The organism is Microvirga lupini, assembly GCF_014191055.1.
In the GTDB taxonomy this organism is placed as follows: domain Bacteria; phylum Pseudomonadota; class Alphaproteobacteria; order Rhizobiales; family Beijerinckiaceae; genus Microvirga; species Microvirga lupini_A.
The window spans coordinates 57167-103733 of sequence record NZ_JACHWB010000011.1; the positions used below are offsets into that span (position 1 = coordinate 57167).

General features: G+C 63.0%; 46 protein-coding genes, 1 tRNA gene and 1 pseudogene (1 of these 48 only partly in view). 28 read left to right on the forward strand and 20 right to left on the reverse strand.

Annotated elements, in window-relative coordinates; translation table 11 throughout:
* A protein-coding gene (locus tag FHR70_RS22685; protein WP_183454505.1) for an EamA family transporter crosses the window boundary here: on the forward strand, positions 1–349 show its 3' portion. 89 nt of this gene lie to the left of the window's left edge; only the last 349 of its 438 coding nucleotides appear in the window; the start codon falls outside the window, past its left edge; the stop codon is at positions 347–349.
* A gap of 4 nt (positions 350–353) precedes the next feature.
* Here FHR70_RS22685 and FHR70_RS22690 read toward each other — a convergent pair whose 3' ends face one another.
* Together FHR70_RS22690 and FHR70_RS22695 are read right to left on the reverse strand one after the other, a co-directional pair.
* Complete coding sequence (locus FHR70_RS22690) at positions 354–854, reverse strand: GAF domain-containing protein (RefSeq protein ID WP_183454507.1); 501 nt, start codon at positions 852–854, stop codon at positions 354–356.
* A 162-nt stretch (positions 855–1016) separates the two neighbouring features.
* Positions 1017–2054, reverse strand: a complete 1038-nt coding sequence (locus tag FHR70_RS22695; RefSeq protein WP_183454509.1) for an endo-1,4-beta-xylanase — start codon at positions 2052–2054, stop codon at positions 1017–1019.
* Between the two features lie 73 nt (positions 2055–2127).
* Between FHR70_RS22695 and FHR70_RS22700 the strand changes: the two genes are divergently transcribed.
* From FHR70_RS22700 to FHR70_RS22710, 3 genes are read left to right on the forward strand one after another with little or no spacing between them, the layout of a single operon-like run.
* Positions 2128–4122: a SpoIIE family protein phosphatase gene (locus FHR70_RS22700; protein WP_183454511.1), complete on the forward strand. Its 1995-nt coding sequence runs from the start codon at positions 2128–2130 to the stop codon at positions 4120–4122.
* The gene (locus tag FHR70_RS22705; RefSeq protein WP_183454513.1) at positions 4109–4444 is read left to right on the forward strand and encodes an STAS domain-containing protein; all 336 of its coding nucleotides are present in this window, start codon (positions 4109–4111) and stop codon (positions 4442–4444) included. The genes FHR70_RS22700 and FHR70_RS22705 overlap by 14 nt, the downstream gene beginning before the upstream one ends.
* 32 nt (positions 4445–4476) lie before the next feature.
* A complete protein-coding gene (locus FHR70_RS22710; RefSeq protein WP_183454515.1) occupies positions 4477–4920 on the forward strand; it encodes an ATP-binding protein in 444 nt (147 codons plus the stop codon).
* Positions 4921–4925: 5 nt separating this feature from the next.
* Here the strand turns inward: FHR70_RS22710 and FHR70_RS22715 are convergent, their stop codons facing one another.
* On the reverse strand, positions 4926–5390 hold the full coding sequence (locus FHR70_RS22715; protein WP_183454517.1) for a hypothetical protein: 465 nt from the start codon (positions 5388–5390) through the stop codon (positions 4926–4928).
* 324 nt (positions 5391–5714) lie between these two features.
* Here FHR70_RS22715 and FHR70_RS22720 point away from each other — a divergent pair, with 324 nt between their 5' ends.
* Together FHR70_RS22720 and FHR70_RS22725 are read left to right on the forward strand one after the other, a co-directional pair.
* Positions 5715–6506: a PIG-L deacetylase family protein gene (locus FHR70_RS22720; RefSeq protein ID WP_183454519.1), complete on the forward strand. Its 792-nt coding sequence runs from the start codon at positions 5715–5717 to the stop codon at positions 6504–6506.
* On the forward strand, positions 6503–6832 hold the full coding sequence (locus FHR70_RS22725) for an STAS domain-containing protein (RefSeq protein WP_210277754.1): 330 nt from the start codon (positions 6503–6505) through the stop codon (positions 6830–6832). The genes FHR70_RS22720 and FHR70_RS22725 overlap by 4 nt, the downstream gene beginning before the upstream one ends.
* Here FHR70_RS22725 and FHR70_RS22730 read toward each other — a convergent pair.
* On the reverse strand, positions 6829–8604 hold the full coding sequence (locus FHR70_RS22730) for a glycosyltransferase family 2 protein (protein WP_210277755.1): 1776 nt from the start codon (positions 8602–8604) through the stop codon (positions 6829–6831). The genes FHR70_RS22725 and FHR70_RS22730 overlap by 4 nt on opposite strands.
* Positions 8605–8946: 342 nt before the next feature.
* Between FHR70_RS22730 and FHR70_RS22735 the strand changes: the two genes are divergently transcribed.
* From FHR70_RS22735 to FHR70_RS22745, 3 genes are all read left to right on the forward strand, one after another.
* Positions 8947–12027 (forward strand): tetratricopeptide repeat protein, encoded by a 3081-nt coding sequence (locus FHR70_RS22735; protein WP_183454523.1) that lies wholly within the window; start codon positions 8947–8949, stop codon positions 12025–12027.
* A 74-nt stretch (positions 12028–12101) separates the two neighbouring features.
* On the forward strand, positions 12102–12884 hold the full coding sequence (locus FHR70_RS22740; protein ID WP_246408463.1) for an ATP12 family chaperone protein: 783 nt from the start codon (positions 12102–12104) through the stop codon (positions 12882–12884).
* A gap of 202 nt (positions 12885–13086) precedes the next feature.
* Positions 13087–14619: an acyl-CoA carboxylase subunit beta gene (locus FHR70_RS22745; protein ID WP_183454525.1), complete on the forward strand. Its 1533-nt coding sequence runs from the start codon at positions 13087–13089 to the stop codon at positions 14617–14619.
* Positions 14620–14686: 67 nt separating this feature from the next.
* Here the strand turns inward: FHR70_RS22745 and FHR70_RS22750 are convergent, their stop codons facing one another.
* A complete protein-coding gene (locus tag FHR70_RS22750; RefSeq protein ID WP_183454527.1) occupies positions 14687–14956 on the reverse strand; it encodes a hypothetical protein in 270 nt (89 codons plus the stop codon).
* A 236-nt stretch (positions 14957–15192) separates the two neighbouring features.
* Between FHR70_RS22750 and FHR70_RS22755 the strand changes: the two genes are divergently transcribed.
* The 3 genes from FHR70_RS22755 (at position 15193) to FHR70_RS22765 (ending at position 18311) form a co-directional block, all read left to right on the forward strand.
* Positions 15193–16359 carry an OpgC family protein gene (locus tag FHR70_RS22755; RefSeq protein WP_183454529.1) on the forward strand — a complete coding sequence of 389 codons (1167 nt, stop codon included), beginning with the start codon at positions 15193–15195 and terminating at the stop codon, positions 16357–16359.
* Positions 16360–16379: 20 nt separating this feature from the next.
* A complete protein-coding gene (locus tag FHR70_RS22760; RefSeq protein ID WP_183454531.1) occupies positions 16380–17114 on the forward strand; it encodes an SGNH/GDSL hydrolase family protein in 735 nt (244 codons plus the stop codon).
* A 111-nt stretch (positions 17115–17225) separates the two neighbouring features.
* Positions 17226–18311, forward strand: a complete 1086-nt coding sequence (locus FHR70_RS22765; protein WP_183454533.1) for a PLP-dependent cysteine synthase family protein — start codon at positions 17226–17228, stop codon at positions 18309–18311.
* A gap of 54 nt (positions 18312–18365) precedes the next feature.
* Here FHR70_RS22765 and FHR70_RS22770 read toward each other — a convergent pair whose 3' ends face one another.
* Both FHR70_RS22770 and FHR70_RS22775 read right to left on the reverse strand, forming a co-directional pair.
* Positions 18366–18974 (reverse strand): alpha/beta hydrolase, encoded by a 609-nt coding sequence (locus FHR70_RS22770; protein WP_183454535.1) that lies wholly within the window; start codon positions 18972–18974, stop codon positions 18366–18368.
* Positions 18975–19079: 105 nt separating this feature from the next.
* Positions 19080–20009, reverse strand: a complete 930-nt coding sequence (locus FHR70_RS22775; RefSeq protein ID WP_183454537.1) for a ring-cleaving dioxygenase — start codon at positions 20007–20009, stop codon at positions 19080–19082.
* A gap of 318 nt (positions 20010–20327) precedes the next feature.
* On the opposite strand from FHR70_RS22775, the gene FHR70_RS22780 reads away from it, so the two are divergent.
* The 5 genes and pseudogenes from FHR70_RS22780 (at position 20328) to FHR70_RS22800 (ending at position 24153) form a co-directional block, all read left to right on the forward strand.
* Complete coding sequence (locus FHR70_RS22780) at positions 20328–20741, forward strand: hypothetical protein (RefSeq protein ID WP_183454539.1); 414 nt, start codon at positions 20328–20330, stop codon at positions 20739–20741.
* A 111-nt stretch (positions 20742–20852) separates the two neighbouring features.
* Positions 20853–22853, forward strand: a complete 2001-nt coding sequence (locus FHR70_RS22785) for an acetyl-CoA carboxylase biotin carboxylase subunit (protein WP_183454541.1) — start codon at positions 20853–20855, stop codon at positions 22851–22853.
* An 18-nt stretch (positions 22854–22871) separates the two neighbouring features.
* Positions 22872–23285, forward strand: a pseudogene (locus FHR70_RS22790) (gamma-glutamylcyclotransferase family protein); the annotation flags it as partial.
* Between the two features lie 157 nt (positions 23286–23442).
* A complete protein-coding gene (locus FHR70_RS22795) occupies positions 23443–23853 on the forward strand; it encodes a DUF6766 family protein (protein WP_183454545.1) in 411 nt (136 codons plus the stop codon).
* A 6-nt stretch (positions 23854–23859) separates the two neighbouring features.
* The gene (locus FHR70_RS22800) at positions 23860–24153 is read left to right on the forward strand and encodes an acylphosphatase (protein WP_183454547.1); all 294 of its coding nucleotides are present in this window, start codon (positions 23860–23862) and stop codon (positions 24151–24153) included.
* Here the strand turns inward: FHR70_RS22800 and FHR70_RS22805 are convergent.
* Positions 24150–24560 carry a rhodanese-like domain-containing protein gene (locus tag FHR70_RS22805; protein WP_183454549.1) on the reverse strand — a complete coding sequence of 137 codons (411 nt, stop codon included), beginning with the start codon at positions 24558–24560 and terminating at the stop codon, positions 24150–24152. The genes FHR70_RS22800 and FHR70_RS22805 overlap by 4 nt on opposite strands.
* 73 nt (positions 24561–24633) lie before the next feature.
* Here FHR70_RS22805 and FHR70_RS22810 point away from each other — a divergent pair, with 73 nt between their 5' ends.
* Positions 24634–25326 carry a DUF599 family protein gene (locus FHR70_RS22810; protein ID WP_183454551.1) on the forward strand — a complete coding sequence of 231 codons (693 nt, stop codon included), beginning with the start codon at positions 24634–24636 and terminating at the stop codon, positions 25324–25326.
* Positions 25319–25594: a DUF3253 domain-containing protein gene (locus tag FHR70_RS22815; RefSeq protein ID WP_183454553.1), complete on the forward strand. Its 276-nt coding sequence runs from the start codon at positions 25319–25321 to the stop codon at positions 25592–25594. Before FHR70_RS22810 ends, FHR70_RS22815 begins: the two co-directional genes overlap by 8 nt.
* Here FHR70_RS22815 and FHR70_RS22820 read toward each other — a convergent pair.
* The 7 genes from FHR70_RS22820 to FHR70_RS22850 form a co-directional block, all read right to left on the reverse strand.
* Positions 25561–26388: an ElyC/SanA/YdcF family protein gene (locus FHR70_RS22820; RefSeq protein WP_183454555.1), complete on the reverse strand. Its 828-nt coding sequence runs from the start codon at positions 26386–26388 to the stop codon at positions 25561–25563. The genes FHR70_RS22815 and FHR70_RS22820 overlap by 34 nt on opposite strands.
* Before the next feature lie 24 nt (positions 26389–26412).
* Positions 26413–27117, reverse strand: coding sequence for a ribonuclease activity regulator RraA (locus tag FHR70_RS22825; protein ID WP_183454557.1), 705 nt, complete (start codon positions 27115–27117; stop codon positions 26413–26415).
* A 94-nt stretch (positions 27118–27211) separates the two neighbouring features.
* Positions 27212–27865 carry a glutathione S-transferase family protein gene (locus FHR70_RS22830; protein WP_183454559.1) on the reverse strand — a complete coding sequence of 218 codons (654 nt, stop codon included), beginning with the start codon at positions 27863–27865 and terminating at the stop codon, positions 27212–27214.
* A 144-nt stretch (positions 27866–28009) separates the two neighbouring features.
* A complete protein-coding gene (locus tag FHR70_RS22835) occupies positions 28010–29182 on the reverse strand; it encodes an isovaleryl-CoA dehydrogenase (protein ID WP_183454560.1) in 1173 nt (390 codons plus the stop codon).
* Positions 29183–29395: 213 nt separating this feature from the next.
* On the reverse strand, positions 29396–30208 hold the full coding sequence (locus FHR70_RS22840; protein WP_246408479.1) for a glycoside hydrolase family 25 protein: 813 nt from the start codon (positions 30206–30208) through the stop codon (positions 29396–29398).
* Positions 30209–30388: 180 nt separating this feature from the next.
* Positions 30389–31813 (reverse strand): magnesium transporter, encoded by a 1425-nt coding sequence (gene mgtE / locus FHR70_RS22845; protein WP_183454564.1) that lies wholly within the window; start codon positions 31811–31813, stop codon positions 30389–30391.
* A 187-nt stretch (positions 31814–32000) separates the two neighbouring features.
* Positions 32001–32085: transfer RNA gene (locus tag FHR70_RS22850), tRNA-Leu, on the reverse strand.
* A gap of 252 nt (positions 32086–32337) precedes the next feature.
* Between FHR70_RS22850 and lipB the strand changes: the two genes are divergently transcribed.
* The 3 genes from lipB (at position 32338) to FHR70_RS22865 (ending at position 35263) form a co-directional block, all read left to right on the forward strand.
* Entirely contained in the window at positions 32338–33072 is a 735-nt protein-coding gene (gene lipB / locus FHR70_RS22855; RefSeq protein ID WP_183454566.1) for a lipoyl(octanoyl) transferase LipB, read from the forward strand.
* An 89-nt stretch (positions 33073–33161) separates the two neighbouring features.
* A complete protein-coding gene (locus FHR70_RS22860; RefSeq protein WP_183454568.1) occupies positions 33162–33539 on the forward strand; it encodes a hypothetical protein in 378 nt (125 codons plus the stop codon).
* A gap of 116 nt (positions 33540–33655) precedes the next feature.
* Positions 33656–35263, forward strand: coding sequence for a carboxyl transferase domain-containing protein (locus tag FHR70_RS22865; RefSeq protein WP_183454570.1), 1608 nt, complete (start codon positions 33656–33658; stop codon positions 35261–35263).
* Positions 35264–35311: 48 nt separating this feature from the next.
* On the opposite strand, the gene FHR70_RS22870 is transcribed toward FHR70_RS22865, so the two are convergent.
* The gene (locus FHR70_RS22870) at positions 35312–35713 is read right to left on the reverse strand and encodes a hypothetical protein (RefSeq protein WP_183454572.1); all 402 of its coding nucleotides are present in this window, start codon (positions 35711–35713) and stop codon (positions 35312–35314) included.
* Positions 35714–35842: 129 nt separating this feature from the next.
* On the opposite strand from FHR70_RS22870, the gene FHR70_RS22875 reads away from it, so the two are divergent.
* The 3 genes from FHR70_RS22875 to FHR70_RS22885 all read left to right on the forward strand — a co-directional run bounded on the left by FHR70_RS22875 (position 35843) and on the right by FHR70_RS22885 (position 39554).
* Positions 35843–36643 (forward strand): protein-L-isoaspartate O-methyltransferase family protein, encoded by an 801-nt coding sequence (locus FHR70_RS22875; RefSeq protein WP_246408465.1) that lies wholly within the window; start codon positions 35843–35845, stop codon positions 36641–36643.
* Between the two features lie 351 nt (positions 36644–36994).
* Positions 36995–38725, forward strand: coding sequence for a dihydroxy-acid dehydratase (gene ilvD, locus FHR70_RS22880; protein ID WP_183454576.1), 1731 nt, complete (start codon positions 36995–36997; stop codon positions 38723–38725).
* Entirely contained in the window at positions 38712–39554 is an 843-nt protein-coding gene (locus tag FHR70_RS22885; RefSeq protein WP_183454578.1) for a tetratricopeptide repeat protein, read from the forward strand. The genes ilvD and FHR70_RS22885 overlap by 14 nt, the downstream gene beginning before the upstream one ends.
* Before the next feature lie 130 nt (positions 39555–39684).
* On the opposite strand, the gene xth is transcribed toward FHR70_RS22885, so the two are convergent.
* On the reverse strand, positions 39685–40506 hold the full coding sequence (gene xth / locus FHR70_RS22890; RefSeq protein ID WP_425487896.1) for an exodeoxyribonuclease III: 822 nt from the start codon (positions 40504–40506) through the stop codon (positions 39685–39687).
* Positions 40507–40654: 148 nt separating this feature from the next.
* Here xth and FHR70_RS22895 point away from each other — a divergent pair, with 148 nt between their 5' ends.
* Together FHR70_RS22895 and FHR70_RS22900 are read left to right on the forward strand one after the other, a co-directional pair.
* Positions 40655–41218, forward strand: a complete 564-nt coding sequence (locus tag FHR70_RS22895; protein ID WP_183454581.1) for a dihydrofolate reductase family protein — start codon at positions 40655–40657, stop codon at positions 41216–41218.
* A gap of 46 nt (positions 41219–41264) precedes the next feature.
* Complete coding sequence (locus tag FHR70_RS22900; RefSeq protein WP_183454582.1) at positions 41265–41798, forward strand: hypothetical protein; 534 nt, start codon at positions 41265–41267, stop codon at positions 41796–41798.
* Here the strand turns inward: FHR70_RS22900 and FHR70_RS22905 are convergent.
* The 3 genes from FHR70_RS22905 to FHR70_RS22915 form a co-directional block, all read right to left on the reverse strand.
* Positions 41795–42886, reverse strand: coding sequence for an alkene reductase (locus tag FHR70_RS22905; RefSeq protein ID WP_183454583.1), 1092 nt, complete (start codon positions 42884–42886; stop codon positions 41795–41797). The two genes, FHR70_RS22900 and FHR70_RS22905, sit on opposite strands and share 4 nt — an antisense overlap.
* Before the next feature lie 107 nt (positions 42887–42993).
* Positions 42994–43947 (reverse strand): aldo/keto reductase, encoded by a 954-nt coding sequence (locus tag FHR70_RS22910; RefSeq protein WP_183454584.1) that lies wholly within the window; start codon positions 43945–43947, stop codon positions 42994–42996.
* A gap of 115 nt (positions 43948–44062) precedes the next feature.
* A complete protein-coding gene (locus FHR70_RS22915) occupies positions 44063–45445 on the reverse strand; it encodes a hypothetical protein (RefSeq protein WP_183454585.1) in 1383 nt (460 codons plus the stop codon).
* Between the two features lie 531 nt (positions 45446–45976).
* Here FHR70_RS22915 and FHR70_RS22920 point away from each other — a divergent pair.
* Positions 45977–46393: a hypothetical protein gene (locus tag FHR70_RS22920; RefSeq protein WP_183454586.1), complete on the forward strand. Its 417-nt coding sequence runs from the start codon at positions 45977–45979 to the stop codon at positions 46391–46393.
* Positions 46394–46567: the final 174 nt, after the last annotated feature.

Consider the following 46567-nt stretch of genomic DNA (forward strand, 5'->3'; position numbering starts at 1 on the left):
TGAGAACGTCAACTCGGATTTTGCGACCTTTATCCGCACGATCGTGATCCTGTGCTCGCTCGGCGCCATCCTCGTGGCCACTGGCCAGTGGCAGCCGCTCGGATCGGTGTCCGCCCGCAGCTATCTCTTCATCGTCCTTTCAGGTCTGGCAACGGGAGCATCCTGGATCTGCTACTTCAGGGCTCTCAAACTCGGAGATGCCGCGCGGGTTGCACCGGTCGACAAGTTGAGCGTTGTTCTCGTCACCGTGTTTGGTGTTGCAATCCTTGGCGAGCGCTTGTCCCTTCCCAATTGGCTCGGCGTCGCTTTCATCGCTGCCGGTGCGGCGCTCGTCGCCTACAAGGGCTGATCCCTCAGGCTCTTCTCTCGAATTCAGCTGTTGCGATCTGCCGGACAGCTCTATCGGCATAAAGCTGAAGTTCGGCCTTGTCTCCTCTGGAGAAGGAGCGGGGTTTCGTGTCGATTAGGCACAAGGCGCCGAGCCTGATGTCCTTCAGGAAGGTCAAAGGAGCGCCGGCGTAGAACCGGATGAAGGGAGTCCCGGTTACGAAAGGATTGTCCTTGAAGCGATCGTCCTCAAAGGTGTCGTTGATGACGAAAACCTCATCGCTCAGGATGGTATAATTGCAGAAGGCCGCGTCTCGCGAAGTCTCGCCCGGCTCCATGCCCTGTGCTGCCTTGATTCGCTGCCGGGCCTTGTCCAGCAGGGTCAGTGTACAGATGGGGACCTCGAAGTACCGCCGGGCCTCTTCGCATATCTCATCAAGCGCCGGGTCATTCTTGGCATCGAGAGCACCGGTCTCGAGGAGGGTTTGCAGGCGCTCCGCCTCGTTCGGGCCGATAGGAAAGGACATTGTTCTTGGCCTCTTTGCTTCTTTCCTGAAGCAAATTCATTCGTAATGTAATGTCAGACGGAAAGTCAGTGCTCAGTCGGTGTATAGTCCGTTTTGGGACGAACGTAAGCCGATCCTATCCTTAGTAACCTACCTGCGTTAATCAGTTCCTATGGTGGGGGCTCATTGGATCCTGGCGCCGGCTCGTCGTCCGTTCAGAAGAGCATCCCGGACAGCGTGCCAAGCCGGTTTTCTTCGGACGGCCCGATCAAGGAGGAGCGGCCGCTGCGGGGCGCCGTCGGGTCGGGGACGGAAGCTGTTCAGCCAGGTCCGGTCGTCAGACAACCCCCATGTGCTCACGGCAAGGACATCAGCTTCTTCGAAGGCGAGATCCAGATAGGCCCTATATGTCTCAGCCACGAGGGCGTCGCGCTGCCTTCGGTCCTGGGGGCAAAGGTGATCGGACACGTCCAACTCGGTGATCATGACGCTCAGGCCCATGGCCCGGACCTCCCGAAGAAAGGCTCGAAGATCTGGATGGTCCCGGGGCTGCTCCAGGGCGGTCAGGTGGGACTGGATGCCCAGGCAGGCAATCGGCGTGCCCCTGGTTTTTTCCCGCTCGAGCAAGGCGAGCATCTGCCGTCGCTTCCGCTCAGCCGTCGGTGAGGCGTATTCGAGCCCCATCTCGTTGAGAACGAGAACGGCTTTGGGATCGAGGGCAGATGCCTGCCGGAAGGCGGTCTCGATGTAGTCAGGCCCGAAAGCTGACAGAAAGGGCGTCACGCGCAGGCCGTCCGCCCGGCCATCGGCAGGTTCCAGCGGTTCGTTCACGACGTCCCAGGAATGCAGCTGCCCGGCATATCGGGTCATGGTTGCTCTCAAGTGGTCCAGTGCAGCGTCCCGGAACTGATCCTCGGAGCTGGTCCCCAGCAGGGGCGGAACGGCCTCGTGCCACCAAAGCGTGTGTCCGTGGACGGCCAAGTTGTTGTCGGATGCAAAGGACATCAATTGATCGGCGGCCGAGTAGTCGGGGAGGTCTGGATCCCGGCAGATGGCATCCCATTTCAATTCATATTCTGGCGTAACAATAGAACAATCGCGCAGAATTGCGCGGGTGAGAGGTTGCGACAGAAGGTCGGAGGTGCAAAGACCAGTGCCGAAAAGCAAAGTGTTTCGAGCCGCAGCGCTCGACAAGCTGCTCTTCTCAAGCCCATGGTGCATTATTCATTCCTCATCCGGGAATAATATCACAGACAACCTTCCGTCCAACGCGATCCCGCTGTAGACCTCTTCCATGAAGATCCGCCACATCCTTTTGCTTCTGACGGCGTTCCTCGGGGCTGCCTTACTGATCGCCGTTGCGGTTCAGATTCGTGATGAACTGCTCGGATATCAAACCTCGGAAAGGCTGGAGGCGTCGAATACGGTCCGCGAACGACTTCTGCTCGGGACGGCAGCCCTCGCAAACGAGCGCAGCCAGACATATGTGCTGCTGATCGGGCAAAGGAACGAGGCCGACAGCGTTGCGGAGCTGCGCGACGTGCGGCGACAGGTGGACGACCTGTTGAACGCCGCAGAGCGTGATGTCACGGCTACCCAAGCCTCCTTGAGCAACACCAGCAACAGCCTGACCATCCTCTCGCGCATTCGCCAGGAGCTCGGGAACCTGCGACAACAGGCAGATGACCTTCTCGGACCTGCGGAGGGCATGAGGGGCGAACAGTTTGCCCCACGCTGGTTCCAAGAGGCCACGCGGCTCGTGGAGGAGTTGCAATCGTCCCGGATGACCATTCTACAGCGGGAGAGGCCGCTCGACCCGGTGCTCAGAACCGAGGCCGTTTTGAGAGCCTATGCGGCAATCCTCAGCGAGAGCATCGCCCGGAACCAGGCGCTGATGAGCCGCGCTCTCGGCAACCCGGCTGAAGTGGGAGGTCTCGAGATCGATGCCATCAGCCAAAACGCAGGCCGGGCGGAACTCGCCTGGGAGCTCATTGACGGTCAGATGGCCGTCCCGTTGAGCGCGACCGTCAAGGAAAGCGTCACCAGAACTCACGACAGCTACAGCGCGACCTTCGCGCCGCTTCAAAGAACCCTGATGGCATCACTCCTCGGAAAGGTGCCGCCGACACTGGGCCCTGAGGAATGGTACGACTTGACGGAGCGGGCCCTGAGCAACGTCGCGCTGATGCAGCGTGAACTCCTGCAAAGCTCTAGGGAGCGGCTTGAGCTGGAGCTCAGCCGTGCCAAGAGGTCTGTCGCCCTGTGGTCTGCCTTGCTTCTGCTGGGGGCTGCTGCCGTGCTCGCCAGCATCCTTGTCGTCCGCCGGCGGGTGGTCCGCCCCCTGGAGGGCCTTAGCCAGGCCATGCTCAGGCTTGCTGACAACGACCTGGAAATCCCCCTGCCGCGCCTCGCCCGGGCTGACGAGATCGGCGAGATGAACGACGCGCTGCGGGTCTTCAAGGCCAATGCCATTCAGCGGCAGAGAACACAGAACGAGAAGCAGATCCTGCATGCCCGTCTCCGGGATGCCTACAGCCAGCTCCAGAAGGATCTTGAGGCCGCTGCCGTCATCCAACAGACGATGCTGCCGCCGTCCTCCCGGATTGACGGCGTGGAATATCACGGGCTGTTCCGTCCCTCGAGCCTTATCGCCGGCGACACCTATAATGTGGTGCGGCGCACGGATGGAGCTGTCGGGTTCTTCCAGGTCGATGTCGCCGGCCATGGAGCGGCGGCGGCGTTGGTCTCGGTTGCCTGCCACCATGCCCTGTCGCAGGCCATCCTGACGCGAACCCAGGGAACGCCGCTGGAGGAAATCGCCGTCCAGATCAACGAGGAATGGCCTGAGGATCTGCCGTATTTCACCATGATCCTGGGTGAGATCGATTCCCGCACTCAGCGCGCCAGCATCATCCAGGCGGGGCATCCTTCGCCTCTGGTGATCCGCTCCGATGGGGCCATCGAAGTGATCGGCGATGGAGGTTTTCCTGTCGGGATGCTGCCTGCGGCCTCCTATGAAAAGATTGAGTTCGACCTAGGCCCAGGGGACCGGCTTTTCATCTACTCTGACGGGCTGGTCGAAGCCGAGGACCAGGACGGCGAGCAATTCTCCGAAACCCGCTTGCGCACGCTCGTGCGCGATGCCGCGAATGACCCAAGCTCCGCTCTGCTGGACAGGGTCAACGACGTCTTGCGGAACTGGCGAGGCTCTGAAACCCTGGACGACGACTTGAGCGTTCTCATGCTGGAGCGCTTACCCGAAAGGATCCCTGCGAATGCTGTCCACTGATCTACGCGATAATGTTCTCGTCGTCCGGGTTGAGGAGAAGCGGATCGACGCCAGCAAGGCTCCGGCATTCAAAGACGAGATGACACGGTGCATCGACGCCGGACAGAACCAGATCGTTCTCGACATGAGCCAGGTCGATTTCATCGACAGCTCCGGCCTTGGCGCGCTCGTCAGCTGCCTCAAGCGCCTCGGGCCAAGGGGCAGCCTGGCGGTTGCGGGTGCCACAGGAGCCGTCAGTCGCCTGTTCACCCTGACCCGCATGGATCGGGTTTTCGCCCTTCACCCGAATGTGGATACCGCGGTCGAACAGCTTTCCGCTTGATTCATCACAGCCCGAGCGCAGAAAGACCCACGATGGTGTCTTCCATCAGCCTCTCCATCGACAGCGATCTCGACAAGGTATCGCTCCTCGCCCGAGCCGTTCGAGCCTTGTGCCAGGACCTGCTTAGTTCTGACGATCAGGACGCCGTGGAGCTCAGCCTCGTCGAGGCCATCAACAACGTCATCAAACATGGGTACCATGGGGAGCGTGGCAAGGACGTCCAGGTGGCGGTTGGGCTTCAAGCCGATCAGGTTGTGATCGAGGTCATCGATCATGCTCCCCCCATGCCCGCTCAGGTGCTGGACACAGCCTCGGAGGACCGTTTCGACTTCGACGAAACCGATCTTGACGGCATCCCGGAGGGTGGCATGGGCCTCGCGCTCATCCGCATGAACATGGATGAGGTCGAGTATCATTCGAGCGGATCCGAGAACCGCCTGCGCATGGTCAAGCGGGTCGTTCCTCTTTCGGAATGAGCAGCTTACGATGCTGAGGCGAGGTTTGCGATCCTGTCCTGCAGGGACGGGAAAGCGACCGCCGCGGCTCCCAAGGCGGAGACAAGCACCGGGGTGACCTCGCCCGTCTGGCGCTCCATGTCGGCGATAATTCTCTGCGCCCGTGCCAATCCGTCCTCGGGCCTCAGGATGCTGAGCTGAACGGCAGACGCCACGGATGTCAGCAAAGCCGCTCGCGAGGCTGCTGCACTCGGCTCCGTGGCATAAATCTCTTCCGACCGTTGAAGATTGGCTCTCACCCTTGCCTCCACCGCAGGGGAAATGTTCGGGGGAGCATTCCGCTGGCGAGCAAGTTCGGTCGTAACGCGACCCTGGATCTGCTCTTCCGTATCGAGCGTCTCGAGATAGATGATGATTCCCGTCGAGATCACCAGCGCGGCGATGAAGGTAATCTGCCCTCGGGCCTTGAGGAGGCCTTCTCTGAAAGTCAACGTTGAGCCTCCGGTAAGCTTGATACGCGCTACGACACGGGTTTGCCGTTGGAAGTGGTCCGAAACCTAATCGCCCAGTGCCCGACAAGGCAAGAGAGATGCTTGGCGCCTGACTGGGGCAAGGAGGGATCCCTTGCTTTTCTGAAAGAAAGTATCATTTAGTGCCCGGTCATAAAGCCATGATCGGCAGCCGTATCCTAGTGTGATACCCCTCCGGTCCGACTATGCCACTGGGACGATTCGCTGGCCCGACCGGTTGGGAGGGCCCCGGGTTCAAGCTGGGCGGAAAGGATCTCTCAAAGTGAGTGAAGCAGGCCTGTGAGTATGTTGGAGTTCGGACCATCGCTCTTCATCCAGCCGCATTACGATGATGTTCCGCTCTCCTGTGGTGGGACTTTGGCGCTTCTGGCAGAAGGTGGACATGAGCCACGCATGGTCACGGTGTTTGCCGGTGAGCTGGTTGACGAGATGATAGGGGAGTTCGCCGCCTGGAAGCATGCGCGGTGGAAGGTCAAGGATGCGGAGCAGGTCTTGGCCGTCCGCCGTGCCGAGGATGCGGAGGCAGCCCGCGCGCTGGGCTCATCGGTCCGCTGGCTCGGGTTGCCTGATGCCATTTACCGTGGCGAGCGCTACCAGTCCGATCCCGAACTTTTCGGCGCTTTGAAACCAGAGGAGCGGGAACTCGCCGCTCATCTGGCAGAAGAAATTCGCCAGTTGCCTGAGTGGCGTCAGGGCACGCAGGTCTACGTTCCCTTGGGCATCGGCTCCCACGTGGATCACCAGCTTGTTTTCGAGACTGGACGACACCTCGCAGCCGCGGGCGTTAAGGTCTATGCCTATGAAGATTGCCCTTACGCGATCCACACGCCTGCCGGTGTTGAAGCGCGCCTGACCATACTAGGCGATGCTGTGGGCGAACCTGTCATCGTGCCCATTGCCAAAACCCTTCAGAAGCGCCTCGACTCGATTGCCTGCTACCGATCCCAGGTTCCCGTGATTTTCCGGTTCACTTCGGATTTTAGGAAGACCGTCACGGATTTTGCGCTAGAGACCGGCAGCAATCTCGGCCCCGCTGAGCGATTCTGGCCGGTTCATCCGCATGGTGGTCAAAGATGATGGTTGAAATGGAGCATAGGGAGCAGGGGATTGCCTTCGTCCGCCTGTCAGGGCGGTTGGACGCCGCTGCTGCGCCTCATGTTCTGTCGCGCCTGAAGGACGCCGTGGCTGACGGCAGGAGCCGTCTCGCGGTTGATTTGTCTGAGGTTTCGTTCATCGACAGCACCGGTCTAGGGACCCTGGTGTCCGGCCTCAAGGCCGCCCGCAGAGCCGAGGGCGATCTGCGCCTTGTCGCGCCCAACTCGCAGGCGCAGCGTCTGCTGCGCCTGACGACACTTGATAGGGTGTTCGTCACCTCCGACACCCTTGACGAGGTCTGGGCTTAAGACGCTTCTGGCAGCGCGCCTTCGACGATGGCAGCCTCGAATTCCGGATCGGGCTGCCAATAGGCGGCTCGGATCACCGGGATCATCGACAGGGCATTGCTGAAACCCCAGAGGGTGTTGGCGATCATCGCCCCAAGCGTATAGCCCTCGCGTCCCATTCCATAGGCCGCCCAACCCCAGGCAAGACCGGCCATGGTGATGACCACCAGCGCGATCTGCCATCTGACGAGCCGGCCATAGGTTCCGACCTGCCGGTCCTTGGGCGTGACGGGAAACGAGATCTTTTTACCTCGGACGACGGCCCAGAGCGCCTGAAGATTCAGCGGAAACATCGCGAGGTACCAGGCGCGGCCCTTGGCGTTCGAGTTGCCCCACATGGCGACGAGCTGCGACAACTCGTTGAGCAACAGGAACGGCGCGATATGCACGAAGAAATCGAGCGAGTAGCCTGAAACCGGAGCGACGCCTGAGAACAGGAAAACGATGGGCGATATCAGGAAGATGATGTTCCAGAGCGGAGACAGGTACGAGTAGAAGGTCGACCCGTACATGAGCTTCTGCGACAGCGTCAGCCCGCGACGGAACAACGGATTGTCGTGGGCGAGAATGTCCAGGGTGCCGCCCGCATATTTGAAGCGCTGGATGGTCCAGCTCAGCAGGTCGTTGGGCGACAGCATCCTGGCTTGGACAACCGGATGCAGAACCGATTTCCACCCGCGCTCCCGGTCGCTGTGCAGGACGATGGACGTGTAGATATCCTCGGATACGTGGAACTTGTAGGGCTGGAACTCTTCTTCCAGGGCACTTTGCCAGCGCATGACATCGCTGATCGAATCGGTGATGGCTTGCTCGCCGGTCAGCTGGCGGGCGGCCTTTTCATTGCGTCCGGCTGCCGCTGCGACCTGATCGGACCATTGGCGAAGAGCTGCCTCCATGACGGCTTCGCGGCGATGGATCGAGCCTGCGCCGCAGCAGAAGCTCGCATTCGCCCAGTTCCGCCGACGCAAAATGACGTCGAAGAACAGTTGTGGATCGTTGGCGAACGGATCCTCTCCGACCTGTACCGGTCCGAAGACGCGCTCGAAGGCCTTGCCGACGCCTCGGCCGAAAGCGCCAAGACGGCGTCCCAGCGCGGCCGGCAAGGGCACTCCTGGCGGGATGTCGTAGAACCAGTGCGGGGTCTGTACCCAGGCGACCTTCGGATCTCTGAAATAGCCGAGCGTCTCTTCCAGAAACGTCGGGAACGGATGCATGTCGGCATCGCAGATCAGAATGAAGTCTCCGGACGTGGAGGTCATGGCATTTCTGAGATTGCCGGCCTTGAAGCCCACATTGTCGGAGCGGGTGAGATAGTTCACCCCTTCTTCCCGTGCGACCGCCTCCATGGCCGGGCGCTTGCCATCGTCGAGAACGTGAACCCGCAGATCGATAGGATAGGGGTAAGTGAGCTTCTTGGCCGCCTGCAGGCCAACCCGAACGAGTTCAGGATCCTCGCTATAGGTGGCGAAGAAAACGTCTACGGAAACGGGTCTGTCGGGCACGTCCGCATCGTCGGTGCAGTCGCGGACTGTGACCGGAAGAGGCGCGCGTACCGGGGAGCGGGCGCTCCAGAGATTCGCCGTGAAGAGGACGAGGCCGAGGAAGGAGCCCGTCTCGGCGATGAGGAGCGGAATCGAGAACCAGAGAGCGTCGTAGTTGATGGAGTAGAGCCACCGCCAGCCGATATACCACGCACCGAAGACAAGACTCGCCGCGCAGAGAAACTGCCACAAAGTTTCATGCCAGGGTGAATACGGAAGGGGAGTCCAGGGAGTCTGACTCTGAAAGCGGGACAAGGGACGGGACAAGAAAGACGTCTCCGGGAGATCGGCTGGAGGCGAGATGCCTCTGGTCTGGGGATAAGAATAGGCTATTTTCTAGGAAAGAAAGTTCAGTGCGGCGAGGCTCTCGCCAGATCCGAACTTTACCTGCCATAAGGGCAAAATCCAGATACTGCCCCTCCTGAATTTGTGATTCGAGATTCTGAGACGATGTATAAGCGTAGGCTTGCCCTTCGTATCCGGTTCGCAAGCCTCGTTTTCCTCTGCGGGTTCGGGCTTGCTGGGTCACCCGCCTTGGCTCAATCTGCCCAGGAAGTCTTGGAGCAGGCTAGGCAGGCAGCATCGACCAACGACAACCGGGAGGCCGCCCGGCTCTTCGGGCAGACCATCAATCTTGCTCCTGAACGCCGGAACGAGCTCCTGCTCGAATATGCCGATCAGGTTGCCTATTCCGGCCGGCCTTCGGACGCCGTGCCTCTCTATCGCGAACGTCTGGCCGACCCAGCGCTTGATGCCGCCAACCGGGAACGGGCTGAGCGTGGGCTGGCCTTCGCTCTCCTGTGGAGCAGCCGGTTCCAGGAGGCGATCCCGGCCTGGGAGGCCCGCCTGAGGACAGACCCAGGAAGCGATGAGGCCAGGAAGGCTCTGTCCGATGCCTTGGTCGGGGCTGCCCGCCAGGCTGGTGAGCGCTCCGACAACGCGAACGCCATGGCGCTTTTCGGCCGCGCCGTCGAGACGGCCCCTCAGCGCCGCCAGGAGCTGCTGCCGGAGCTTGCGGATCAAACCGCCTATGCCGGTCAACCGGCTCAGGCCGTGCCGCTTTATCAGGAGGCCCTGCGAAATGGCAGCCGTCCCGAGGACCAGCAGCGCCGCCTGAGGCGTGGGTTGGCTTTCGCTCTCCTATGGAGCGGCCAATTTCCTGCCGCCATGCCAGCCCTTGAGAATGAGCTTCGGGGAGCTCCGGACGACGCTCAGGTCCGGCAGGGATTGGCAGAAGCCCGGGCCGGCGTCGAAAGAGGCCGTGCGCAGGCAGGGCAATCCTCTCAAGCAGCTCCCTCTCAACAGGCGCCAGCAGCAGCCCCAGTCTCGCCCGCAGACGCAGCCATCGCGGCGGCCCGCGAAGCGGCGGGACGAGGCGCTAATAAGGAAGCGGCTTCGCTTTTCGAGAGAGCGATCTCCCTCAATCCCTCCAAGCGGGGACCGGTCGGCCGCGAATATGCCGACCAGCTCGCTTTTTCCGGAGAGCCGGCCAGGGCGGTTCCCGTCTATCGCGAGGTTCTGGCGCGTCGGGATCTCTCCCCGGCGGAACGTCAGCAGGCGACCCGCTCGTTGGCATTCGCGCTGCTGTGGAGCAGCCAGTTCCAGCAGGCGATTGAGGCCTGGGGCGACATCCTGCAAGCGGACCGGAGCGATGCGGAGGCCCGCAAGACGCTCTCAGACGCCTATGTGGGCGCCGCCCGGCAGGCGGCCGAACGCACCCGCAATGCCGATGCCGCGTCCTTCTTCCGCAGGGCCATCGAGACTGCCCCGCAGCGACGGCAGGAACTCCTGCCGGAATACGCCGATCAGGTCGCCTATTCGGGTAATCCGGCGGGCGCCGTCCCTTTGTACCGGGAGGCTTTGCGTGATGGCCAGCGCCCGGAGGTGGAGCGCCGGCGCGTGCGGCGCGGCCTTGCCTTCGCGTTCCTCTGGAGCAACCAGTTCCGCGAGGCCATTGCTGCGTGGCAGCCTCTGTTCCGCGAGAACCCGCGCGACGAGGAAGCCCGCAAGGCGTTCTCGGATGCTCTTGTCGGCGCGGCGCGTCAGTCTGCTGGACAGGCCCGCAATGCGGACGCGGTGAACCTCTTCGAGCGCGCGTTGGCTGTCATGCCGGGGCGCCGCCGGGAGCTGCTGCGGGAATATGCCGAGCAGGTGCTCTATGCAGGTCAGCCCCTGAGAGCCATTCCGCTGTTCCAGGAAGTGCTGCAGCGCGCCGATCTGACCGCGCAGGAGAGGCGGGACGCCCGGCTCGGGCTCGCCCGTGCGCTGGCCTGGAGCGGTCAGCAAAAGCTTGCAATCCCGGTCTTCAGCGAGATCCTCGCATCGAACGCAAACGACGTCGATGCGCTCATCGGGCGAGGCAACGCTCTCAACGACATCACGGAGCACAAGGCTGCCCTGGTCGATTTCGAGGTGGTTCTCGTACTCCAGCCAAGCAATGTGGAGGCGATCCGCGGCGCTGCGACGGCTGAGAGGTCCATGGGACTGCCGAGGGCAGCCCTGGCGCGTGTCGAGCCGCTGATCGCGGGCGGCGACCGGAACCCCGCCACTCTCTTCATTGCCGCCCAGGCCCGCCGGGAGATGGGGCGCCCGGACCTGTCGGAGGACTACGCGAAGGCCGTGCTAGTGCAGAAGCCCGGTGATCCCGGAGCCTTGACGCTCCTCGATCAGCTCTATCTCGAACGCCGGCCTCTGACCCGCATCGAGAGTTGGTATGCCCGCCGCTCGGACGATCTCGGGATCTGGGCTCTGCAGGCCTCGCATGAGATGACCCTCAACGATGGCTTGACGAAGCTCGGACCTCAGGCCCGCTTCTTGCGATTCCGGGGCGGCGATTTTCCGAGCGTCGACATAGCCAGCATCGGCATCGCGGGTCAGCACAGGTTCGGCGACCATGTCGAGTTCAAGTCGTCGATCTTCCTGAACTTCGAGGACGAGTTGCGGCGCAACCGGCCGGACGGGGATGACGATCAGGACGTCACGCTGACCCACGAAACGATCTTGAGCCTAATCCGGTCCGACCTGCTCCGGTTCGACCTGAACTTGGCCCGGCGCTACGCTGACGAGGACACCTACTCGATCGTGAACGACGTGTTGGCGAACGATTTCGGCCTCAAGGTTCTCGTGACGCCGGACAATGCGACCCGCTTTGCCGCCCAGGCGATCTACAGCAATTATTCCGATGGCAATGAGCGCGTCTGGGGGCAGGTCGAGTTCGCCAAGCGGTTCACGGCCAACCCCTATTTCTGGCTGGGGGCGCGCTACACAGCCTTCGAGTTCGCAGAGGTCCTCGACAACGGATATTGGAATCCCGAGCGCTACCAGTCCTTGGAGGCGAGCGTCCATTTCTACGGTCCCTTGGCCGAGAGATGGTGGTTCGACCTTCAGGGCGCCGCCGGATACGGCTGGAGCGAGCCGGGCGAAGGGGGCTTCGTGTCCTATGCCTCCGCACGCCTGAATTACGACTTCACCTCGCAGGTAACCTTCGCACTTTATGGAAGTCACCTCCTGTCGTACGCACGCTCGTCAGAGAACGATGGCAACTTCGATACCGGAGTGGACGACGAGCCGTTCAGCCGCTGGTCTGTGGGAGGTGAACTGAGGATCCGGTGGTAGGAGGGGACTTCCGAGCTTCAGGAATTTTCGCAACCTCCCTCGCAGATCGCGAAGAGAGCGACTATTTTCGCCCCATGACAGATTCACGCGACTGGTTCCCCTCGGACGAGGAACCCAACCCCATGCGGGCCGCTCAGGCTGGCATGAAGCCGACCTTGCCGAAGCGCTTCTACAAGGAAGCCGGAGTCGAAGAGCGGGATGGCTTGTTTCATCTGACTCTCGACGGCCGCACGGCGAAGACGCCGAGCAAGCAGGCGCTGGCCGTGCCCTCCCGGGCATTGGCTAAAGCCCTGGCGGAGGAATGGCAGGGGCAGGGGGGCGAGATCGATCCCTCCACCATGCCGGTCACCCGCATCGTCAACTCCGCCATCGACGGCGTCGCGCCTCGAAAGGCCGAGGTGGTCGATGATCTCGTGCGCTATGCAGGGTCGGACCTCGTCTATTACCGCGCCGGCGAACCCGAGCGCCTAGCTAAGTCCCAGGATGCCGCCTGGAGCCCGGTGCTTGACTGGGTGAGGGAAGCCCACGGTGCCCGCTTTACCTTAGGCGAGGGCGTGATGCATGTGACCCAGCCCGAAGAGGCGGTCGCAGCCATCCGCCGGGGCATTGAGCAGATCGGATCGCCGTTTGCGCTCGCCGCACTGCATGTGATGACGACCCTGTCCGGCTCGGTGCTGATCGCCCTTGCCCATGCGGCACGCCATCTCGATGAGGATCAGGCCTGGGCGGCCGCCCATGTGGACGAACTCTACCAGGAAAGCGTCTGGGGCGAGGATTACGAGGCGGTGGAGCGCCGCCGGCGGCGTGAGGCCGATTTCAGGGCCGCGTCCCTGGTCTATCGTCTGACGCAGGCATGAAAAAGCCACCAGTGCGACACGCCTTGGCGGCTCAGGCCTCTGTATCAGGTCCTATGAGTCTTTGAAATATAGGAACATATCGCTCCAACCTGCTCCGGCCGGTTTGAGAAGTACTGTGGAGCACACACCCATAGTGGGATTTTGGCACCGGCACGGCTGTGCTAAGCGGAGGATCATTTTTCCCGGGAGTCAGGGTCCAGCCATGAAAGATATGCTCGAACGGCTTGAGGAGCGGCGCGCGCAGGCCCGTCTGGGCGGCGGCACGAAGCGCATCGAGGCGCAGCACGCCCGCGGCAAGCTGACCGCCCGGGAGCGCATCGAGCTCCTGCTCGACAGGAACTCCTTCGAGGAGTTCGACATGTTCGTCGAGCACCGCTCCACCGATTTCGGCATGGACAAGGCCAAGATCCCCGGCGACGGCGTCGTGACCGGCTGGGGCACCGTCAACGGCCGAACGGTCTTTGTCTTCGCCAAGGATTTCACCGTCTTCGGCGGCTCTCTCTCCGAGGCCCATGCCCAGAAGATCACCAAGATCCAGGACATGGCGCTGAAGATGCGTGCCCCCATCGTGGGCCTGTTCGATGCCGGCGGCGCCCGCATCCAGGAGGGCGTGGCGGCACTCGGCGGCTATGGCGAGGTGTTCAAGCGCAACGTGATCGCCTCGGGCGTCATCCCGCAGATCTCCGTCATCATGGGCCCCTGCGCCGGCGGCGACGTCTATTCGCCCGCCATGACCGACTTCATCTTCATGGTGCGCGACCGCTCCTACATGTTCGTCACCGGCCCCGACGTAGTGAAGACCGTCACCAACGAGACGGTAACCTCCGAGGAACTCGGCGGCGCCAAGGTGCACACCACCAAGTCGTCGGTGGCGGACGGAGCCTATGACAACGACGTGGAGGCACTGCTGCAGGTGCGCCGCCTCATCGATTTCCTGCCCGCCAACAACATGGACGGCGTGCCGGAGATTCCGAGCTTCGATGACCCAGCCCGTACGGACGAGAGCCTCGATACGCTCATCCCGGACAACCCGAACAAGCCCTACGACATGAAGGAGCTGATCCTGAAGGTCGTGGACGAGGCCGACTTCTTCGAGATCCAGGAGTCGTATGCCAAAAACATCATCACGGGCTTCGGCCGCGTCGAGGGCCGCACGGTGGGGTTCGTCGCCAACCAGCCGATGGTGCTGGCGGGCGTGCTCGACTCGGACGCGTCCCGCAAGGCGGCGCGCTTCGTGCGCTTCTGCGATGCCTTCAGCATCCCGATCGTCACCTTCGAGGACGTGCCGGGCTTCCTGCCGGGCACGGCGCAGGAATATGGCGGCCTGATCAAGCACGGCGCCAAGCTGCTGTTTGCCTATTCAGAGGCCACCGTGCCGCTGGTGACGGTGATCACGCGCAAGGCCTTCGGCGGCGCCTATGACGTGATGGCCTCAAAGCACATCGGCGGCGACGTGAATTACGCCTGGCCCACCGCCCAGATTGCCGTGATGGGCGCCAAGGGCGCAGTGGAGATCATCTTCCGCCAGGACATCGGCGATGCGGACAAGATCGCGGCGCGCACCAAGGAATACGAGGACCGCTTCATGTCACCCTTCGTGGCAGCGGAGCGCGGCTACATCGACGAGGTGATCATGCCGCATTCGACGAGGCGCCGGATTGCGCGGGCGCTTGCGATGCTGCGCCACAAGGAGACCGAGCGGCCCTGGAAGAAGCACGACAACATCCCGCTCTAAGAACAGCGAGCTGCTGCTCACGCGGAGAAGACAGCCCTGATACCCTGTGTCAGGGCTGTCTTGCTGTTTAGAGTGAGGAGTTGAACGTCCCGCCCGGCGTTTCAAGCTTTCTCAGCCAGCTCCTGTGCTGCGGCGCTGTTCCCCTCGGCGTCGTCGGTGATGAATCAGCAGGTTCCGCCTCGATCTCGAGAAGATAGGGAAACGTGCCTCCCGGCGTCTCCAGCTTGCGAATCCACTCTCGATGTTGAGAACGTGTTTCTTCAGCGCGTGCCGTTCCAACCGAAATTGCGGCAGCCATGGACGTGACGACGAAAAGCGCGACGATGGTGCTTCGCACGAGCGTTCCTTCTCGGTGTTTGAGGGACATGTGGGAACAGGGCTCAATGCTCTAGCGCGCGTGCCCTTGATCGTCAAAACCACTATGCGTGGTGCTCTGTCACGCTTGCCTCGGAGTCGCGGAATTGTGATACCCGATCATGGACCGAATCCGTCTCGAAGAGTTGATGACGCATATCGGATCCCTTAGCCGTTTCCGGCGTTCTGCCGTCACCTAAAAACTCTTGAGGATCGGGAATGCACGCCAAAGGCGGCCGCAACACGGTGATCGATTTCTGGCGCGGACTCGTCCTCGTCATCATCTTCGTCAATCACATTCCGGGGAACATCCTTGAGCACCTGACGCCGCGAAACTACGGCTTCTCCGACGCAGCCGAAGCCTTCGTGTTCATTTCGGGCCTCTCCGTTGCGCTGGTCTATTATCCGCGATTGCCGAAGGGCGATGTCCTTGGCGTGATCAGGCGGTGCTTCCGGCGGTCTTTCGAACTCTACCGCATGCATCTGATCATGACCGGCGCAGCGGTGGCGCTATTCTCCGTCGGCTATGTGATCAGTAACGATATCGGGATGCTGGAGGCTCATGGCCGCGGCGCCGTGTTTGACGACACGGCGCGGGGCATCACGGGTATTCTCCTGCTCGGCCATCAGCTTGGCTATTTCAACATCCTGCCTCTTTACATCGCCCTGATGCTCTGGGCGCCGGTGGCGATGATCCTCCTGCGAATTCACGTGGCTTTGGCCGCAGCCGTTTCGATCGGGATTTATGTGCTGGCGCGCATGGACGTGCTGGCGTTCCCGAGCTGGCCCGAGCCGGGACGGTGGTTTTTCAACCCCTTTGCCTGGCAGCTTCTGTTCACCATCGGGATCTACACCGGGGCTTTCCTGGTTCGGCCGGGTGTGGCCTACCAGCGCTTCGTGTTTGCAGGGGCTGTAGCCTTCCTTGTCGCATCGACAATCGTCATGACCGATGCCTTCGGCCTCTACCCGGATCTGCTCTGGAGTGCCTTCGTCAACGTCGACCTCATCAAGAGCGATCTCGGGCTTGGTCGCATGCTGCACTTCCTGGCGCTTGCCTATGTGGTGACGCAGCTTCGGATGGGGCAGGTGCTGGAGAAGACCACGATCGGAGCCGAGATGGCGCGCCTTGGACGCAACGCCTTGCCGGTCTTTGCGGTCGGTTCCGTTCTGAGTGCCGCCGGGGAGGTCATGATGACGCTGGCGGCCGTCAAGTCCTCCGCTAGTCCGCATGTCGTGGGTATGGTATTCACCCTCTTCGGCATCCTCGGACTCCTCGGACTGGCACGATATCTCGAATGGAAAAAGAAGGGCTCGACCGCTCCCAAGCTGGAGCGCGCCGGACAATCTGGCCTCGTGTCGGTTTCACCCGGGCAACTTCCGCGTTAGCGTCCCTCCTGATAATCGGTATGAGTTCTTCCGTCTTGGCGGACGGTGCGGGCTGCCCCGGCGCCAAGCCGGTGTTGTCCGTTCAGGCTAAGATGGAGCGGCTGGCTTCGCGGCTGAAGAAAGGTGAGCCTGTCCGAATCCTGGCAATCGGCTCCTCCTCTACCGAGGGCATCGGGGCATCCTCTCCGGCTTTTTCCTATCCGGTCCAGCTTCAGGCGGATCTCACCCGAGTCTGGAAGGGCACGGTTCTGATCGAGAATGCCGGAAAGGGCGGAGAGACAATCCCGGAGACCTTAGGGCGTCTCGAGGCCGCTCTGCTCAAGGAGGACAAGCCGGATCTCGTCATCTGGCAGGTCGGCACGAACGATGCTGTCAGGGGCGGGGACGAGGGGCGGTTCTCGGACTTCCTGCGTCAGGGGATCGATGCCGCTCAGGCCGCCGGCACTGAGGTCCTTCTCGTCGACCAGCAGTATTTTCCAGCCATCAAGGATCTCGGCCGCTATGAGCGCTTCGTCAGCCTCGTCAGCACCGCCGGGGCCGCAGAGAAGGTGCCGGTGTTCTCCCGCTACCGCCTGATGAAGGCCTGGGGCGATAAGGCACCGGATACCTTAAGTTCCATGCTCTCGGGCGACGGATTCCACATGGGCGACCGCGGCTATGATTGCATGGCTCAGTTGCTGGCCGACAGCCTCCAATCCATGGTGGCCCCTTCCGAGACACCGAACCGTGCCGTGACGGCCGCTGCCATGCCGTAGGGCGGGATGCCTCAACCGTTGCACTGAATAGCCGACCTCGGATAAGGCGTTCTCCGAACATGCCCGGCCCGGATCGTCCCGGCCGGATGCGTTCGCGAGGCCCATCGAACCATGCCCCACAAGACGCCGTGTGCCCGCTCCTGGGTCTCCACCGCCATCCAGATCATCGAGGCGGATTTCAACCGCTCGTCGGATACGCATCTGCTGCGCGTGCCGCTACCGGCTGTTCCGGGCGTCGAACTCTATCTCAAGGATGAATCGACCCATCCCTCGGGCAGCCTGAAGCACCGTCTGGCGCGGTCGCTGTTTCTCTATGGCCTCTGCAACGGCTGGATCGGACCGGACACTACCATCATCGAGGCATCGAGCGGGTCGACGGCCGTGTCGGAGGCGTATTTCGCCCGGATGCTGGGCCTGCGCTTCATCGCGGTGATGCCGCGCTCCACGTCCGCCGAGAAAATCGCGCAGATTGCCTTCTACGGCGGCGAGAGCCATTTCGTGGACTCACCCGCCGAGATGTATGCGGAGAGCGCGCGCTTGGCCGAGGAACTCGGCGGCCATTACATGGATCAGTTCACCTATGCCGAGCGGGCGACGGACTGGCGCGGCAACAACAACATCGCCGAATCCATCTTCAGCCAGATGGCCCATGAGGAGCACCCGATCCCGAGCTGGATCGTGGTGGGAGCTGGGACCGGCGGCACCTCGGCGACGCTCGGACGCTACATCCGCTACCGCCGCCTGCCGACGCGGCTGTGCCTCGCGGATCCCGAGGCCTCCGTGTTCCATCGGCATTTGGCCGACCGGGAGGTCTGCACCGTCTCAGGACCGCCATCGGTGATCGAAGGCATCGGCCGCCCCCGCTGCGAGCCGTCCTTCGTGCCGGAACTCATCGACCGCGCTTTTGCCGTGCCGGATGCGGCGAGCATCGCGGCCGCACGGGTTCTGTCGCGCCGCATCGGCCGCTCCTGCGGCGGCTCCACCGGCACCAATCTCTGGGCCGTGGCGCAGATCGTCGGCGAGATGGTGAAGAACGGCGAGACGGGCTCCGTCGTAACGCTTCTGTGCGATTCCGGCGAGCGCTACCGCAGCACGCATTTCGACGACGCTTGGCTCGCATGTCGCGGGATCGACATCAATCCGGCCGAAGAGGCGATGGAACGGTTTTTTGAGACTGGGATCCTTACCGCTCCATAAGACGTGGATGGCCGGGTCAAGCCCGGCCATGACGGTGGAGGTGCTGAAGGGCGACTATTCACCGAACCACTTCACCAGCAGCTGCAAGTCCGTCTGGGACAGGTTGTGACCTGCCGGCAGAATCTCGTGCTGGACCTCAGCGCCTGATGCGGACAGGGACGCAGCAAGGCGCTTCGAGTTCTCCGCCGGAATGATCGGGTCCATGGCGCCCGAGATCATCAGCACCGGCTTGCCCGCGAGATCCACCGCCGGCGACTGGGACAGAGGCACCATGGCCCGCAGCAGCGCCGCGCCGGACAGGGCTTCCGGGCGGAGCATCATCATGCCGGCGGCGATGTTGGCACCGTTGGAGAAGCCGACCGCAATAGGGGCCTCAAGCTCGTAGGCCTTGCGCGCCTCAGCGACGAAGTCAGCCAGCTCGTTGGCGCGAAACCTCACATCCTCCTCGTCGAACACGCCCTCGGCGAGTCGCCGGAAGAATCGGGGCATGCCGTTCTCCAGGATCTTGCCGCGCGGGGAGAGCAGGGCGGAGCCGGGCGAGATCATGCGGCCGAGACCGAGAAGGTCGTTCTCGTCGCCACCCGTGCCATGGAGGAGGAGGAGAGGCGGACGGGACGGATCCGTAGCGGGCTCGTAGCGGTGGATGAAGGACAATTCGGTCATGGGTTTCTCCTGTCCCTCTCCCATGGATCTCGGGTGTTCCCGAGGTCCACTTGAAGAACGCAAGTCAGGAGCACCTGACTTGCGCTGGGAGAGAGGTTTTTTGGGTTAGGCCAACTCAGGCAGCCGAGACTCGATGTCGCTTCGGCGCGCTTCCAGAAACGCCGGAAGCTTCAGCTCAGCGCCCAGACGCTCCTGCGCCTCGTCGGCGGCAAAGCCCGGCTCGTCGGTGGCGATCTCGAACAGGATGCCGCCCGGCTCGCGGAAGTAGACGGACCGGAAATAGTTGCGGTCCTTCTGTTCCGTGGTCTGCAAGCCGTGGTTCTCGGCGAGCTTCCTCACCATCTCGGCCTGATCGGCATCGTCCTTGGCGCGGAAGGCCACGTGATGCACGGAGCCGCCGCCCATCCGGCCCGGCAGGAACCCGCCGGCGGATCGGATGTCGACCGTGCTGCCCATGAGCGCGCCCGTCTTGTAGCGGACGAGGGAGCCGTCGCGGGCCGTCTCGGTGAAGCCGAACACGTCCGTCAGGATTGCTCCCGTGCGCTCGCCATTATCGACGAGGAGCGTAACGCCCTCCAGGCCGCGGATCGCATGCTCCGCCGGGATCCCGTCCACAGTCCAGGCCTCCTCGGTTTCGGCATTCGGGATGCCGACGAGCGAAAGGCTCGTGCCGTGCGGGTCCTTGAAGGTCAGCACGCTCTGGCCGAGGCGTTTTTCCACGGTGCCGTGCTCGACGCCCTGCTCGATGAAGCGATGCATCCAGAACCCCAGGGAACCCTCGGGCACGCGGAAGGCCGTCTCTTGGGTCGTGCCGACGCCGTTGCGTCCGGGCGCAACGTGCTCCCAGGGGAAGAAGGTCAGGATCGAACCCGGCTGACCGAGGCTATCGCCGAAATAGAAGTGGTAGGTGCCGGGATCGTCGAAGTTGACCGTCTTCTTGACGAGACGCAGGCCGAGCGCGCGGGTGTAGAAATCGAGGTTGCGACGGGCCGGTCCTGCAATGGCGGTGACGTGATGAATGCCGTGGTGCCGCATGGGTGCGTTCCTTAACGGGCAAGCGCGGGTTTGCGCTGCGTTGCCTGGGAAATAAGTACCACCAAGCTTGGATGAAGTGCGGAAAGGGCGACCTTGCGGGAATGCAAAGCTCCAGCGGCCTCATCTGCAAATCCGCGTAAACGCTGAAGAATCCGATCCGTCAAGAATCCGGCAACCAAAGAGTCTCAACAAGGCTTAACCTCAACGTCGATTCAGCATGTCATGTTAACGGTTTAGCCCGGCCAGCCGTGTGAATGTCATCCCGCACAAGCGATCAAACGACGCTGAGCGAAAGAAAAGCCGGCGGGAGGCAAACGGATGTTGAAGGATCAACTTCGCGGTTTCATCGACAGCGTCACCGAGAGGGGCCATGTCTGCGATGATGACGTGGCGATGCTTCAGGGCGAGATCCTCTCGGAGGGGATCACCAGCCGTCTCGAGGTCGAATCCCTGCTGGCGCTCGACCGATTTGTCACTGCTGTCGATTGCTGGGGAACCATGCTGACCCGGCTGGTGGCCGATTTCGTCATCTGGAAGCGAGCCCCCCAGGGTGTGGTCAGCAACGATGACGCCCTCTGGCTCGCGACCCTCCTTGAGGTCAGCGGCCCGTCCCCGAACGCGATGGCCATCGCCTATGCGGTCCTGGACGAGGCCGGGCATGTAGACGTGGCGCTCCTCGACTTCATCATGCGCGGGCGCCAGCAGGCGAGGCTGTCCCAGATCGCCGCCTGATCGCGCTTTGCAGTCTAGAGCTAAATGCTGAACTAAGCCCCGCTTCCCCAAGGCACCGATGTGCAGTAACGGAGGTGGGCTTAGTTTTTTGGCGGGAGCGTTCGAGGGTTCATGTTCGACAAGATCCTGATTGCCAACCGGGGCGAGATTGCGTGCCGGGTCATCAAGACGGCCCGGCGCATGGGCATCAAGACCGTTGCGGTCTATTCCGATGCCGACCGGGACGCCCTCCACGTGGAGATGGCCGACGAGGCCGTTCATATTGGCCCTGCCGCTGCAGCAGGGTCCTACCTGGTGATCGAGAGGATCATCGAGGCCTGCAAGGCCACCGGCGCCCAGGCAGTCCATCCGGGCTATGGCTTCCTGTCGGAACGCGAGGCCTTCCCGAAGGCGCTGGCCGAGGCCGGCATCGTGTTCATTGGGCCGAACCCCGGCGCCATCGCGGCCATGGGCGACAAGATCGAGTCGAAGAAGGCGGCGGCTGCCGCCAAGGTCTCGACCGTTCCGGGCTTCCTCGGCGTGATCGAGGGTCCCGAGCAGGCGGTGCAGATCGCCAATGAGATCGGTTATCCAGTCATGATCAAGGCCTCGGCTGGCGGCGGTGGCAAGGGCATGCGCATCGCCCACTCCGCCGACGAGGTCGCCGAGGGCTTCGCCCGCGCCAAGTCGGAAGCCGCCTCATCCTTCGGCGACGATCGGGTCTTCGTCGAGAAGTTCATCACCGATCCGCGCCACATCGAGATCCAGGTGCTCGGCGATAAGCACGGCAACGTGATCTATCTCGGCGAGCGTGAATGCTCGATCCAGCGCCGCAACCAGAAGGTCATCGAAGAGGCCCCGTCGCCGCTCCTCGACGAAAAGACCCGCCGCCTCATGGGCGAGCAGGCGGTGGCGTTGGCCAAGGCCGTGGGCTACGATTCCGCCGGCACGGTGGAGTTCGTGGCCGGCCAGGACAAGTCGTTCTACTTCCTCGAGATGAACACCCGCCTCCAGGTGGAGCATCCCGTCACCGAGATGATCACCGGCATCGACCTCGTGGAGGAGATGATCCGGGTGGCAGCCGGCGAGAAGCTGCGTCTCAAGCAGTCGGACGTGAAGCTCAACGGCTGGTCGGTGGAAAGCCGCATCTATGCGGAAGACCCGGTGCGCAACTTCCTGCCCTCCACGGGCCGGCTCGTCACCTATCGCCCGCCGCAGGAAGGCGAGGTGAACGGCGTCACCGTGCGCAACGATACCGGCGTCTACGAGGGCGGCGAGATCTCGATCTACTACGATCCGATGATCGCCAAGCTCGTGACCCATGCTCCCACGCGCATCGAGGCCATCGAGGCCCAGGCGCGGGCCCTCGACGCTTTTGCCATCGAGGGCATCCGCCACAATATCCCGTTCCTGACAGCCCTGATGCAGCATCCGCGCTGGCAGTCGGGCAAGCTCTCGACGGGATTCATCGCCGAGGAGTTCCCGCAAGGGTTCAAGGCGCCTGCGCCGGAGGGCATTGTCGCCCATCGCATGGCGGCCGTCGGCGCTGCCGTCGACCATATTCTCAATGAACGCAAGCGGCACATCTCGGGCCAGATGCGGCCCGCCTCGGCGGTGAAATTCGAACGCGAACGGGTGGTGATGCTAGGCACGGAGCGGCACGAGGTGGCCATTGAGGACATCGACGGCGGCTTCGCGGTGGTGATCGGCGGCGAGACCTGGCCGATCGCGTCGGGCTGGATTCCCGGTGAGCCGGTCTGGAACGGCACCGTCGGCGGCGAGGAGATCGCGGTGCAGGTGCGCCCGATCCTCAACGGAGTGGTCCTGTCCCATGCGGGGGCTTCCGCCGAAGTGCGGGTCTATACCAAGCGCGAGGCGGAACTCGCCGCCCTGATGCCGGAGCGGCTGGAGGCCGATACGGGCAAGCAGCTGCTGTGCCCGATGCCCGGCTTGGTGAAGGCGATCAGCGTCGCCCAGGGGCAGGAGGTCAAGGCCGGCGAGCCGCTGTGTATCGTGGAGGCCATGAAGATGGAGAATGTGTTGCGCGCCGAGCGCGACGGCACCATCTCCAAGATCCACGCCAAGGAGGGCGACAGCCTCGCGGTCGATGCCGTGATCCTGGAATTCGCCTGAGGGTTTAGGCGCCAACAGATGCCCCTGTACTTCGCCTATGGATCCAACATGGACCGGGCCGCCATGATCCAGCGCTGCCCGGGCTCCAAGCCGCTCGGCATCGGGCGGCTCATGCGCCACCGCTTCATGATCTTCGACGAGGGCTACGCCACCGTCGTCCGCGATCCGCAGCGGGCGGTCTGGGGCATGTTGTGGGATCTGGCGCTGGCCGATGTGCCGGCTCTCGACCGCTATGAGAGCCTCTCGACCGGCCTCTACACCAAGGTCGTCCAGCCGGTCGTGACAGCCCAGGGGCCGCGCCGGGCCATCGTCTATGTGGGGCGTAGCGACAAGCCCGGAACGCCGCTCCCCGGCTACATGGAAGGCGTCGTCGAGGCCGCGCAGCATGCGGGCCTGCCGGAGGACTACATCCGTGGTCTCAGTGTGTGGCTGCCAAGGGCTCAAGCCTCGGCGCCGGCTCCCCAGGAGCCCAAGGTCCGCCCGCTCTGGAGCGCTCCGTCGGGGACGATGCGCAAGCCCCGCTGAAGAACCTTTGCCTTATGCACGCGTTGAGTCCTCACGAAATCGTGTATGCGTACGAGGTTCAACCATGGACACGAAACCCCGCTCCCTTTGGAAGGCTTATGGCTATGCCTGGGTTACGCTAGGCTTCTTCATCATCTCCCTGATCGGCCATTGGCTCTTCGGCTGGTTCGCCTATGTCAGCGAGCAGCAGGCGCACGCCCAGTCGATCCAGACCTCCGAATATCTTGTCGAGATGATGCGGGACACTCTCGAGAACTGGCAGTCCGAGTTCCTGCAGCTTCTCTGGCAGGTGGGCGGTCTCGCAATCCTTCTGTATGTCGGCTCGCCCCAGTCCAAGGAGGGCGACGACCGCATGGAGGCCAAGATCGATGCAATCCTGCGCAAGCTGGACCCGCAGAATGCCGAAAGCATTATCAAGACGCTCGATGACGACTATGCCGGGCGCCACACCGATGCCCGTCACGCGCACCGCTGAGGGCTGATGACCAGCAGCCGAACTCTCCATGCGCTGATTCATGGCCGTGTCCAGGGCGTGAGCTTCCGCGCCTGGACACAGCATCTGGCTAAACTGCATGGCCTCAGAGGCTGGGTTCGGAACAGGCAGGACGGCTCGGTCGAGGCCGTGTTCTCAGGCCCGGCCGATCTCGTCGAGGTGATGCTGAAGGCCTGCCATCAGGGACCTTCCGGGGCGCTGGTCGAGAGCGTGGAAATCCTCGACGGCCATGAGACGGATCTCGACCTGCCGCCCCGTTTCGAAATCCGGCGAACCGCTTAAGCTTTCCTCGGCTCGACCGTTTCGACAGTCCCGCCAGCCTTCTTCCAGGCAGTGAAGCCGCCTTCCACATGCGCGACTGGCTGCAGGCCCATATCCTGTGCCGTGGCTGCGGACAGGGCCGAGCGCCACCCAGCGGCGCAGAAGAACAGGTAAGTCTTGTCCTGGGTAAAGACCGGCTTGTGGTACGGGCTCTCCGGATCGATCCAGAATTCCAGCATGCCGCGCGGGCAATGCACGGCGCCTGGAATACGCCCCTCGCGCTCCAGCTCGCGCGGATCGCGCAGGTCCACGAACACCACGTCCTCGCGGCCGTGAAGGGCCATGGCTTCGGCGACCGGCACAGTTCTGATCTTGGCGTTGGCCTCGTCGAGCAATGTCTTGTAGCCGCGGGTGATGGTCTGAGGCATAACGGGTTTCGGTCCTCTACGAGCCTTTGAACAAACTGGGCAAGATGGCGGCGGAGTCAACGGGAGATCACGGGTGCTTGGTTTCACCAATCTCGATTACGCGGCCCTGGCTTTCTTCCTGATCGCCTGGTTCGGCTACCACGCCGCTCTCGAGCTTACGCCCGCGGGGCAGAGGAGCCTCAACAAGGTGATGAACCAGTACCGCTACCGCTGGATGGAGCAGATGGTGGTGCGCGAGAACCGCATCGTCGACACCACGATCCTGGCCTCGCTCATGAACGGCACTGCCTTCTTCGCCTCCACTTCATTGATCGCCATCGGCGGCGTGCTGGCGCTTCTGCGCTCGACCGATGCGGTTCTGCCGCTCTTTGCCGATCTGCCTTTCGGTGAACCGCCGACACGGATTGCCTGGGACGTGAAGGTCGTCGGTCTCGCGGTGATCTTCGTCTACGCCTTCTTCAAGTTTGCCTGGTCGTACCGGCTCTTCAATTACATGGCGATCATCGTCGGGGCCGTTCCCGTGCTGAAGGAGGGCAGCCATAAGGAGGCGCTCGCCGTCGCTCGCCAGGCGGGGACCATGAATGCCGTTGCGGGCAAACACTTCAACCGTGGTCAGCGGGCTTTCTTCTTCTCGCTCGCCTATCTCGGCTGGTTCGTGAGTGCCTATCTTTTCATGGCAGCAACTGCCGGAGTGCTGATCGTGATGTGGCGGCGCCAGTTTCTGTCGGATGCCAGGGAGGCAGCCTTGAGGCAGTTCAATGTCTAGAACCGCAATGCCGGAAGATCTGGAAGCCACCATGCTCGCGCTCCTGGAGGAGCGGGGACATGGCAGGACCATCGGGCCGGCCGATGTGGCTCAGGCCCTCGGTGGCAATCAGCCGGATGGATGGGGACCGCTTATGCAGCCCGTCCGGAAAGTGGCCGTAAGGCTCATGAAGGAGGGGCGCATCGTGATCCTTCGCAAAGGGCGTCCGGTCGATCCGGACGATTTTCGCGGCACCTACCGGCTGGCGCTGCCACCCGCGGAAACCTGAGGTCCCGGAAACAGCCGCGTGGTGCGGCCGGACGCGTAATAGGCGATCAGGCCCGCCCACTCCTTGGTGCCGATATCGAGCCGCCTCAGGCCTTCCGAGATGAACGCGAAGGGGCGGTGCGTTCGCGATCCGCCGGCCGTGCGGAAATCCACAGGGTAGGGTGTGACCGGAAACCCGACGGTCTCGAACACGCCCACGGCCCGGGGCATGTGCCATGCCGATGTCACCAGGAGCCAGCGCTCGCCTGCCTGGGGCTTTGCGAGTTCCTGTGAATAGACGGCATTCTCGGCGGTTGTCCGCGAGCGATGCTCTACCAGAAGGCGGGCAGGGTCGATGGCGATGCTCTTGAAGTAGTCGGCGATGATCGGCGCCTCCGCTGCGCCGTCCGCGAACACGGCGCCACCGCCGCCCGAGATGAGAATGCGGGCGGCCGGATAGCGATGGGCGAGCTGGATCGTGTCGAGCACGCGTTCGGCCGATTCATTGGCGACGATTTGGCCACGCGTCTTCGAATCGGACGCTTCGACAGCGCCACCAAGCAGGATGATTCCGTCCACAGGCCTGCCGTCGTCCTGGAACGGAGGAAAGCGCTCCTCCAGCGGTAGCAGGAGGTAGCTGGCGACGGGCAGCAGGCCCAACGCGATGGTCGTCATCGTGAAGACGAGGCTGAGCCCGATGCCGAAGCGCCGAAGCCGTTTAAAAAGGCTCAGAACCAGCCCCAGCAGGATGAGGCTGAGCAGCAGATTGGATGGCGTGGTGAAGAACCACGCGATTTTCGAGACGTAGTAGAACACCCGCCATCCTTACTCGGGCAAGTCTTACGACTTGTTCAACTCGGCCTCGTAGCGGGCCTTGGTCTCGGCGTTGGGCGGGTACAGGCCGGGGAGCGGAACGCCCTTCTCGACCTCGCGCATGACCCACATCTCATAATGTTCCTGGGCCACGGCGGCCTTGGCGACCTCCTCGACCATAGCGGCCGGAATCACCACGACGCCGTCGCGATCAGCGACGATCACGTCATCGGGGAACACCGCGACGCCGCCGCAGCCGATAGGCTCCTGCCAGCCCACGAAGGTCAGACCCGCGACGGATGGAGGGGCGGCCACGCCCGCGCACCAGACCGGCAGGTTCGTTCCCTCGACGCCGACCGCATCGCGGATCACGCCGTCGGTCACGAGTGCCGCCACGCCACGCTTCTTCATGCGGGCGGTGAGGATGTCGCCAAAGACGCCCGCATCGACGACGCCCATGGAATCGATCACCGCGATGCAATCCTCCGGCATGTCCTCGATGGCCGCACGGGTCGAGATCGGGGAGGCCCAGGATTCCGGGGTCGCGAGATCTTCGCGGGCGGGCACGAAGCGCAGGGTGAAGGCGCGGCCCACTATCTTCTCGGAGGCGTTGAAGGCCGGCATCGGCCCCTTCATCCAGCAGCGGCGGATGCCTTTTTTCAGCAGCACGGTGGTGAGCGTCGCGGTGGAGGCGGCCCGCAGGGCGTCGGCTATGGCTTTGTCGAGGGTCATGGGTTCTTCCCGGAAGTGGATCAGGCTTTCATAGCGGTCGTGAGACCGAAGCGCCACCGCAACGAGAACCTCCCGGCTGCATTGCTGCCGTGCGTCAGTCGCGGTCCGGCGCGCCGAGGGGGAAATACGGACGATAGGGGCGGGCCTCGTCGACTGCCCGCGCGAAGGATGGCCGTGCCAGAAGCTTCTGACGGTAATCCCGGACGCGGAAGAGTTCAGCGCTGATCGGATGCGCCCAATCCGCATAAAAGAGGGATGGGGCCGCGGCGCAATCGGCAAGGCTGAACGCAGTGCCGTCAGCCCATTCGCGGCCCGCCAGCGTCCTGTCGAGCCAGCCGTAGGCTTTGTCGAGCATTGTTCGCGCCTCGGTGACGCCGTGAGGGTCGCGATCCTGCTCCGGCCGGATGCGGTCGGTGACGATCTTCTGCATCGGCGCCATGACATAGTTGTCGAAGAAGCGATCCATGAGGCGCACATCGAGCGCCTCGTGCGGATCCGCCGGGATCAATCGCACCGGTCCGGGATGATGGAGACCCAAATGCTCGATGATGATGCTGGCCTCCAGGATGGTGCGTCCCTCGTCGACCAGCACGGGGAACTTCCGGATGGGCCAGAGCGCCTCGAGCGCGGCACCGTTCTTCGCATCGTCGAGCGTCAGGTATTCGAACGGTGTCTCGTTCTCATACAGGGCGATCAGCACCTTCTGGCAGTATGAGGAGAAGGGGTGGGCATAGAGCTTCAAGGTCATTGCCGTCTCGCGAGGATGAATCCCTTCCCACTGTAAACAGTCTTCTACGAACGAAAAGGACCGGTGCATCTCCGGCAGGCCCTCAGAACACGAACGGCCGGGATTGGGCCCGGCCGCTCTGGTGGGTGCCTGGTGCAGCCTTGATCAGGCGGTCTTTGCAAACAGCTCGCGCCCGATCAGCATGCGGCGGATCTCGCTGGTGCCGGCGCCGATCTCGTAGAGCTTCGCGTCGCGCAGCAGGCGGCCCGTCGGGTAGTCGTTGATGTAGCCGTTGCCGCCGAGCAGCTGGATGGCATCGAGGGCCATCTTGGTGGCGTTCTCGGCCGCATACAGGATCGCGCCAGCCGCATCCTCTCGTGTGGTCTCACCCCGGTCGCAGGCCTTGGCGACCGCATAGACATAGGCCTTGGAGGCGTTCATGGTCACGTACATGTCGGCGATCTTGCCCTGCACGAGCTGGAACTCGCCGATAGCCTGTCCGAACTGCTTGCGCTCGTGGATGTAGGGCAGCACCACGTCCATGCAGGCCTGCATGATCCCGGTGGAGCCGGCCGCCAGTACGGCGCGCTCGTAGTCGAGGCCGGACATGAGCACGTTCACGCCCTTGCCCACCTGGCCGAGCACGTTCTCCTCCGGCACTTCGCAATCCTCGAAAACCAGCTCGCAGGTGTCGGAGCCGCGCATGCCGAGCTTGTCGAGCTTCTGGTGCGTAGAGAAGCCCTTGAAACCCTTCTCGATCAGGAAGGCCGTCATGCCGCGTGGGCCCGCCTCCGGGTCGGTTTTGGCGTAGACCACAAGCGTCTCGGCGATGGGGCCGTTGGTGATCCACATCTTGTTGCCGTTGAGCACATAGCGGTCGCCGCGCTTCTCGGCGCGGGTGCGCATGGAGACCACATCGGAGCCGGAACCCGGCTCGGACATGGCGAGCGCGCCCACATGCTCGCCGGAGATCAGCTTCGGCAGGTAGCGGCGCTTCTGATCCTCGTTGCCGTTGCGGCGGATCTGGTTGACGCAGAGATTGGAATGGGCGCCGTAGGAGAGACCCACCGACGCGGAGGCGCGGGAGATCTCCTCCATGGCGATTACGTGCTCGAGATAGCCGAGACCCGCGCCGCCGTATTCCTCCTCGACCGTGATGCCGTGAACGCCGAGCTCACCCAACTGGGGCCAGAGGTCGCGCGGGAACTGGTTGGTGCGGTCGATCTCCTCGGCCCGCGGCGCGATCTTCTCCTGGGCAAAACTGGAGACGGTCTCGCGGATGGCATCGGCGGTCTCGCCGAGATCGAAATTGAAGCCCTTGGCGGCGTTCGGCAGCATTGATTCCTCCCGGTTCCACTCGTGACCCGGAAGGGTACGCGATGGATCGTTTTTGTCGCGGACCATTTTGGTCAGCAATGCTGCCCTTATCAAGGCCGGGGTATCAAGAAAAGTGAGGCGGCATCGGCATTCGACCCGCAATTTACGATCACCGACAAGGAAAAGGCTCCCGCATCATCGATGGGGAGCCTGAACTTCGGTGCGGCTGAAGGCTTATTCGTCGATGCTCGCCGTCTGAATCGCATCCATGTCTTGGCAGATGCCTTGCGGCTTGAGGCGGCTATGGTCGCGCGGGTCGCAGGCGCTGGCGACGAACATGCGCCACTGGTTGTCCGTACCGTAGAAGGCGTTGCGGTCCACGTCGCCCTTCACGCCGGGCACGCGGCCTGTGGTGGTGAACTGCCAGAAGGTCCAGCGGCGGTTATTGTAGCGCACGTGGGGCTCGGCCGCCGTGCTGCGGATCCAGTAGGGGTGATCGTTGAACTCACCCTCCAGGATCTCCTTATGGAAGGTGATGTCGGTGTAGATGATCGGCCGCTTGCCGGTATGGGCTTCCATCTCGCGCAGCATGACGTCGATCATCGCGAGGGCCTGCTCGCGCGGAACCTTCTTCGGGCAGTTCACGGACTGGCCGTTCCATTCCACGTCGAGCACCGGGGGGAGGGCGTCGGGATCCGCCGGCACGTTCCGCTTGAACCAGGCTGCCTGCTCGTGGGCCGGGCGGCACCAATAGACGAAGTGATACGCGCCGCGCGGAACGCCTGCTCTCCTGGCAGCCTGCCAGTTCTCGTGGAACTTGCTGTCGATATGGTCGCCGCCCTCGGTCGCCTTGATGAAGGCGAACTTGGTGCCGGCCTGGCGCAGGGACGCCCAGTCCACGTCGCCCTGCCATTTTGAGATGTCGACGCCATGGATCGGCAGCCTGTGAGCCGTGGCGACGCCATCATGTGGACGGGCATCGCCCTTGGCCGGGTAGCGGCTGGACGACGAGGGGGCAATGGCGCAGGAGGCAAGGCCAAGGGCCATGGCGGCAAGCGCGCTGAACCGTGCAACCCGAACGAACGTCGTCAGGCCAGAGTTCTTGGAACGGCTGGGGGAGCGGCGGCGAGTCTTCATCGGTTCAACTGTATTGGACGCAGGACTGGATCGCACCAGGGATGCCTGAAGAGCGTTAACAGGCCCTTACGAGACAGATCCGAAACAACCTTACAGGTTAAACCAGGCCGTTGCGATGCCTAAAAAGGCGAAGAACCCGACGATGTCGGTGATGCTCGTGACGAAGGGACCCGATGACACCGCCGGGTCCACTCCCATCCGGTTGAGGGTGAGGGGCACAAAGATGCCCCCGAGTGCCGCAAAGAGCAGAACGATGATCAGGGCAGACCCGATCACGAACCCAATCTGCGGCGACTGAAACCAAAGCCCTGCCACACTACCCAGGATCACGGCGAAGACCAATCCGTTGAGGAGGCCGACGGCCGCCTCGCGCCGTATGATGCGCCAGGCGTTAGAGCGCCCGAGTTCCCGGGTGGCAAGCGCCCGCACGGCGACCGTCATGGTCTGGGTGCCCGCGTTGCCGCCCATGGAAGCCACGATCGGCATGAGAATCGCGAGCGCCACCATCCGCTCGAGCGAGCCTTCGAAAAGACGAATGACCCCTGCCGCCAGAAAAGCCGTGCACATATTGGCGAAGAGCCAGGGAAAGCGGCTCCGCTGGATATAGAGGACCGTGTCCGAGAGTTCTTCGTCCGACTTCACGCCGCCAAGCTGCTTGATATCGGCATCGGCTTCTTCCTCCAGCACGTCCACGATGTCGTCGACCAGGATGGTGCCCACGAGCCGGCCTCCCTCGTCCACCACGGCCGCCGAGACGAGATTGTAGCGCTCGAACAGGCGCGCCACTTCCTCCTGGTGCTGGGTGGCTTCAAACCGATCCGGCTCGTCGTTCATGATCTCCTGGATCGTCACCGGACGCTTGGAACGCAGGAGCTTGTCCAAGGGAACCGATCCGAGCAGGTGGGCAGCGGGATCGATGACGAAGATCTCGTAGAAAGTCTCCGGAAGGTCCTCGGTCTCGCGCATGAAGTCGATCGTCTGCCCCACCGTCCAGAACGGCGGCACGGCGATGAACTCGGTTTGCATGCGCCGGCCAGCGCTGTCTTCCGGGTAGTCGAGGGAGCGCTGGAGCGCCACGCGCTCGATGGCGGGAAGCTGGTCGAGAACCTCTGCCTTTTCGTCTTCCGGCAAGCTTTCGAGAATGGTGATGGCGTCGTCGGAATCGAGTTCACGCACGCCCTCGGCAACGGTCGCGGTCTCGAGTTCTTCGAGGATCTCCTCGCGGACGGCCTCGTCCACTTCGGTCAGTGCGGCGAAATCGAAGGAGGAGCCGAGAAGCTCGATCAGGCGGTGGCGGTGCTCCGGCTCCAGCGCCTCGAGCAGGTCGCCCATCTCGGATTCGTGGAAGTCGTCCACGAGCCGCTGCAGGAGATCGGCATCCGAGGCCTCGATGGCATCGGCTGCGGCGGCCAGGAACTCCGAATTGAGCTCGCCTTCCTCGTCCCGGAACGCCGGGGTGACCGGGTCGGACCCATCGGGATTCGGAAGCAGCGTCTTGTCTTCGACTTCCTGCATGAGCCGTCCTCGGAAGGTGGGTTGCCGGCCTTTTAGGTGCCTGCGCCAGGCAGCGCAATGCGCCCGAAGGCTTTCTCGAAAATTGCTTGTCGGCTGTCCCTGTGATCAGGAAACGGAGCAGCTGCGGTCAACAAAAAAGGCCCCGTGAAGGGGCCTTTCTGTTTTCAGCACGAGATGTGCCGAAAGTTGGTGCGGTCAAGAGGACTCGAACCTCCACGGGTCTCCCCGCTACCACCTCAAGGTAGTGCGTCTACCAATTCCGCCATGACCGCGAACTCGGTTCCAGGAAGGGTTTTCCTGAAGAGGAGGTCGCTCTAGCAGAACGATCGGACCGCTGCAACCCCTTCGACAGAGCTTCAGGCGATTGAGCCTTGCGAATGCCCCGGATGCTGAAGAGGGGATAGGCGATAAGCCTCTGGAACGATTATATAAGCGGAGAATTCCACGGGCGAGGGATCTGATCCCCGCTCCTTCAAGAGCCGGGACGCCTGCCGTTCCGGAGCCGAGAAATCCAAGGTGAATCGGTGTCGAACCTGCGAGACAGCCTGGCCGTTCAGTTCCATGCCGTGCCCGGTGCGGAGCCTGTGGAATGGGCCATCACAGATGGTCTGGTCGGCTATGAGCAGGCGGTAGCCTTCATGGAAGCCAGGGCCGAGGCGATTGCCGCAGGCCAAGCCCGCGAGATGGTCTGGCTGCTGGAGCATCCGCCGCTCTATACGGCCGGCACCTCGGCCGATGCCGCAGACCTCGTCGATCCCGACCGCTTCCCGGTGCACCAGACGGGCCGGGGAGGGCAGTACACCTATCACGGCCCAGGCCAGCGGGTGGCCTATGTGATGCTCGACCTCAGACGTCGGGCGCCCGACCTGCGCCGCTATGTGGCCGCTCTGGAAGCTTGGATCATTGCATCCCTCGACGGATTCAACATCCGCGGCGAGCGGCGGGAGGACCGGGTTGGCGTCTGGGTGCGGCGGCCCGACAAAGGCGAGACCGCCGAGGACAAGATCGCCGCCATCGGCATCCGTGTGCGCCGCTGGGCGACCTTTCACGGCATCAGCCTGAACGTGGAGCCGGATCTCTCCCATTTTTCCGGCATCGTCCCCTGCGGCGTAACCGAGCATGGGGTGACGAGCCTCGTCGATCTCGGCATTCCTGTGACTCTTCCCGAGGTCGATGCGGTGATGCGGACGGCTTTCGAGGAGATCTTCGGGCCGACCATCCGGGTGGAGGCACCGTTGCTCCCGAGACACGCCGCCTAGGATTTTCGCCTCCGATACGGCAAGGCTTCTCCTCAACGCGGCTTCATGCTCTAAGCTGGGGCAAACGGCTGATCATTGGCGGAACTTCCATGCAACGTGCCCTCCTTGCCTCCTTCATCGCCCTGGCCGCTTCGGCCTGTGCCTACCGGCCCGAGCCGACGGAACTCGTGAAGATCGTCGATTCGCCGGTGGATGTGCGTGCCTGCACGCGGCTGGGCGAGGTGAGCCCGGTCACCCCGACGACGCCCGGCACCCACACGCAAGTCAATGTCGGCTTCGGCGTAACGCTCGGCCGGTCCACCTTCGGCCGCGCCACCGACGACATGCTGCAGGCTACCGTCGCTCTCGGCGGCACGCATCTCTATCTGCAGCAGGTCTCCCAGGATTGGTCGCTCGTGCGTGGCATCGCCTATCGCTGCGGACCGGGCGTTGTCCGCCAGGAGACGGTCATTCGGGCAAAGGGCTAATCAGCCGCCTCGAAAAGCCAGTTGCGCGGGATCCCCGGTTCTAGCTACTGAGCATCGGGCTCTCCGGCTTCAAGCCGAGAAGGAGCCAAGGCTCAAAAACCAGGGAGACCGCCCCCGTGCCCGTCATCGCCACCTCCGCCGACCTGACCTCGGACGCCGCGCGGGCGAACCGCGCCGCCTGGGCCGAGCTTGCCCTGGAACTTCAGGCCAAGCGACAGGCTATGTCCGAAGGTGGACCGGCCAAGGCACGGGAACGGCACCTTGCCCGCGGCAAGCTGTTGCCGCGCGAGCGCGTGATGCGGCTCCTCGATCCGGGTGCTCCATTCCTTGAACTTGGCTCGCTCGCCGCCCACGGCATGTATGAGGATGCAATCCACGGGGCCGGCATCATTACTGGAATCGGCCGGGTCGAAGGCCGTGAGGTCATGATCGTCTGCAACGATTCGACCATCAAGGGCGGCACCTACTACCCGATGACGGTGAAGAAGCATCTGCGGGCCCAGGAAGTGGCGCGGGAGAACCGTCTGCCCTGCATCTATCTGGTCGATTCCGGCGGCGCGAACCTACCGCACCAGACAGAGGTCTTCCCGGACCGGGATCACTTTGGACGCATCTTCTACAATCAGGCGACCCTGTCTTCGCTCGGCATCCCCCAGATCGCCTGCGTCATGGGCTCCTGCACGGCGGGCGGCGCCTATGTGCCGGCCATGTCCGACGAGACCGTGATCGTGCGCCGCCAGGGCACCATCTTCCTCGGCGGCCCGCCCCTGGTGAAGGCCGCCACCGGCGAGGTGGTCTCGGCCGAGGACCTCGGCGGCGCGGACGTGCATGCCCGCCAATCCGGCGTGGCCGATCATTACGCCACCGACGATGTCCATGCGCTCGCCATCGTGCGCCGCATCGTCGGCACGCTCAACACCCGCAAGAGCATCGACATCGACATCGCCGACCCGGTGGAGCCCAAGTATTCCATCGACGATCTCGACGCGATCGTGCCGACCGACCTGAAGAAGCAATACGACATCCGCGAAGTGATCGCCCGTCTCGTGGACGGATCCGAGTTCGACGAGTTCAAGCGCCTCTATGGCACGACGCTCGTCACGGGCTTTGCCCGGCTCTGGGGTATGCCCGTGGGCATCATCGCCAATAACGGCATCCTGTTCTCGGAGAGCGCTCAGAAGGGCGCACATTTCATCGAGCTGTGCTGCCAGCGGCGCATCCCGCTGCTCTTCCTGCAGAACATCTCGGGCTTCATGGTCGGGCGTCAGTACGAGGCGGGCGGCATTGCCAAGGACGGCGCGAAGCTCGTGACGGCGGTGGCCTGCGCCCAGGTGCCGAAGATCACGCTTTTGGTCGGCGGCTCGTTCGGGGCCGGTAATTACGGCATGTGCGGCCGCGCCTATTCCCCGCGCTTCCTCTTCACCTGGCCGAACTCCCGCATCTCCGTCATGGGCGGCGAGCAGGCGGCGAGCGTTCTCGCCACCGTGCGGCGCGACAACATCGAGGCTGAAGGCAAGGTCTGGAGCGCCGATGAGGAGGAGGCCTTCAAGGCGCCGATCCGCGACAGGTACGAGCAGGAGGGCTCGCCCTATCATGCCACGGCCCGTCTGTGGGACGACGGCATCGTCCTGCCATCCGAGACCCGCCGCGTGCTGGCCCTGGCCTTCTCGGCTGTTTTGAACGCACCTGTCCCGGAGACGAAGTTCGGCGTCTTCAGGATGTAGGGGGAAGCTTCACTCCCCCGGTGGAGATGTCCGTGATCGGATCGGGTCTCACTCGGCTGCGGAACGCTCACGTCTCCGCACCTTGGTTCTCGCCGCGTTGGCTTGAGCTTGCGCTTTGAGGGCTTCCGTCTCGGCAACAGTCTTTCGTAGCTCTTCTTCGACCCGGCGATACTTTTCATCCATCTCCCGTTGATGCTCGGCCTCCATGGCGGGTTCGGCGATATCGGTGATGCCGATAGGATCGAAAAAGCTCATCACCGCCATGCCGGCTGCCTCAGACTTGTGCTTCTCACGCGTCCTCTCGACATCATCGAGGGCCGCCATGGCGCCGGGACCAACAGTCGCCGCATCGAGCGGGGGAGTGGCGGGAGAGGATGCTGTCTGGTTGCAGGCTGCCAGAAAGGGAAGCACCGCTAGAAAACCAAAGGAGGCAAGGCGCTGGATTGCCATTCGCGGATTCCTGAAAAGCGCCATTTAGTTAACATAGACTCAGTTCCTGATGCCCTCTCCAAACCGGGGGGAAGGTGACGGTCGGTCATGAAAACTCACACCAATCAGGACCAATCCACACAGGCGCGGATGTCTTATGCATCTGAGGTCATGCGCTTGGCCGGCGTCGAGAATGTCCGGATCGAGAAGGCTTTCGCGCAGGTTCCTCGCGAGGCTTTTCTGCCGCCTCCGCCCTGGACGATGATCAGCATGGGGATCGCAACGCAGACCAGCCAGGTCTCCGATATCTACAGCAACGTCCTTGTGGCCATCGACCGGAAGCGAGGCATCAACAACGGCGAGCCTGCGCTCCACGCCGCGTGGATCGATACCCTCAACCCGCAACCGGGCGAGACCGTCATTCATGTTGGAGCAGGGACAGGCTACTACACAGCCATCCTATCGCAACTCGTTGAGGCTGACGGCCATGTGGAGGCCTTCGAGTATGAGGCTGATCTGGCGGTGCAGGCCCGGCAAAACTTGCAGGACTATTCGAACGTGACGGTCCATGCGGAATCGGCCTTCGGCCGCGTGCTGCCGAAGGCCGACGTCGTGTATGTGAACGCAGGGGTCGTGGCTCCGGATGTCGAGTGGCTGCGGGCGCTTAATCCCGGCGGTCGTCTAATCTTTCCGTGGCAGCCGCATAAAGGCTGGGGGCCTGCGGTTCTAGTGCGGCGTTCAGGAAAGGTTTTGAGTGCACAACCGCTCATGAATGTGGGCTTCATCTCCTGCAGCGGAGCGAAGGAAAGCGTCTCGGTGAGGAACCTGCCGACGGAAGCCGATCTTGCGGCGGTTCGCTCCATTTGGGTCAAGGGCGACCGGGCGCCGGATGCGAGCGCGGTGGCTGTCTACGAGGATGTATGGTTCTCGTCGGAAGACCCTGGCTTTTAAACACACGCCGTTGCAAGGGGCCCGCCTTTGTCGGCCAAGGTTCTCACGTCAGAGGAATCCCGTCCCAAAAATGTTGCGGCCAAGCAACACCCTCAAACCTTCAACATCTTGCCTCCCTTGGCCCAAGCTCCGCCGCGATGCCGCCATAAACCGGGAGCACCTCATGAAGCTGACTAAAGTGCTTCTAAACCAAGGCTTTACAGCAAGGCACCCTGGCGCAAATCCAGGTTAAGGCTGCTGAAACGATCCTTCCGAAGGGTCATTGCACGGGTGGCGCGGCACATGGCAGATCACGGGAGTTCCAAAGCCTTGAATCTCCTCGTGAGAACCGGGTGAAGAAGAGTGCGGACCATGGATGCGCGCCTGATCGACAAGTCGAAGCTGCCGAGCCGTCACGTGACGGTGGGGCCTGCTCGCGCGCCGCATCGCTCCTACCTCTACGCCATGGGCCTGACCAAAGAGCAGATCGCCCAGCCGCTGGTCGGCGTCGCCACCTGCTGGAACGAGGCCGCTCCCTGCAACATCTCCCTCATGCGCCAGGCCCAGGCGGTGAAGAAGGGCGTGGCGGCCGCCAACGGCACCCCGCGCGAATTCTGCACCATCACGGTCACCGACGGCATCGCCATGGGCCACCAGGGCATGAAGGCGTCGCTCCCGTCCCGCGAGGTGATCGCGGATTCGGTCGAGCTGACCATGCGGGGCCATTCCTACGATGCGCTCGTCGGTATGGCAGGCTGCGACAAGTCCTTGCCGGGCATGATGATGGCGATGGTGCGTCTCAACGTGCCGTCGATCTTCATCTATGGCGGCTCGATTCTTCCGGGCTCCTTCCGCGGGCGGCAGGTGACAGTGCAGGATCTCTTCGAAGCGGTGGGCAAGTACTCCGTCGGTGAGATGTCCGACGAAGATCTGACTGAGCTGGAGCAGGTGGCCTGCCCGTCGGCCGGTGCCTGCGGGGCGCAGTTCACCGCCAACACCATGGCGACGGTTTCCGAGGCCATCGGTCTCGCGCTGCCGTATTCGGCCGGCGCTCCGGCTCCTTATGAGATTCGCGACCGGTTCTGCGCCGCGGCAGGCGAGCAGATCATGGACCTGATCGCCAGAAACATCCGCCCGCGCGATATCGTGACCCGCAAGTCCCTGGAGAATGCGGCCGTTGTCGTGGCGGCCTCCGGCGGCTCGACCAACGCGGCCCTGCACCTGCCGGCCATAGCCCATGAGGCGGGAATCAAGTTCGACCTGTTCGACGTGGCCGAGATCTTCAAGCGCACGCCCTATATCGCGGACCTGAAGCCCGGTGGCCGCTATGTGGCCAAGGACCTGTTCGAGGTCGGCGGCATCCCGCTTCTGATGAAGACGCTGCTCGACCACGGCTTCATGCACGGCGACTGCATGACGGTCACTGGCCGCACCATGGCCGAGAACCTCGCGTCCGTGAAATGGAACGACGAGCAGGACGTGGTCTATCCGGCCAACAATCCGATCACGCCCACCGGTGGCGTGGTTGGCCTCAAGGGCAATCTCGCTCCCGAGGGCGCCATCGTGAAGGTGGCCGGCATGGCCCCCGAGAAGCAGACTTTCCGGGGCCCGGCTCGCTGCTTCGACGGCGAGGAGGCGTGCTTCGAGGCCGTGTCCAAGCGCGAGTACAAAGAGGGCGAGGTTCTGGTGATCCGCTACGAGGGGCCGCGCGGCGGACCCGGCATGCGCGAGATGCTCTCGACGACCGCGGCGCTCTACGGCCAGGGCATGGGCGACAAGGTCGCGCTCATCACCGATGGCCGTTTCTCGGGCGCGACCCGCGGCTTCTGCATCGGCCATGTGGGCCCCGAGGCCGCCACTGGCGGACCCATCGGGCTCATCAGGGACGGCGACATCATCGCCATCGATGCCATCAACGGCACCATTGACGTGGAACTCTCGGACGAGGAACTCGCTCAACGTCGGGCCGAATGGAAACCACGCGAGACGAGCGCCACCTCGGGCTATCTCTGGAAATACGCACAAACCGTTGGTCCCGCACGGGATGGGGCAGTCACCCATCCGGGCGGAGCCGCAGAAAAAGAAACCTATGCGGACGTCTAATCTCATCCTGGCCACATTGGGGGTGGCTTTCCTTGGCGCCGGCTCAGCGTTCGCGCTCGATGCCGCCCCGCGTCCGCAACCGCTCACGCCTGCGCTCTCTCCGGCGCTGGCGCCCGCCACCAAATACGGCTCCGTGCGCGATGCCCTGCGCAGCGGCATGCGCACCTATAATGCTGGCGACAAGATCGGAGCGGTTGACGCGCTCGAGTATGCTGCCGGCCAGGGTCATTCGCTCGCGCTGTGGAAGCTCGGACGCATGTATGCCGACGGCGACGGCGTGGAGCACGATGACCTGAAGGCGTTCGAGTACTTCTCGAAGCTCGCCGATCAGCATGCGGATGAGAGCCCGGACTCGCCGAACGCTGCCGCCGTCTCCAGCGCCTTCGTGGCGCTTGGCAGCTATTTCCTGGACGGTATTCAGGGCACCTACGTTGCGGCCAACCCGACGCGCGCCGTCGAGATGTTCAGCTACGCGGCGTCCTATTTCAGCGACTCCAACGCGCAGTACAACCTCGCACGTCTCTACCTGGAAGGCACCGGCGTCCGGAAAGACGCCCGCCATGCGGCTCGCTGGTTCAACCTGGCGGCCGAGAAGGGCCATACGGCCTCTCAGGCGCTCCTCGGCCATCTCCTGATGACCGGACAGGGCGTCCCGCGCCAGCGTGCCAAGGGGCTGATGTGGCTGACGCTCGCCCGCGAGGCCTCGACAGACGCTGCCAAGGATCAGTGGATCGTCGACCTGTACCAGGATGCCTTCACGGCCTCCGACGAGAGCGACCGCAAGCTCGCGCTCGCTCTGCTTGAGCAGTATATCCAGGCGCGGCGGTAGAGCGAACGGCCTGAAATTGTGTCGTCATGGCCGGGCTCGTCCCGGCCATCTCGATTCTCTGAGGCTCGGCAATCTTTCAATCGAGATCACCGGTATAAGACCGGTGATGACGTAAGAGATTTTTCGACGATCACTCGATGTCGAGATCGACGATCACCGGCACGTGATCGGAGGGCTTGTCCCAGCCGCGCACTTCCTTGCGGATCGAGGTTGTTCTCAGCTTATCCTGCGCCTGGGATGAGAGCAGCAGGTGGTCGATGCGGATGCCGTTGTTCCGCTGGAACGCGCCCGCCTGATAATCCCAGAACGAATAAAGCCCAGGCTGGTCGCTGCAAGCGCGCACCGCGTCGACGAAGCCGAGGTTGATGAGTTCGCGGAACTTCGCTCGGCTTTCCGGCTGGAACAGGGCATCGTTTGCCCAAGCCGCCGGGTCGTAGGCATCCTCGGGCTCCGGAATCACGTTGTAATCGCCGCACAGGACCAGCGGTTCCTCAAGCGACAGCAGACTGCGGGCATGGGCGCGCAGGCGGTCCATCCAGGCGAGCTTGTAGTCGAACTTCGGCGTGCCGATGGGATTGCCGTTCGGCAGGTAGATGGAGGCGACCCGCACGGCCCCCATGGAGGTGGAAATCACGCCCTCCAGGTAGCGGGCCTGCTCGTCGCTCTCGTCGCCCGGCAGGCCGCGGCGGACATCCTCGAGGATGCGCTTGGACAGGATGGCGACGCCGTTATAAGCCTTCTGGCCATGGGTGAAGACGTTGTAGCCCAGAGCCTCGACCTCAGCTCGCGGAAAAGCCTCGTTCACGCATTTCAGCTCCTGCAGACAGACGACATCCGGATCAGCGCTCTTCACGAAGGTCGCGAGGTGGCCCAGCCGCTGCTTGATGGAGTTCACATTCCAGGTGGCGATCCGCATTCCGGCACTCCCGTTTTCCTGTCGCCTGTGCTTCATCGGATTTTCGTCCTCTGCTGGCAAGCTGGAACTTGGCCATCGTTCCCACGGTTGCACCGCATGCACGAATCTTGCTTGACCTTCATCGGCAGCGACTGCGAGCGCCTCACGCTGGGTGAGGTGCTTCTATCCTACAAAAGGTCCGCCCATGCCTCAGGTTGAGATCCACGGTTACGCCATCGTGTCTGACAACGACTGCATTGCCGATGCATCGGGTCACACCCCGGAAATGCTGCGCAACGAGGCGGATTGGGCCTACTTTCAGGCGGAGCTCAACAAATCCGCCGTAACCGTGCTCGGACGTCTCGGCCATGAGGCCAATCCAAATCCCAAACGCCGCCTGCGGCTCATTCTGTCGTCCTCATCTCCCGGCCTAGAGCGGAGGGCTGACGGGTGGTGGTGGGATCCTGCAAAGGTGCCTTGGGACACGGCGATCCGCACGGTCCTGCCGGAGGGCGGCCGGATTGCCGTGCCCGGCGGACGTCAGGTCTTCGATCTCTTTCTTGAGCTTGGCTACAATGCATTCCATCTGACCCGGGCGGAAGGAACCCATGTGCCGGATGGTATTCCGGTCTTTTCGGGATGCCAGACCGGGAGGAGTGCCGAGGCGATCCTGTCGGAGCGGGGATTGGTGCCGAGAGAGCGTCAGGTCCTGGACCCGGCTGGCAAGGTCACCCTGGCAATTTGGCGACCATCCTCCGGAAACTCCTGACAGCGCCTGGAGTTGATGCTCGACAGCACCTCGAAAGGAGGAGCCAATGCGTCATTTCGCTCTCTCGACTGCCCTGATCGCAGGCTGCCTGATCACAGGAGCCGCATGGGCGCAAGGTTCCTCCGGAAGTTCCAGCAGCAGCGGAAGCGCCGGCGGTTCGTCTTCGGCTGCATCGCCGTCCACCGGCTCATCCTCAGGAGCCGCCGCACAGCCAAGCAGCTCGCCCCTCCGCCCTCCTGGGCAGGGTGCTACCGGAAACACGGGTGTCAGGGATACGCCTGACACACTGACCGGAAACGGCACGAACCAAGGCACCGGCGCAACCGGGAACGCGACCACAGGGCGTCCTGGATCACCTCCCGGCAACGAAGCGAGCACAGGTGGAGCCGCTACCAGCGCCGCCCGCTCCTCGACCGACCCCAACACCACCGGAGGCGTGGGAGGGGTCAACCGGCTGCAACCAGGGGAGCACTCGGCGGTCGGTCCGTCTGCCCGTGAGGAGGAACTGCTCCGCAAAGGCGAGGAACTGGAGCAGAAGGCCCGGGAGGGCGTCTGCTCCAATTGTGGGGCTCAGCGCTAGGCTGCTTCGTTCATAGCCGGATAGTCCGTGTAGCCCTCGGTACCGCCGCCATAGAACGTGGCGCGGTTCGGCTCGTTGAGCGGAGCATTGAGGCGAAAGCGCTCGACGAGGTCCGGGTTTGCGATGAAGAGGCGCCCAAAGGCCACGAGATCGGCCCGCCCGCTGGACACCGCCCCGGCCGCCATCTCGCGGTCATAGCCGTTATTGGCGATGTAGGCGCCGCGGAAGGAGCGGCGCAGAGCTGCGTAGTCCACATCGACCGCGTTCCTGTCGCCCTGAGTGGCACCCTCGATCATATGAATATAGGCGAGCCCAAGCTTGTCGAGCCGCTCGACCACATGGCTGAACAGGGCCTGAGGGTTTGAATCCAGTGCGTCGTTGACCTTTGCGGGCGAGAGGCGAATGCCGACGCGTCCTTTGTCCCAAACCTTCAGCACGGCCTCGGCCGCCTCAATGGTCAGGCGAGCACGGTTCTCGATGGAGCCGCCATAGGCATCCGTGCGGTGATTGGAGCCATCCTTCATGAACTGGTCGAGCAGGTAGCCGTTGGCCGCGTGAATCTCGACGCCGTCGAACCCGGCCTCCTTGGCATTGCGGGCTGCCTTCTCGTAGTCGCGCAGAATGCCTGGAATCTCGGAGAGTTCGAGCGCACGGGGCTCGGAGACATCCACAAAGCCGCTCTCCAGGAATGTCTTGGTTTGAGCCCGAAGTGCCGTGGGCGCCACTGGTGCAGCACCGCTCGGCAGGAGCGAGGTATGGGACACGCGGCCCACATGCCAGAGCTGAATGAAGATCCGGCCTCCAGCCTTGTGGACCGCATCCGTCACCTTGCGCCAATGCGCGACCTGCTCGGGAGTGTAAATGCCGGGCGTGCGCAGATAACCCTGTCCCTGGTGGGAAATCTGCGATCCTTCCGAGATCAGGAGGCCGGCGCTCGCACGTTGGGTGTAGTAAGTTGCGGTGATGTCGCGCGCAACGTCACCCTCCGCAGCCCGGTTGCGGGTGAGGGGAGCCATCACCAAGCGGTTCGGCAGGGTCAGGCTGCCCAGAGTGAAGGGCTCGAACAGTGCATTGGCATCAGCGCTCATAGAAAACCTCGTTTTATCCTGTGGAATTGTCCGAAGCACAGGCTGTCACGAGATAAGAGGCCATCCGTCGGTTGCAACGGAAGGCTGCCATGCAAAAAGCGGATGTCTCAGGCTGGCGCGCTGGCTCTATCGAGTTCTGTGATATCGGCTTCATCGATGTGTAATTTAGTTGCCTTTATGATGTCGTGCAACTGCTCCACGTTCGTGGCGCTGGCGATGGGGGCGGTGAGTCCAGGGCGAGCCATCAACCAAGCTAGAGCGACCTGGGCCGGTGTCGCATTCTTGCGGGTGGCGACCTCATCCAGAGCCGAGAGGATGCGCTTGCCTCTGTCGTTGAGATAGGCGGCCATGCGGCCGCCCCGCACGCTCTTCCCGAAATCAGCCTCCGACCTGTACTTGCCCGTCAGGAACCCACTGGCGAGGCCGTAATAGGGGATGACGCCGATTTCCTCCTTCCGGCAGAGAGGCTCCAGCTCCGCCTCGTATTCCGAGCGGTCATAGAGATTGTACTTCGGCTGTAGGCTCTCATAGCGCGGAAGGCCATGTTCGGCGCTGATCGTCAGCGCTTCTTGCATCCGCGCTGCGCTGAAGTTTGAGGCCCCGATGTTCCGCACCTTCCCCTCGCGGATCAGGTCGGCATAAGCCTCGAGCGTCTCCTGCTGCGGCGTATCGGGATCATCGCGATGGGACTGATAGAGATCGATGACATCGGTCTGGAGCCGGCGAAGGGAAGCCTCGATTGCGGAACGGATGTAGCTCTTCGACAACCCCTTCCGGTCGGGCGCCATTTCGGAACCCACCTTAGTGGCGATAACGACCCGGTTACGGTTGCCGCGCGCCTTCATCCACTTGCCGATGATGGTCTCCGATTCTCCACCACTGTTACCGGGTGCCCAGGTGGAGTAGACATCCGCCGTGTCGATGAAGTTGAGGCCTGCATCCACGTAAGCGTCGAGAAGCTTGAAGGACATTGCCTCGTCGGCCGTCCATCCGAAAACATTGCCGCCGAGGCAAAGAGGCGAAACCATCAGGTCCGAGCGGCCGAGTCTGCGCTTATTCATCATCATCTCCCTATCCGCAGCCGATGTGGGGCGGATAAGGGCATCGGCAAGGCGTTAAATCAAGGAGGGGCGTCCGACACGATGTTGATACATCGGACGCCTTCTGAACACTCGATCAGGCCGCGGCGCTCAGCGTAATGCCGCGTGCCTCGGCAAAGCTCATGAGCTCAGCTTCGCTGGCGATGCGGTGGCGCTGGTCGATCGTCCAGCCTGTCTCGTCACGCACGACGATGTAACCGCGTGCCTGAAGGCGGGAGACGACCGACTGGATGCCGCTCGATTCCGTGCGCGTCACACCGCGTTCCGCGATGAAGCGCTCGATAGCGGCCTGAGCAGCCTGGGCGAGATCGACCGCATCGGCACGGTTGGCCGGTTTGGCCTTGGCCTTCGCCTGCGCCATGACGCGCGCAGGATCGCGACGGACGGACTTCCAACCGCCCCGCCCGGATGTCTGAGCTGCAGCGTGCTCGTCCTCGACCGCGCGCGCGGCCGCAGGGGCCTCCATGACGACGATCTTCGAAACCGGAGGTGGCGCCGATTGCGGAGCAGGACGGGGAGCCGCATTCTGTGAAACGCCCTGAACAGCGGAGAGCACGATCTTCTTCTCCACCGGTCTCGGCTTTTCGGCCGGCGAGGAAGCTGTGGTTCGAACATTCGCGCGCGCACGCTGTTCGCGCGCTTGGCGCGCTGCCTCCTCGGCTTGCCGTTTGGCTTCAGCCTTCCTAGCTTCAGTCCTCCTGGCTTCCACTTCCTGACGCTGGTCTTCCGCAGCAGCTTTCTTTGCCTCAGCCTCAGCTTGCCTCGTCGCGGCCAGGCGGCGGGATTCAGCCTCGGCCACCCGCTTGACGCGAATAACGAGCCGTTGGTCGATGCGTCCTTTCTCGGCAATGGCCGCGCGAGCCGCCTTGATCATGCCCGCTTCGGTCTCCGCAATCGAGTTCTTCAGGCGCTCGGCCATGACAGTCTCAAGAGACTTGATGGCATGCTCCAAGGCAGCCTGTGGATCGAGCAGCTGAGGCACAACCGAAGCAGCCGCAACATCTCGCACCGGCTTTGCAGACGACCCGGGAACCGGCCGAGGCGATGGTTTGGAGCGAACGGGTGGCTTCGTAGCAGGTGATATGGCCGATGAAGCCTTGGCGACTTTCGGCCGGGCCGACTCGGCAGCCGTGATCTTTGCCAGCTTGGAGAGGTCCCGCACGCCAATCAGCCCAAGATCCTGCATCTTCCAGCGGATCTGTGTCACGCTTCTTCTGAGCTCACCGGCGATCCGCTTGTCCGTCATCGGCGGATCCGCGCAGACGAGCTCACGCAGGCGGGCAACGCTGGCTTCGTCCCAGGACTGATGAGGCTGGACAAGCGTACCGATTAACCTCGCTCGTGCGTAAGTCGCCGGGACAGGCCTTCCCAGTTTTGCAGCGGTGACGGGAACCGGCACTTTGGCTTCCCGATCGCGGCGCAGAATCTCAAGTTCTTCTTCAGTCCAGACCCTGTTCATTGCAGGGCTTCTCCTTTTCTCAGCAAGCTGGGATCCGGCGAGCCTGCATTGCGGACGAAGAGCAAATGCGGGAGGAAAGGAAGATCGCCGGATCGGGCCGGCGACGGGTGACGTCAGACCGGCATCAATGTGGGAAGTCTGCCCTACCGGGCGTCGGCTCTGACGGGCTGACCGCCTGAACATCCCACATAGGGCTTGGTTCAGGTCGCAGCTCATGCATGAAGCAGAGCCTGCCCGCGAAGCAGGGGCTTCGCAAGATGGACCTTTGCGGTCGCTCAAGAGTGTTCGGCTTCAGCATCATGGACGTTCAAATCACGAATGATGAGGTGATGTAGTCGGCTTCCGGAGAAATCTCAATGCACGAATAATGCCGCATGGGAAAGAGCTCGCATCCTCCGGCGCGAAGTTCGCAAAAACCCTGAAAAGGCTTGGATCTCGGCTGCATCGTAAGGATTGCTTAACCATAAATGCACATGCTGATTTCCGTGGTGTTCCAGGGGATTCCACAGAAAGCCTACTAGGGGAAGGCTCATGGCCGACAACGCTCTCGCACAAACAATCAAAGAAAGAATCGAAGCGGTCAAAAAGGTTGTCGCTCTTCTTGCCCAGGCGGGCAGGGGGGATGACCTCCACGATCTGCGCGTGCTCCTCATCAACACGATGGGTCTGCTCAAGCGTGATCCCGGCACGGAAGCTGCCGTTGATGATCTTTATGCGGCGGCTGCGGTGCTCGTGAAGGATGCCTCATCGGGCATTGCACCGTCTGCGCGCTCGCTTCGCATTCTTCTGTCCGCGTCCGATCGCTTCTGCGCGCGTCTCACGGCCGCGGTGGAACGCATCGAGCCGGAGCCGGAGCCACGCTTCAAGGGCCTGGAGGCTGCTTACGCCGTCCAGCTGGAGCGGTTCTCCCTGAATGCCGACCTTGATCCCGTGGGACAGGTGGCCTGAGCTCCATAGACGAGTGCACAAGCGGCCCATCAAGGAACCCTTCCGTGCTGCTGCACGGAAGGGTTTGTCGTTGTTGTGCGCTCCAGACAAGCAAAAACCCTCGAAGGCGGAGCCATTCGAGGGTTTTGTGTATTGGTTGCGGGGACAGGATTTGAACCTGTGACCTTCAGGTTA

Coding starts and splice junctions, on each gene's coding strand:
- FHR70_RS22690 (WP_183454507.1), bottom strand. CDS start 854: ATGTCCTTTCCTATCGGCCCGAACGAGGCGGAGCGCCTGCAAACCCTC.
- FHR70_RS22695 (WP_183454509.1), bottom strand. CDS start 2,054: ATGCACCATGGGCTTGAGAAGAGCAGCTTGTCGAGCGCTGCGGCTCGA.
- FHR70_RS22700 (WP_183454511.1), top strand. CDS start 2,128: ATGAAGATCCGCCACATCCTTTTGCTTCTGACGGCGTTCCTCGGGGCT.
- FHR70_RS22705 (WP_183454513.1), top strand. CDS start 4,109: ATGCTGTCCACTGATCTACGCGATAATGTTCTCGTCGTCCGGGTTGAG.
- FHR70_RS22710 (WP_183454515.1), top strand. CDS start 4,477: ATGGTGTCTTCCATCAGCCTCTCCATCGACAGCGATCTCGACAAGGTA.
- FHR70_RS22720 (WP_183454519.1), top strand. CDS start 5,715: ATGTTGGAGTTCGGACCATCGCTCTTCATCCAGCCGCATTACGATGAT.
- FHR70_RS22725 (WP_210277754.1), top strand. CDS start 6,503: ATGATGGTTGAAATGGAGCATAGGGAGCAGGGGATTGCCTTCGTCCGC.
- FHR70_RS22740 (WP_246408463.1), top strand. CDS start 12,102: ATGACAGATTCACGCGACTGGTTCCCCTCGGACGAGGAACCCAACCCC.
- FHR70_RS22745 (WP_183454525.1), top strand. CDS start 13,087: ATGAAAGATATGCTCGAACGGCTTGAGGAGCGGCGCGCGCAGGCCCGT.
- FHR70_RS22755 (WP_183454529.1), top strand. CDS start 15,193: ATGCACGCCAAAGGCGGCCGCAACACGGTGATCGATTTCTGGCGCGGA.
- FHR70_RS22760 (WP_183454531.1), top strand. CDS start 16,380: ATGAGTTCTTCCGTCTTGGCGGACGGTGCGGGCTGCCCCGGCGCCAAG.
- FHR70_RS22765 (WP_183454533.1), top strand. CDS start 17,226: ATGCCCCACAAGACGCCGTGTGCCCGCTCCTGGGTCTCCACCGCCATC.
- FHR70_RS22770 (WP_183454535.1), bottom strand. CDS start 18,974: ATGACCGAATTGTCCTTCATCCACCGCTACGAGCCCGCTACGGATCCG.
- FHR70_RS22775 (WP_183454537.1), bottom strand. CDS start 20,009: ATGCGGCACCACGGCATTCATCACGTCACCGCCATTGCAGGACCGGCC.
- FHR70_RS22780 (WP_183454539.1), top strand. CDS start 20,328: ATGTTGAAGGATCAACTTCGCGGTTTCATCGACAGCGTCACCGAGAGG.
- FHR70_RS22785 (WP_183454541.1), top strand. CDS start 20,853: ATGTTCGACAAGATCCTGATTGCCAACCGGGGCGAGATTGCGTGCCGG.
- FHR70_RS22795 (WP_183454545.1), top strand. CDS start 23,443: ATGGACACGAAACCCCGCTCCCTTTGGAAGGCTTATGGCTATGCCTGG.
- FHR70_RS22800 (WP_183454547.1), top strand. CDS start 23,860: ATGACCAGCAGCCGAACTCTCCATGCGCTGATTCATGGCCGTGTCCAG.
- FHR70_RS22805 (WP_183454549.1), bottom strand. CDS start 24,560: ATGCCTCAGACCATCACCCGCGGCTACAAGACATTGCTCGACGAGGCC.
- FHR70_RS22815 (WP_183454553.1), top strand. CDS start 25,319: ATGTCTAGAACCGCAATGCCGGAAGATCTGGAAGCCACCATGCTCGCG.
- FHR70_RS22825 (WP_183454557.1), bottom strand. CDS start 27,117: ATGACCCTCGACAAAGCCATAGCCGACGCCCTGCGGGCCGCCTCCACC.
- FHR70_RS22830 (WP_183454559.1), bottom strand. CDS start 27,865: ATGACCTTGAAGCTCTATGCCCACCCCTTCTCCTCATACTGCCAGAAG.
- FHR70_RS22835 (WP_183454560.1), bottom strand. CDS start 29,182: ATGCTGCCGAACGCCGCCAAGGGCTTCAATTTCGATCTCGGCGAGACC.
- FHR70_RS22840 (WP_246408479.1), bottom strand. CDS start 30,208: ATGGCCCTTGGCCTTGCCTCCTGCGCCATTGCCCCCTCGTCGTCCAGC.
- mgtE (WP_183454564.1), bottom strand. CDS start 31,813: ATGCAGGAAGTCGAAGACAAGACGCTGCTTCCGAATCCCGATGGGTCC.
- FHR70_RS22860 (WP_183454568.1), top strand. CDS start 33,162: ATGCAACGTGCCCTCCTTGCCTCCTTCATCGCCCTGGCCGCTTCGGCC.
- FHR70_RS22870 (WP_183454572.1), bottom strand. CDS start 35,713: ATGGCAATCCAGCGCCTTGCCTCCTTTGGTTTTCTAGCGGTGCTTCCC.
- FHR70_RS22875 (WP_246408465.1), top strand. CDS start 35,843: ATGTCTTATGCATCTGAGGTCATGCGCTTGGCCGGCGTCGAGAATGTC.
- ilvD (WP_183454576.1), top strand. CDS start 36,995: ATGGATGCGCGCCTGATCGACAAGTCGAAGCTGCCGAGCCGTCACGTG.
- FHR70_RS22885 (WP_183454578.1), top strand. CDS start 38,712: ATGCGGACGTCTAATCTCATCCTGGCCACATTGGGGGTGGCTTTCCTT.
- xth (WP_425487896.1), bottom strand. CDS start 40,506: ATGAAGCACAGGCGACAGGAAAACGGGAGTGCCGGAATGCGGATCGCC.
- FHR70_RS22895 (WP_183454581.1), top strand. CDS start 40,655: ATGCCTCAGGTTGAGATCCACGGTTACGCCATCGTGTCTGACAACGAC.
- FHR70_RS22900 (WP_183454582.1), top strand. CDS start 41,265: ATGCGTCATTTCGCTCTCTCGACTGCCCTGATCGCAGGCTGCCTGATC.
- FHR70_RS22905 (WP_183454583.1), bottom strand. CDS start 42,886: ATGAGCGCTGATGCCAATGCACTGTTCGAGCCCTTCACTCTGGGCAGC.
- FHR70_RS22910 (WP_183454584.1), bottom strand. CDS start 43,947: ATGAATAAGCGCAGACTCGGCCGCTCGGACCTGATGGTTTCGCCTCTT.
- FHR70_RS22915 (WP_183454585.1), bottom strand. CDS start 45,445: ATGAACAGGGTCTGGACTGAAGAAGAACTTGAGATTCTGCGCCGCGAT.
- FHR70_RS22920 (WP_183454586.1), top strand. CDS start 45,977: ATGGCCGACAACGCTCTCGCACAAACAATCAAAGAAAGAATCGAAGCG.